The following is a 42,753-nucleotide window of genomic DNA, read 5'->3' as shown; positions in this document are numbered from 1 at the left end:
CGATGCTGATGGGTTTTCCCTCCAGGATGTTGTGGGCCATATCGTACAGCACGCCGTACCGCAGGTCCACCGCGTAGTTCAAACGGTAAACCGCCACCCGCGTGCCGTAGGTCTTTGCCGCGTACTCGAACATCCGCTCGCGCCCCTGGCAGGACATGCAGTACTCGCCCACCGGCTCCGTCCGCGTCTCCTCCGTGGCACCCCCGCTGTGCACACCCACCTTCGGGTACAGGTTCCCGCTGGAGAACACCACGATGCGGCTGTTTTGGTACCGCTCGGCCACCCGGCTGGGCAGCCAGGTGTTCATCGCCCAGGTGGCGTATTCATTGCCGTCCGTGCCGAACTTTTTGCCCGCCATGTAGATGACGTTCTCCGCGTCCGGCAGGCTGTCCAGCGCGCCGGGCGCCAGCAGGTCCGCGCTGATCATCTCCACCCCGTTCTCCCGCAGCAGCTCCACCACCAGCGGGTCGCTGAAGCGCGACACCGCGATGACTCGCTTTTCCACTCCCGCCGCCCGCAGCGCGTTCTTTGCCAGAACGCACAGCGTCGGCCCCATTTTTCCGCCCGCGCCCAGCACCAGGATGTCTCCCTCCAACCTTCCCAGCTCCACGCTCAGCGCCTCGCTCGGCGTCGTCAGCATTTTGTTCAGTCTTTCTTCCGTCCACATTTCCGTCGTTCCTCCTGTATTTGGAAAAGTCGTTTTCCGCGCAAGGCCGCCACAGCCGCCCGCACCGCCGGCGAAAGGACGCGGTGCGGGACCTGCTTTTATTATGCAGGACCGAGGCTGCGGCGTAAAGTGACATTTTTTAAGAATGCGGTTTCTATTTTACAGGCCGCCCGGAGCGGAGAAAAGTGTAATTTTTGAAAGCCGGTTTAAAAAATGATAGCGCGGCGTTTTGCCGCGCCTGCGCGGTATCTTTAATTTTGATTGCGGGGGCTTAATTTCTGGCAATTTACCCGGCCCCGGACGGATGATATGCTGAAAACAGAGCAAGGAACCGCGGCGGGAACACCACAGAACGCCGCGCCGAACGCCTCTCGGGCCGCGCCACAGCCCGGAGGCTGCCCCGCAGCTTATATATAAACCTAATATAAGAAAAGCGGGAACGGCCGCGCCGGCAAAGAGGCTGGGCGGCACAAGCAAAGGAGGAACGACCCAACTCATGGAGACTGAAGTAAAGACACGCCGGAAAATTCAGCTGCGGATGCCCGGGCGGCGGACGGCCACCGGTAAAAATGTAAACTGGATTTTGATGAAGCGCAATAAGGTGCTGTATCTTTTTATTCTGCCGGCATTTTTGTATTTCCTGATTTTTGCCTATGTACCGATGTACGGTGTGCAGATCGCTTTCAAGGATTTTGTCGCCAACAAGGGTTTTTTGGGCAGTGAATGGGCAGACCCGCTGTTCAAGCATTTCATTACGTTTTTCAGTTCGGTGAACTTCTGGGAGATTCTGCGGAATACGATCGGGCTTTCTCTGTATTATCTCGCCATCAGTTTCCCGATGCCCATTCTTCTGGCACTGATGATCAACGAGGTGAAGAATACCCGGTTCAAAAAGGCTGTGCAGAACATTACTTATATGCCATACTTTGTGTCCACCGTGGTGCTCGTCGGCATGATCAATCTGTTCTTTTCCTACAACGGTCTTGCCAACAATATCGGCGCGCTGTTTGGAGCGGAGCCGCAGATGTTCCTGATGAAAGATGCGCTGTTCAACGATTTGTATGTTTGGAGCGGCGTGTGGCAGGCCACGGGTTACGGCGCGGTCATCTACATCGCCGCGCTGGCGGGCGTTTCGCCGGACCTGCACGAGGCGGCCACCATCGACGGCGCTACACGGCTGCAGCGTATCATCCACATCAATCTGCCGGCCATTATGCCCACCATCGTCATCATGCTGATCATGGCCGTGGGCGGCATCATGAACCTTTCCTTTGAAAAGGTACTGCTCATGCAGACAGACAGCAACACTGCGGTGTCGGAGGTCATCTCCACTTATGTTTACAAGCTGGGCATTCAACGCGCCCAGTACAGCCTGTCGGCCGCCGTGGGCCTGTTCAACAATATCATCAACTTGATTTTGCTTGTGACGGTGAACAAAGTCTCCCGCAAGATCAGCGAAACATCTTTGTGGTAAGGAGGCGCCTGCAATGGTTATTAAAGAGACAAGAAGCGACAAGATATTCAATTTCATCAACTATTTCCTGCTTGCATGCGTGTTCCTGATCTGTCTGTATCCGTTGTGGTTCATCATCATCGCGTCTATCAGCAACCCGGATCTTGTCAACGGCGGCCAGGTATGGTTCTGGCCCAAGGATATTTCCTTTGACGGCTATAAGAGCCTGTTCGCCGACGACGGCGTGATGCGCGGTTATGTCAATACGCTGATTTATACCACAGGCGGGACGCTCATCAACCTTGCCGTTACGCTGCCCGCTGCTTACGCGCTTTCCCGCCGGGATTTTGTAGGCCGCAAGTTTTTCACGCTGATGTTCCTGTTCACGATGTTTTTCTCCGGCGGCCTGATTCCCACCTTCCTGACGGTGAAAAGCCTGGGGCTGTACAACAATCCATGGGTCATGGTCATTCTGGGCGCCACCAGCATGACGAACATCATCATCAGCCGGACCTTTTTTGAAACCAATATCCCAAACGAGCTGCGGGAGGCTGCCGAGATCGACGGTTGTTCCAATACGCGCTTCTTTTTCAGCATCGTGCTGCCGCTTTCCACGGCTATCATAGCCGTCATGGCGCTGTTCTTTGCGGTGACACACTGGAACGGTTATTTTACGGCGATGATCTACGTGCGCGACAAAGACTGGCAGCCGCTGCAGATCGTTATGCGCGAGATACTGATGCGCAGCGAATTTAACGCCCAGATGCTCCAGCAAGGCGGGGATACGGGCGTGCTGGCGGCGCAGGAACAGCGCATCGCCGAGCAGATCAAATATGCGCTCATCGTTGTGGCCTCGGTACCGGTCATGTGCATTTATCCGTTTGTGCAGAAGCATTTTGTCAAAGGTGTAACAGTGGGCGCGGTAAAGGGATGATTCCCTTGCCGCTCCGCACGTGATACAATTATTAAAACAGGAGGAAGCAATATGAAACTGAAAAAACTGGCATCCCTTGCAATGTCCGGCGTGCTGTGCGTCAGCATGCTGGCGGCCTGCGGCGGCGGTTCGTCGTCCAGCGCGGCCGTATCCGGTTCGGCGGCGTCCGGCTCCGCTTCGGCGGAGGGGACGGGCAACGTTACTCCCGTGGGTGAGTATCCAATTGTAAACGAGCCGATCACCTTTAAGATCATGGGTGCAAAAGACCCCGGCGCTCCGGACTGGAGCGAGTTGGAAGTATTCCAGCGCTTGTCCGAGATCACCAACATCAACTTTGAGTTTGAAGTGTCCGAGACCAGCACCTGGCCCGAACAGAAAAACATTGCGCTGGTGGGCGGCGAGTACGGCGACATCATCCTGCGCGATAAGAGTGCGACCGACGCCAATATGGCCGTTACCGACGAGGAGACCTACGGCCCGCAGGGGATTTTTCTGGACCTGACGGACCTCATCGACCAGTACGCGCCCAACATCAAGGCCATGATGGAAAAATATCCCGACGTCAAAGCGGCCATGACGAGCATGGACGGCAAGATCTACGGCCTGCCGTATGTGTTCCACACGGCCACCGTACAGGGCCACACTGCGTTTTTCAGTGAAGAATGGATGAAAAATGTGGGCGTTGATAAAGTGCCTGAGACCACCGATGAGCTGTACGATATGCTGGTCGCTTTTAAAGAACAGGACGCAAACGGCAACGGCGACCCCAGCGATGAGATCCCCTTCACCTGCGTGGGCCTCACCACCACCATCCGCGACCTGCTCATTCCGGCCTTTACGGGCCTGCCCGACGGCCTGAGCTTTAACCTGGACGACGAAGGCAAGGTCGTGTATGCCCCGGCCACCGAGGAGTACAAGGAATTCCTGAAATATGCCAACAAGCTGTACAGCGAAGGTCTGCTGGACCCCGAGTTCTCCACCCAGACGGCACAGCAGTGGCAGGCTAAGGTAAAGGCTGACCAGTGCGGCATTTACAGCGGCAGCCCCACCACGCTGGACCCCTCCACCACCGCGCAGCAGCTCAGCCTGCCGCCGCTCACCAGCGCCACCAATGACGAAAAGGTCGTCAAACAGCCGCTTTACATGTATCCGGGCCGTGCGTTCATCACCGACAAATGCTCCGACCCTGTGGCAGCCATCCGTCTGCTGGATATGTTCTATGCCACCGAGGAAGACGCAGTGGAAGGCTTCAGCGGCCTGACGACATTTGTGGGCTGGGAAGGCGAGCATTGGGAATACACCGATGATACCAAGACGGCCTATTCCTGGATCGACCCCATCACCGGCTTCAGTGATATCAACAAAACGGTGTCTGTGAACATGGAGCTGCCCGGCCTGCTGGAATTCAATGCGATGCCTGCCGGAAGCCCGCTGATGGAGATGAAGTGCGAGCAGGTTGCAGAGATGCAGGCTCCGTACTATAACATCAAGAATGCATATCCCCAGAACGCGCGCTTTACCGCCGAGGAATCCGAGCGCGGCAATGTCATTGAAAACGATCTGTATACGCAGGTGTTGATGATGACAACGAAATTTATCGTCGGTGATACCGACATTGAATCCGGCTGGGAGGACTATCTTGCTTCCCTCGAGAAGATCGGCCTTGCCGAGCTGACGGAGATCAAGGAAGCGGCTCTGGCCCGCTGGAACGAAGCCATCCAATAAGTTTTGTACGCACCCGGCCGGGGGGCTTCCCAAGGGGGAAACAGCCCCCCGGCCTTTTTTAAAGGCCAATGGCAAAGAAAGAGGGAAAACCACAATGATCCATACGGTGGAGACCGCGGCGCGCCTGCTGGAGCTGCCCGCAGCTACACTGCATGCGGGCGACGTGGCCCAGGTGCTGGGCCGCCTTGTACCCGGCGACGGCAGCTGGCTGTACCGCTGGGACCCCAACAGCACAGCCGGGCCAAACGGCGGCACGGTGCTTGCACCCGCGGGCATGCCCGCCGCGGGCCGCTGGCTTTTGTGTCACAGCGGAACGGTGGATGCGCGCTGCTTCGGCGTATTCGGCCCGGACGTCCCGGCAGACGACGCGCTGGACGCGCTGATGGCGGACGGGAGCGTAACGCGCATCGTATTCGGCACAGATGTGAATTTCACACGCCGCCACATGTTCACACGCGGGCACGTCACGCTGGATTTCACCGGCCACACAGTAACGGCACAGGGCGTGGAGCACGCAAAGCACAACGATCCCTTCGGCGCGCTGTTTCACTTTACGGGCGTGCCGGGGGATGACGTGCGTACTTTTCCGCTGGCGCAGCCCATGCGCGAGCTGTATGATGTGTTCGAGGTGCCCGGCGCGGGCGGCATCCCGCTGTATTCCTGGTGGCAGGTGAGCGTCAACAGCCTCGCGGGCCGTGAGGAAAAAGAGATCGACAAGCTGCTGTGCGTCACCGAGCGCATCGACGAAAGCCATGTGCGCGTTAACTATAAGATGGGATGGCCGCTGGACGCCGGGCGTGTGATGACCTGGCGGCGCGTTGAACCCATTGAGCGCGTCTGCGTGCAGGATATGGAATTCCGGGGCAACGAGGGCGGCGAGGAGACGGGCGCGCAGCCGTTGGCCTTTGAGTACGCGGTGCGGTGCGATGTGCGGGACGTGCGGGCGCGGCATACCTACTGGCCTGTGCTGCTGCGCCGCCACAACACCGAATACGTCACCGAACGGTGCAGTCTGGCCAATCCCATAGAGGTGGTGGTGGGCGGCACCGGATATCTGACGCAGCAGATCCACTGTCTGTACGGCAAGGTGCGGGATTGCACCACATCCAACGCGCGCCACCTGAACGATTTTACGGGCAGCGCATACTGCATGGTGGAGAACTGTCACGGCGACGGCGATTTTCACGGGGCCTACGTCACCCACGGTCAGTTCGAGCACGACCTTACCTATGTGGGCAATTCCGGCCTGCTCAGCTTCGCCAACAGCGGTCCCACCTGGGGCAGCAGTGCAAAGCGCATCACAGTGGTGCGGCACACGGGCTTCTGGGGCATCGGCTTCGCAAAGGTCAGCGATCTTACCCTGCAGGACGTCGCCGTCTGCCGCACAGGCGCCTACGACGGTGTGAATACGGAGGGCTACGGCCCCTGCGGCACGTTTCTGCTGAACGCGGACGGCCTGCAGATGCGCGGCTGCACGGCTGAAAAGCTGGTTTTGACCCAGCGCAGCCGTCGCGCAAAGCGGCCCGCGATCGTGGAGGGCTGCTGGTTCCGGGGCGGGATCGAAGTGGTGCGGACGGGCGAGGCAGCCGTCGCGCCCGGCACGCCGCTGATCCTGCGAGACAATCTGACGGGCCCCGGCGGCCCGCAGCAAGCGGAGGGAACAGAATGAACGACATCCATATTCTGGTTACGATGCCGCAGCATGCGGTATTCAGGACCTTTTTTGACGCCGACGCCATGGCTGCGCTGGAGCACATCGGCACGGTACACTGGAACACGCTGGGCCGCCAGTACACCCAGGACGAGCTGGGCGCGGCCGTACGCGGCATGGATATCTGCGTCACAGGCTGGGGAACCCCGGTCTTTGATGAAGCGGTGCTGGTGCAGGCGGACCGCCTGCGGCTCATTGCCCACACGGGAGGCTCCGTCAAGCCCTATGTGACGGACGCGGTGTATGGCCGGGGCATCCGTGTGGTGAGCGGCAACGAGGTGTTTGCGGAGTCCGTGGCCGAAAGCGTGGTGGCCTATGCGCTGGCCAGCCTGCGGCAGATCCCCTATCACTCTGTGAACCTGGCCGGCGGCATATGGCCGGAGAGCTTTGCGAACCGCGGCCTGCTGGACCGCAGCGTGGGCATTGTGGGCTACGGCATGATCGCCCGCTATGTGGTGGGCATGCTGGCGCCGTTCCACTGTCCCATCAAGGTGTTTTCCCGGCACATCGGCCAGGACGAGCTGGACCGCTGCCACATGGAAAAAGCCGAGCTGGAGGAACTGTTCGCCACCTGCGACATCATTTCCATCCACAGCGGCATGACGCCGGAAAACCACCATCTTGTCACGCGGGAGCTGCTGCAGAGCATGAAGCCCGGCGCGCTGCTTATCAATACGGCGCGGGGCGCAGTCATCGACGAGCCGGCGCTGTGCGAGGTGCTGGCCGCACGGCCGGACCTTTCCGCCGCGCTGGACGTGTACGAGACCGAGCCGCTGCCCGCGGGCCATCCGCTGGAAAAGCTGCCAAATGTGCTGCTGATGCCCCACATGGGAGGCCCCACGGTGGACCGCCGTCTGGCCGTCACCCGCAGCGTGACGCAGGATATCCGGCGCTTTCTGGCAGGGCAGCCCATGAGCTGCGAGATCAGCCGCAGTTATGCGGCGAAAATGTCGGCGTATTAAAGCGCGCCGCACGGGAAAGGCGGGCCGCCGTGCGCGCCCGCAGCAAGGGAGGAACAGGAAATGAAACAGAAACTGAAGCTGGCGCTGGTGGGCGCGGGAGAGCGCGGCCAATACTGCTATGCGCCTTACGCAAAAATGCACGGCTACGAAATTGAGTTCGTGGCGGTGGCGGACCCGCATAAGGGCCGCCGGGAAAAATTCGTCCAGGATTACCATGTGCCCGCCGAAGGCGTGTTCGAGACGGCGGAGCAGTTTTTCGCCCGGCCGCGCATGGCGGACGCGGTGCTCATCTGCACCCAGGACAGCCAGCACTATGCGTATGCCTGCCAGGCCATCGACCTGGGGTACAGCATCCTGCTGGAAAAGCCCATCTCGCCCAGTGTGCGCGAATGCCTGGACCTGCAGCGCCGCGCCGAGGAAAAGGGCACGCAGATCATGGTCTGCCATGTGATGCGCTATACCAAATTCTACCGCAAGCTCAAGGAGCTGATCGACTCCGGCGTCATCGGCGACGTGGTGCACGTCACCCATACCGAGAACGTGGCCTACTGGCACTACGCGCACAGCTATGTACGCGGCAACTGGCATAAGACGGCGGATTCCAGCCCCATGATCCTGGCAAAATGCTGCCACGATATGGATATCCTTTCCTGGCTGCTGGGCAGCCGGTGCAGAACGGTCTCCAGCTTTGGCGACCTGCGCTATTTCCGGGAGGAGAATGCCCCCGCGGGCAGCCCCGCCCGCTGCACCGACGGCTGCCCGCACAGCGGCTCCTGCCCATACTACGCGCCCGCGCTGTACCTGGACGACAATACGCCCTGGCCCACCGCGCTGACGGCCCTGGGGCCGGACCAGAGCTATGAGGCGCGCAAAAAGGCGCTGGAGGAAGGCCCCTACGGCAAGTGCGTGTTCCACAACGACAACGATGTGGTGGATCATCAGGTGGCCAGCCTCCTGTTTGAAAACGGCACCACCGTGGCGTTCACGATGTGCGCGTTTTCCGACGCATGCGACCGCACCGTCAAATTTATGGGCACCAGAGGCGAGATCCGCGCTTCCATGGACAACAACGTCATTGAGGTGACGCAGTTCGGCGCGGGCGTGCGAACGGGCACCACTGCGGTATACACCGTCAAGCCCGGCAGCACGGGCCACTCCGGCGGCGACGAGGGTATTATGGAAGAATTTGTCTCCATCCTGAAGGGCGAACGCGAGAATACGAACACCATCGCCCAGTCCGTCCACAGCCATGTGATGGCCTTTGCGGCGGAGGAATCCCGCCTGACAGGCCGCACCGTGGATGTGGCGGATTTTGAAAAAAGCGTGATGGCCTGATAACCAGGCTTTTTCCTGCGGCGCAGCAAAAAAGAAACGGCGCGGACGGGCTTTTCAGCCAAAGGTGTGGTATACTGGCTGAAGGGGCGTCCGCGCCCCTTTTGTAAAAGGAGAACAGGGAAGGGGTCGTTTGGATGGTTCATCTGGAACAGGCGCAGCCGGAGCAGCTGCAGGAGCTTTTGGCGTTTGCGGAGGAGGCGTTCCGCACGCCGGAGGGGAAGGTGGATTTCCCCACGCTGCTGCCCAAGCTGTACGGGCCGGGCGCCGACAGCGCGCCGCTGCATACGGTGCTGTATGAGGACGGCGCGCCCGCAGGGCTGTACTGCCTGAAGATACAGGATTTCAACATAGCTGGAACAGCCCTGCGCGTGGGAGGCATCGGCACGGTGTGCGTGGACGGACGCAGCCGGGGCAAAGGGCATCTGGCCCTGCTGATGCAGGACGCGCAGGAGCGTATGCAGGCGGCGGGCTGTGACATTGCCATGCTGGGCGGCCAGCGCCAGCGGTACGAGCGCTTCGGGTATGTACCCGCGGGCGCGCACTGGGAGTTTACGCTCACACCGCGCAACGTGCGGGATATCCGGACGGGCGGCGTGGCGCTGGCGCCTCTGGCGGAATACCCCAGCTGGCTGGAGAGCGCCCGGGCACTGCATGAAAAGCAGCCCGTAACGTGCGCCCGGGGCGGGGACGCCTCGTTCCTCACCGTGCTGCAAAGCTGGCGCGCCGAGCCATATGCGGTTTTGCAGGACGGCATGTTCGCGGGCTATTGCGCGCTGGCGGAGGGAAAACCGCCGCGGCTGCAGGAGCTGGTGCTGCCGGATGCGGCGCTGTTGCCGGCCTTTGCGGCGGCCCTGGCACAGCATACGGGAGCTGCCGGTGTACGTGTACAGCTTTACCCGTGGCAGCGGGCGGAGCTTGCCTATTTTGCCTCTGTGGCGGAACAGGGCGTTTGTGTGCCAAACCACAGCTACCGCGTTTTCCATTGGGCGGCTGCGGCCCGCGCCGCAATGGCGCTGCAGCGCGCTTATGACGATACGGCGATTTTAAATGAATTTATACTTGAAGTAGAAAATGAGGTGCGTCTGCGCTTCGGGCCGGGGGCAGAGGGGGTGCGCTCCGCGGAGCCGCAGGATGCGGCGCCGGACCTTGTGCTGCCGCCGCTGGACGCCGCGCGTCTGCTGTTCGGGCCGGACAGCCCGCTGGTGCCCGGCGCGCAGGCCGTTCCCGCCGGGCTGCTGCCGCTGCCGTTGGCCTTCCCCTGGGCGGACGGCATTTGAATGGGGCAGAAGAAAGCCGACTTTGCCTGCAAAAGCGGCCGCGGGACGTTTTCCGGCCGGGCCCTTGAGAAAAAACAGCCCGCTTTCCTCCGGATGTGCTATTCCGGAAGAAGGCGGGCTGTTTGCTTTTAGGGTTCTGCCTGACAAAGCGGCGGCTGCGGTGAAAGAAAGCGCTTTTGCGCTTCATTTGTGCTGCGCACGGTAATCGCCGGGCGTGGTGCCCTCGTACTTGCGGAACAGGCGGATGATGCCGATCTCGCCCGCGTAGCCCAGCCGTGCGGCAACCTCCCGCACCGGCAGGTCGGTGCCGGTCAGCAGCGCTTTGGCCTGGGCCAGCTTGCGTCTGGCGATGTAATCCTTGACATTTTCGTCCCGGTACTTTTTGAATACGTTGGAGATGTACTGCGGCGTCACGCCGAACGCTTCCGAAAGAACGGTAAGGTCGGGGAACTCCGATTCCGCGCAGTTGTCGATGTACGCCGCGATGCGCTCCACCAGCTTTTCCGTTTTGCTTTGGGCGCGGTTTTCATGGGCAGCGGCAAGCCGGGCGATATGCTCGGACAAGCGGCGGCGGGCGTAGTCGATGCTGGAGCTGTTCACCACCTGCTCCACGAGCTGTTCGTCAAAGTCCGCGCCGCCGCCCTGCGCCAGCGCGTCACTGTTGGCAAGGCGCTGCAGCGTGGCGGCAAGCTGGTACAGCAGGCTGCGCGCGGCAGCCGCGCTCACACGTTTTGTTTCAAAGTTTGCGGTAAAGATGCGGCCCAGCACCTCCTGCGCCTTGGCCGCGTCTCCGGCGCGCACATATTGCAGAAGCTGCTGTTCGGCCTCCAGCGGATAATAATAGTCCGAATGGGTAACGTCCAGAGCCGTGAACAGCACGGGCTCCGTGCCGCCTCCGGCCTGCAGGCGGCTGTACTCCAGCGCCTTTCGGGCCTCGTCGTAGCAAAGGGGAAGCTGCTCCAGCCCCTGCTCCATGGCCGAAACGCCTACAAAGATATCAAGCTCAAACTGCTGTGCGCAGAAGCGCGCCAGGGCGTCCCCCTGGCGGGATGCCGCCGCCAATGCGGCGGCATCATTCTCTCCTGAAGGCGGCGAAAGCAGGAATACGCCCTGTGCGCGGCCCAGGTCCAGATACTGGCAGGCCGCGTTTGCGCCGAACAGCTCGCACCCCACGTTCTGCAGCACGAGCCGGGCCACGGAAAGGTTATTTTCCAGCGGGATATTGGAATCCAGGAAAAAGGCGCTGTCCAGGTCCGCCTCGGCCAGTACGGCGATATATGCATCGCCGCCGAAACGCACGCCAAGGGCTTCCAGCTGGCTGCGCGCGCCGTCCCAGTCCAGCGTCTGCCCCAGCAGGAGCTGGAGCAGCAGGTCCCGCACTACGGCGGGGCGCTGGGCCTCGATGATGCGCTGCAGCTCGGTGCCTGAGCGCATCTGATTGAGCAGCGTGGACTTGATGACGGCGAATTCGTCGTCGCCCGCGCCGCCAGGCGCGCTTTGTAAAATCAGGTCGTTAATGTCCTTCACCGGGCGGTAGCTGCGCCGGGCGATGCGCCGCACCAGAAACAGCCCCAGCAGCAGGTATACGGCAAATACACCACCCAGGAAGCCGATGGTGGAAAGGTTGTCGGTAAAATAAAGATTGGCGGGCGACGTGATAAAGTAGGTCCAGCCCGTTTCCTCGGAGACATAGCGTGTGTAGGAGATATGGTCCGCGGTCACCAGGGCCTCCGCGCTGTTCAGCACTCCGGCGGGCAGGCCGGGCGCGTCCGGCGTTTGGTACACGGCCGCGCCTGTTTCATCCAGCACATAGACGCTGCCGCCCGTAGCGGACTGAAGAGACAGCGCATGCGCAAAGAATTTGTCGCTGTCCAGCAGGAGCATCACCTGTCCCGGCGGAGGCGCGCTGCTGCTGATGGGGATGGACTGGACGTAGGGAATGACGCGGATCACCGTGTCGGAATCGTACTGACGCAGCCCGCCCGCGGGAAGATAATCCTGAAAATGGTATTCCGCCAGCGTGCCTTCGCGCAGCGCCTGGGCTGTGAGATCGGTAAATTCGTAGATGATATCGAAAAACTTGTCCGCGCTCATCCGCACCGTGGAGGTGACGACCTCGTCGGTGCTGCGCACATAAAGAAAATAATCCAGCAGGAAATCCCGCGAAACGGCCATCCCGGCCATCTGGTCCATCGCGTCGTGCACGGAGGAAACAGACGGATGCTTCACAAGGAACTGCAGCCGGGAGTTGAACACCAGGCTGTTGCCCAGCTCCTCCACATAACGCAGGTTTTCCTCTACGTCGTTTTTCAGTGAGGTGAGCAGGGCCTGCTTATTGAGGGCCTCCTCCCGGCGCAGCTGCTGGGCGACCTCCGCTCCGAAAAACAGACAACTGCTCAGAGAGACGAGCAGAATAAGGGTATACGAAAGCAGGAAGAACGAGTATACGCGGCTCTTTTCCTTTTTGGCCCTGTGCGGCGCGGCTTTTTCTGTCGGCATCCCGGCGTTCCTCCTCCCGGCGTCAATGCGGAGTTCCCGCCGGGAAAAGCGGCGCAGCGCGCGGCTCCCGGCGGGAACGCTCTGCTTATAATGGTAAGGGAAAAAGAGCGGTTTGTCAAATGAAACCGGCGGCTGTATAATAGTTGTAAGAAGATTTTGTACAAACAGGCGGAACGGGGGAGAAGCATGACGGAACTGGCAGTGCTGGACTTTGAGACAACGGGCCTTGTGCCGGGGCAGGACGAGGTGCTGCAGGTGGCGGTGGTGGATGAGACCGGAGCGGTGCTGATGAACGAATACTGCCGCCCACAGCGTCACACGGCGTGGGCCGACGCGCAGAAGGTGAACGGCATCGCACCGCAGGACGTGTGCGGCAAATCTCCCTTCGAGGCGCTTGTGCCGCGCCTGCAGGAGATCTTATCCGGCGCGCGGCGGGTGGTGGCTTATAACGACGGGTTTGAAAAAGCCTTCCTGGATGCCTACGGCATTCCGTCCCGCGGGCTGCGCTGGGGGGAGGACCCAATGGCCGCTTTTGCACAGCAGATGGGCGGGCAGAAGCGAAGTCTTTCCGCCGTCGCGTCGTTTTTCGGCTATGAATTCGAGGCGCACGACGCGCTGGCCGACGTGCGGGCCACGCTGTATCTTTACGAGCGGCTGGCGGACGGCGGGCTGCTGCGCTGGGCAACGCGCAATGCGTCGCCCGCGTGGGGGCAGTCGCCCCGGGGCCCGGTAGCATACCAGACGCTGCCGCCCGAGGACATGCTGCGCCTGCTCAAATGCCTGGGCCTGTGCCCGCTGACGGCGGCGCAGGCCCGGCAGCTGTGGTATAAGGGCATCTATACCGCGTCGCCCCGCCCCTGCGAGATTGTGGGGTTTCAGAACCGTTCCAAAGAGGACGGCTGGCTGGTGGTCGCCGTGGAGGCGGACGGCATGACGTATCTTGTGTGCGACGATTATTTGCGGGAGATGCAGGCTCCGGCCTTTGGCGGAGATGGCGCGGCGGCGTCCGTCCCCGGGCAGGCCGTGGGGACGGGACGGACAGGGCGCGCGTCCCGGGCCGGTATAGCCGCGCGTGGAAAAGCGGAAGGCGCGGCAAACAGCCGCTACGCGGCCTTTGCCCGCAAGAGTGCAGCCCTGAAGAACGTGGAGGCAAACCCGAATGCAGACCCCTCCAACCCGTTTTACGGCAAAGCCGTCGTATTTACCGGCGACATGGAGATGCCCCGGGCCGAAGCAGCCCAGGCGGTTGCGGAGCTGGGCGCCCATGTGAAGAGCGCCGTTTCCCGCAAGACGGATTATCTGGTCGCGGGCGCGCAGGACCCGGCGCTGGTGGGCGCGGGCGGGCGCAGCGGCAAGGAGGAAAAGGCCGCCGCTCTGAACGAAAGCGGCCAGGGAAAAATCGAGATCCTGGACGAAGCCGCCTTTCGCGCCCTGCTGGCGCAGGCGCGCGGGCAGTGAGCTTTGTCCGCCGGCTCCTGTCTGGAAAGAATGTACGGCTGAACGCCCTGTCTCGAGTGCGGCGGCAGCTTGGACATCCAATGCGCTCAATCTCCATAAAAATGGCCATCGGCTGTTTTTGGGCCATGCGGCCCGTCCCCGGCCGGCGGCCATTGAGATAAGTTTTTTATAGCGGGACAATAAAGAATCCCGGCCCGGGAGGCGTCTGCCTCCCGGGCCGGGTGCGCGATACGGCCGCGCGGGATGAGCGCCGCCTTACAGCGTGGCGTTGAATGCGGGGATGAGCGCCGCCCAGGTAGCGCTGCCTACCACGCCGTCTACCGGCAGGCCGGCGGTGGCCTGGAACAGACCTACGGCACGGGTGGTGTTCTGGCCGTAATTTCCGTCCACTGTCAGCAGAGGACGGCCGCTTATGCCGTTCAGATAGCTCTGCACAAAGCGGACGTAATCGCCGGTGGAGCCTACGCGCAGCGGTACGCCGGGATACTGAGTGGTAACGTGCGTGGGGTTGCCCGCCTGCATGGCGTTATGCACGGAGACGATCTTGTTCCAGGTATCCTTGCCCAGAATGCCGTCGGCGGAAAGGCTGAACTGGCGCTGGAAGCGGCGCACGGCGTTGGTCATATTGTTTCCGTACGCGCCGTCCACGGTCTGCGTGTTGATGCCGGTGTAGATGCGTGCAACTTCGTTCAGACGGCCCTGCATGTGGCGCACATCCTGGCTGCGGTCGCCCGGGCGCAGGGGAATGCCGGGATAGGTGTCGGCGCTGCCGCCGATGGTGGCATTGTAATCGCTGACGATGGCGTTCCAGGTATCGTGGCCGATGACGCCGTCCATCGAAAGACGGTTGATCACCTGATACTGCATCACGGTGCTGGCGGTGGCGGAGCCGTACCGTCCGTCCACGACCAGACGGTTGAGGGTGGGGTACTTGGCGTCGCGCAGGCCGTTCAAATAGGTCTGCATCCGCGCGACTTCGCTGCCGGAGCTGCCGGGCCGCAAAGCGGTGCCGGGATAGACGGGATCGACTACGGCGAGGACTGCATTATTATTTTCAAGCATAAAAATTGCCTCCTTCTGCCCCATGGTATGCGCGCGGCGTGCGCCGCGTGCGGGGGCGGAAAGGAGGCTGTTTTGCGTTACAGAGCTTTTTTGCGGTGCGTTTCCACAGCTTTCAGCAGAAAATACAGCAAAGCGGTGTCCAAAGGCAGCTTAACGGCATTTTTGATAAGCCGCATGCCGGAAATCACGAAAGCGTTGCCGTACATGATATTCAGCCACAGCGGCGTGAGCACCAGGTTGATGACGAGCACCGCGGACAGGCAGGCGCAGAACGTGCGCCACAGGGACACGGGTTTTTTGTACAGCCAGCAGCCGTATAAAAAGCCCAGCAGGAACTCGTTGAGCGTGAAGCCGGGAAAAAAGCCGCCGTTGGGCCGCAAAAAGTAGCCCGCCACGTCGGTGACGATGCCCATTAGCCCGGCCAGCCACGGGCCGTACAGGAACGCGCACGTTCCTGCGGCCAGAAAGGAAAAGCCGATCTCCAGAAACTGGCTGACCGCGATGGTAAACTGGTTGAGCACCAGGCTCAGCGCCGCCAGCATGGCGGCCCCGGCCAGACTGGCGGTGCGCCGCACCTCGCGGGCGGCGTCGGACAGGCGGCGGGGAAAGCCGCGCAGGGAATCGAATGTGGATTGAAAAGCAGACATGAAAAAACCTCCTTTATTTTGGCGTTGCCGCATAAAGGAGGCAAAAGGCCCGCGCACAGCCGCACGGCGGCGCGCTTGCGCGCGGCTCCGGGCGGCCCTGGCAGGCCCGTGTTGCATTCGTCATGCAGCAGCGGGATGCGAAGCCTGCACCGCAAGCGGTGCTTTTCGTCCGTTCCGCAACTCCCCGTCGGAACGGCACTGCGGCCCTTTTTGGAGGCCAACGCGCAGGCTTCTACTCTGCGATAGGGTTATTATAGGACGGCGGAAGGAAAATTGCAAGTATCCGCGCGTTTTTTCTTTCAAAGCGCTGCGCCCCATGATACAATACAGGCAGAATGAAAAATATTTTGGGCGGCGGGCCGCTTGCGGCCGCGCTGTCTGCGGAAAGCGGGGCAGTCGCATGGAAAAGATATCGCGCAAAAACTGGGCGCTCATCTGGGTGCTGGGAATGGCGGGGCAGATCTGCTGGAACATCGAAAACTCCTGGTTCAATACCTTTGTATACCGGAAGATCGCGCCGGACCCGTCCATCGTGGCGTGGATGGTGGGCGTTTCCGCCGTGGTGTCCACCTTCTGCACGTTCCTCATCGGCACTGCAAGCGACAGGCTGGGCAGGCGCCGCCCGTTCATCGCGTTCGGGTACATCCTGTGGGGCGTGTTCACCATCGGCTTCGGCGTCACGGAGTTCCTGCCGAAAGATCCGCTGTGGCTCGCGGCCACCTGCGTGGTGCTGGCGGACGCGGTGATGAGCTTTTTCGGCAGCATGGGCAATGACGGCGCGTTCAACCCCTGGACGACCGATATCTCCAGCGCGGGCAACCGCGGCAAGGTGGGCGGCGCGCTGGCCGTGATGCCGGTGTTCGCCACCATTTTCGGGGCCATTGTGTCGGGCATTATCATTGACGCGCTGGACTTCTTCGCGTTTTTCACCATCATGGGCGGCATGGTCATTGCTGTGGGCGTGCTGTGCCTGTTCACGCTGCGGGATGCGCCGGGCCTCGCCCCCAACCGGGACCCACGGGGTTTTTGGCACCAGTTCGCCGCTGTGTTCGATTATAAGATCGTGGGCCGCAACCGGGAGCTGTTCTGGGTGTTTCTGGTGATGATGGTGTATTTCATCGGCTTCAACGTATATTTCCCGTACATCACGGTTTACTTTACCGACAACCTGGGTATGGACTACACGCTCACGGGCGTGGTGCAGGGCGCGGGCCTGCTGGCCGCATCGGTGCTCACCATTCCCGCCGCCCGCTTCATCGACCGCGGCAAGTGCGGGCCGGTCATCGCGGCGGCCGTGGGCTGTAATCTGCTGGGCCTTCTGGGCGTCAGCTTTTCCACGGCGTTCGTTCCGCTGCTTATCGGTGTGTTCGGCGCCGGCGCGGGGTATATCCTGGTGCTGCAGGCGCTGACAGCGTGGATCAAAAACCTGTATCCGGAGGACCAGCGCGGCCAGTTCGAGGGTGTGAAGCAGCTGTTCTTTGTGTGCGTGCCCATGATCGTCGGCCCGGCCATTGCCACCCCTGTTATCAATGCTTTCGGCGTTGAAAAAATTGTCAACGGCGTGGCGGGCATGGTGCCCGGCAACAGCCTGTTTCTGATTTCGGGGCTGGTGACGCTGCTGGCGCTTTTGCCGCTGCTCCCCGCCGCGCGCATGGAAAAAGCGCGCACCGGAGCCGCGGCGCAGCCGTAAAATGCAGACGGCCCGGCCCAGGTTCTTTTGGAGGGCGCGGGCGTTTTGCGTATTCTCTTTCCCGCCGCTCTATGATAAGATACAATTGTAATGCAAGGCGCGGCCCGTGCGCCGCGAAAAAGGAGTTGTTTGGATGAAATTTGAACAGATGCAGTACGCTCGCCCGGACTTTGACGCGGCGCGGGAAACCTTTGCGTCGCTGCGCGCGCGCATCGCCGCCGCGCCGGACGCGCAGGCGCAGCTGGAGGCGTTCCGGGAATTTGAGACGCTGAGCCGCCATATCTCCACCATGTCCACCCTGGCTGAGATCCGCCACACCGTGGATACGCGGGATGCGTTTTACGAAGCCGAGCGGGAATTTTTTGACGCAAACAGCCCGGCGCTGGGCGAAGCCCAGCTGGACGTGTACCGCGCGCTGCTGGCCTCGCCGTTCCGCACACAGCTGGAGCAGGCGCTGGGCAGGCTCACTTTTGAAAAAATGGAGGTGGACGTCAAGTCCTCCGACCCGGCCATTCTGGAGCTGATGGCGGAGGAAAACGCCCTCACCACGGCTTATGAAAAGTTGTACGCCTCGGCGCTGATCGAATTTGACGGCAGAAAAAATACCGTCAGCCAGATGAGCCTTTACAAGCAAAACCCGGACCGAGCCGTGCGCAAAGCCGCCTACGAAGCCGAGGGAGCATGGTTTGATGCGCACCGGGCCGAGCTGGACGAATTGTACGATAAGCTGGTAAAAAACCGCACGGCCCAGGCACGAAAGCTGGGTTATGAGAATTTCATCCCCCTGGGCGCCATCCGCATGCGGCGCATCGGCTACACGCTGGAGGACATGGCCGCCTACCGTGCGCAGATCAAAAAAGATTTCGTGCCCGTGGTGGCGGAACTGAAGAAGCTGCAGTATGCCCGCACCGGCGTGGCGGACCCGAAATTCTACGACGACGCGTTCTGCTTTGCGGACGGAAACCCCGCGCCCCACGGCACGCCGGAAGAAATACTGGCCGCGGGCCGCGAAATGTACCATGCCCTCAGCCCCGAGACGGCGGAATTCATTGACGAAATGTTCGACGGAGGCCTGTTCGACGTGCTCTCCAAGGAGGGCAAGGCCCCGGGCGGCTACTGCACCTACCTGGCGGATTACAAAGCGCCTTTCATTTTCTCCAACTTCAACGGCACGTCCGACGACGTGGACGTACTGACGCATGAAGCGGGCCATGCCTTTGCCGCGTGGGTGGCCGCGCGGAAAGACCTTCCCATGATTCTGGAGGAGCCCGGCATGGAGAGCTGCGAGATCCACTCCATGTCCATGGAGTTCCTTACGGCGGAGCATCACGAAAAATTCTTCGGCACGGACACGCCCCGGTATGAACTGGCCCACGCCGAGGACGCGATGTACTTTTTGCCATACGGGACCATGGTGGACGAATTCCAGCACATCATGTACGCCGAGCCGGACCTGACGCCCGGGGAGCGCAACGCAGTATGGGCAAAGCTGGAAAGCGAATACCGCCCCTGGCTGGACTTCGCGGGCCTGCCCTTCTACGGACGCGGCGCGGGCTGGCAGCGCCAGCTGCACATCTACGAGGTGCCGTTCTACTATATCGACTACTGCCTGGCCCAAACGGTGGCGCTGCAGTTCTTCACCGCGTTTCTGCACGACAAAAAGGACGCCTGGCGGCGGTACCTGGCTCTGGTGGGCGAGGCCGGCGGCAAGACGTATCCGGGTCTCGTGGCGGCGGCCGGGCTGGACAGCCCGTTTGCTCCCGGAACGCTGGCGAAGCTGGGCAAAGAAGTGGGCGCGTGGATCGCGGCGCAGGACGCCGCGCTGAACGCCCGGTAAAGGACCCGGCTCCGGAATGGACCGGACAGAAAAGGCCCGGGAAGGGCAGGGCGGAACAGGAGGCCTGAAGATATGATACAGGAAAAGGGAAAACGAAGGGCCCGGCGCGCGCCGGCGCTGCTGGCGGCGTATCTTGCGCTTGCGCTTTTGGCGGGCTGTGCCGGCGGCGCGGGCAGCTCCGCGGCGGAACAGAACAGTGCGTCCTCCTCCGGTGCGGCGGAAAGCGCGCTTTCCGCCCCCGCTGCGCCGCAGGAGACCGTTTTCTCCGGTGCGTCCTCCTCCTGCCTGCCGTCCGAACCGCCGGAGGATGCGCCGGAAACGCTGGGGCCGGGGCATTTTACCAGCGTACAGGATCGCGCGGAGGGGGAGCAGGATCCCTATTTGGAGCTATACGCCGACGGCACGTTTATGTTCATGTGCAATGTGTATCAGGGGATGACGACGTATCTGGGAACGTGGAGCTATGAGAGCGGCGTTCTGACGCTGACGCGCCCCAGCGCGGAGGAGACCTATGTTTTCTTCGCGCAGGACGCCGACACGCTGCTGATGCACAGCGGAGACCTGGTGATGACGCAGCCCGGCGCAGTGCTCACACGGCTGGCGCAGTAGCATAGAAAGCGGGCGCGGTGCAAAACCGCGCGCAAAAAGCATAAACAACAAAAAACACGCCCTGAAGCGAAGCGAAATGCTGCCTCAGAACGTGTTTTTTCTTTTTTGGTATTTTCCCTGCGCCGATTGTTTATGATAATTTTATTCTGCGCCGCACCCGTTTGTGCCTGTATGCCGCGATCTACTTCCAGCCGAGGTCGCGCAGAATATCCTGCCGCGCGGCAAGGCCCATACGCGCCAGATGCTCGATGCGGTCGTCCGTCATCTGCGCGGCAAGGCCCGAGATGCTGAACGCCGCCTCCGCACGGCCGTTCATGCCCGGCACCGCCAGCGCCACACAGCGGATGCCCAGCTCGTTTTCCTCGTCGTCGATGGCATAGCCCGCCATGCGCACGCGCTTGAGCTGCTCGATGAATGCGTCGAAATCCGTGATGGTATGCGCTGTCAGCGCCCGGATGCTGCTTTTGCGCCACACGCGTTCGGCCTCGCCGTAGCTCTGGGTGGCCAAAATGGCCTTGCCCACGCCTGTGCAGTACATGGGGATGCGAAGCCCCACATGGCTGGACATGCGCATGCCGCCCAGCCCGGCGCCGGCCTCCGCCTTATAGATGTATACGATGTCCACGCCGTCCTGGATAACCAGATGCACCGCCTCGCCCGTATGGCGGGAAAGCTTGTCCAGATGCGGCTTTGCAACGGACATGATATCCATATCGTTGACGATGCCGCTGGACAGCTCGAACATCTTCATCGTCAGCCGATAGTGCGTGGAGAAACTGTCCTGCACCGCGTAGCCCAGCGATACAAGGCTGGAGAGCAGCCGGTGCGCCGTGCTTTTGGGCAGGCCGCTCTCGGCGCTGATGGTCTGCAGGGACGCGCCCTTGGGGTGTGCGCACAGGACTTCGATCAGTGCGAAGATGCGTGCCACGCTCTGCACGCCGCCGTTGCTGTTTTCCACAAGAGCACCCCCTTTTCTTTGTTGCGTTCCACAATGCGAAACGGTTTTCCGTCTGTATTGTAACTTGTTTTGCGCCAAAGCGCAAGCCCCCGGCCCCGCTTGGATGCAAGAAATATCCGCTTTTGGGCAAAAAACGCAAGAATCGCATTGACAATAAAACCTGTTCGTTTATAATGAAGCCAGAAAGAAAGTGGAACGGCGTTCCACAATATGGAACACACCCCCACCGGGAATAAAAGGAGAAGATTGCTATGAACGACGTGATTCAGAAAATCTACGACATCGGCATCGTGCCCGTCATCGCCATCGACGACGCAGACAAGGCTGTGCCTCTGGCAAAGGCCCTGGTCAAAGGCGGCCTGCCCGCGGCCGAGGTCACGTTCCGCACCGCAGCGGCCGAGGAGGCCATCAAGCGCATCGTGGCCGAAGTACCTGAAATGCTGGTGGGCGCGGGCACCGTGCTGACGAAGGAGCAGGCGGACCGAGCCATCGCCGCCGGCGTCAAGTTCATCGTCAGCCCGGGCTTTAACCCCGAGATCACCAAATATGTCATCGACAAGGGCATGCTGATGATGCCCGGCACCGCTACTCCGGGCGAGATGGAGCAGGCCATGAGCATGGGCCTGGACGTTGTGAAATTCTTCCCGGCCGAACAGAACGGCGGCGTCGCCAAGCTGAAAGCCGTGGCCGGCCCTTACACAAACCTGCGCTGGATGCCCACGGGCGGCGTCAACGCCAAAAACCTGCTGGACTACCTGTCCTTTAACAAGATCGTTGCCTGCGGCGGCACCTGGATGGTGAAGAAGGACCTCATCGAGGCCGAAAACTGGGACGAAATCGAGCGTCTGACGCGCGAGGCCGTCAACACCATGCTTGGCTTCGAGGTCAAGCACATCGGCATCAACACCGAGAACGCCGAGGAAGCCATGAAGGCCGCCAAGCTGTTCGAGCTGATGTTCGGCTTCGACGTTGCCGAGGGCAACAGCAGCATCTTCTGCGGCAGCCGGGCCATTGAGATCATGAAAAAGCAGTATCTGGGAAAGAACGGCCACATCGCCATCGGCACCAACACGCTGCCCCGCGCCATCGCCTATTTCAAGAGCCGCGGCTTCGAGTTCAACGAGGAGACCGCCAGCCCCAAGGCCATTTACTTCAAAGACGAGATCGCCGGTTTCGCCGTCCACCTCGTGCAGAAGTAATTTTTTACAGCTTTGCACAGCAAGGCTGTAAAAGGCGGCCTGAGCTGCGGCATTTGCGGTTCAATGTTTTTATAATTGCAGATAAGATATATAAAAGACAGGAGAGTATTTTTTCATGGCAAAGAAAGTTGTTACCTTCGGCGAGCTCATGATCCGCCTGCAGCCCTATAACTACGAGCGCTTCGTCCAGGCCGACCACCTGGAATTCACTTTCGGCGGCGGTGAGGCCAACGTGGCCGTCAGCTTGGCCAACTATGGCCTGGACGCCGCTTACGTCACCAAGCTGCCCGCCCACGCCATCGGCCAGGCGGCGGTGAACAGCCTGCGCCGCTACGGTGTGGACACCAGCAAGATCACCCGCGGCGGCGACCGTGTGGGCATCTACTTCAACGAGAAGGGCGCTTCCCAGCGTCCCAGCGTGTGCATTTATGACCGCGCCCATTCCGCCATTTCCGAGGCGACTACGGCTGATTTCGACTGGGATGCCATTTTTGAGGGCGTGGAGTGGTTCCACTTCACCGGCATCACCCCGGCGCTGGGCGCCAATGTGGTGGAGATCTGCAAGGAGGCCTGCAAGGCCGCGAAAGCTCATGGCGTGAAGATCAGCTGCGACCTGAACTACCGCGGCAAGCTGTGGACACGCGACGAAGCCCGCGCCGCCATGACGGAGCTGTGCCAGTATGTAGACGTGTGCATCTCCAACGAGGAGGATGCCAAAGACGTATTCGGCATCGAGGCCGAGAACACCGACATCACCGGCGGCGAGCTGAACAAAGAAGGCTATAAGAGCGTGGCCAAACAGCTGGCGGACAAATTCAATTTCGAGATGGTCGCCATCACGCTGCGCGAGAGCAAATCTGCCTTTGACAACGACTGGAGCGCCATGCTTTACAACGTGGCCAAGGATGAGTACTGCTTCTCCAAGCTGTATCATCTGCACATCATCGACCGTATCGGCGGCGGCGACAGCTTCGGCGGCGGCCTGATCTACGCCCTGCTGTCCGGCAAGGACACCCAGGCCGCGGTGGAGTTCGCGGTGGCGGCTTCCGCCCTGAAGCACTCCATCGAGGGCGACTACAACTTCGTCACCGTGCCCGAAGTGGAAAAGCTGGCGGGCGGCGACGGTTCCGGACGTGTACAACGGTAATTAGCGCTTACCGTTATACAATAGATACGCCGGTATTTCCGGTGTTCAAAGAGTCTTCAAGCACTCAAACACTCATTACCTCCCAAAAGCAAAAGGGCCGCCCTGCCGGGCGGCCCTTTTGCACGGGAGAGGCAGGAGGAGACCCGTGCAAGCCAAAAATCCGAAAATTCATGTAGAGCGCTCGTTTTACCGCAGCCTGCTGGCGCTCACACTGCCTGTGGCGCTGCAGAATGTCATTTCGTACAGTGTCAACCTGATGGATACCCTGATGCTGGGCGGGCTGGGCGAGGTGGCGCTCTCTGCCACCAGTCTGGCCAACCAGGTGTTCTTTATTTATACCGTAGCCATATTCGGCGTGGCGGGCGGTGCCATCGTGCTGTGCAGCCAGTACTGGGGCAAAAAGGACGTGGATTCCATCTGCCGCGTCGCCAGCCTGGCGCTGCGCATTTCGGCTGCGGCGGGGCTGCTGTTCACACTGGTGCTGTTTTTGTTCCCGCGCCCGGTGATGCAGATATTCACCGCCGAGCCCGCCGTTATCGAGGCCGGCGCATCCTATCTGCGCATCGTGTCGCTGTCGTATTTCTTCTACGGCGTCACATCCACATTCCTGGTGGTGCTGCGCAGCGTGGAGACCGTCAACGTCTCGGTGGCGATCTACGGCGTGTCGTTTGCGGTGAACGTGTTTTTCAACTACGTGTTCATCTTCGGCAAGTTCGGCGCGCCGCGCATGGGCGTGGCGGGTGCCGCCGTCGGCACTGTGCTGGCGCGCGTGGCGGAGTTCGTGATGATCATCGCCTATATGCTCGTGTGGGAAAAGAAGATCCGCTTCCGCCTGCATATGCTGCTGTGGCCGTCGGGCGGCCTCGCCCGGGACCTGGTGCGCTACGGTTTGCCCGTGATGCTCAACGAGCTGCTGTGGAGCGTCGCCATTTCCATGCACTCTGTCATCCTGGGGCATATGAGCAGCGATATCGTGGCGGCCAACAGCATTTGCAATGTGATGTTCCAGATGGCAACGAGCATCATCCTGGGGGTGTCCAATGCCTCGGCCGTTCTGGTGGGCATGCTGGTGGGCCGGGGGGATTATCCGTACGCCCGGGCCTGTGTCAACAAGCTCATCCAGATCTACGCCGTCATCGGCGTGGTGTGCGCGGCGCTGCTGCTGGCGGTGAAGGGGCCGGTCATCGGCATTTATGACATCAAGGAAAGCACCCGCGTACTGACCGACCAATTGATGTATGTATATGCGGCGGCCATTTTCTTTATGGCGTTCACCTGCCCGCTGATCAGCGGTGTGCTGCGCGGCGCGGGGGATACCCGTTTCGCGGCTGTCACGGATGTAGGCTGTATCTGGGCGATGGTCCCCCTGGGCGCGGCAGCGGCATTCTGGCTGGGCGCGCCGCCGGTGCTGGTGCTGGCCGTGCTGAAATGCGACATGCCGCTGAAGGCATTTTTCTGTCTGCGCCGCATCGCGGGCGGCAACTGGATCCGCAACGTCACGCGGTAAAGGCCGCGCGCGGAAAATACGGAGAGAGGGTTGCCCGCCCGCCACATATCCGGGCGGACAAACGATTTTTCAACAGGCAAAGCGGCCGTGTATTTGCACGGCCGCGGTTTTGTGCTATGATGAAAAAAACGCCCCCCGGCGGCGCGCCGGACGCCAAGGAGGAAGAAAAGGAGAAACGCCATGAATCTGTTCATTTCCAGCGATATCGAAGGCACCTGCGGCATCGCCGCATGGAGCGAGACCGAGCCGGGCAGGCCGGACGGGGATTACGCCTATTTTAAGCAGCAGATGAGCCGGGAGGTGGCCGCGGCCTGCCGCGGCGCTCTGGCGGCAGGCGGCGAGCGCATTCTGGTAAAGGACGCTCATGATTCCGCCCGCAACATCGACCCCTCTGTTCTGCCCGAAGAGGTGCAGATCAACCGGGGCTGGGCGGGCGATGTTTACAGCATGATGAGCGGCATCCAGCACGGCGATTGGGACGCGGCAGTCTTTACCGGTTATCATGCGGCCGCCTGCTGCGACGGCAATCCGCTTTCCCACACCATGAACACCAGTGTGGATTATGTGGAGATCAACGGCGTGCGTGCCAGCGAATTCACGCTCAACGCCTATATGGCGGGCTATCACGGCGTGCCGGTGTGCTTTGTTTCCGGTGATGCGGCGCTGTGCGACAGTGCACGGCGCATGATACCCGATATCGCCACGGTGCCCGTCAATAAGGGGGACGGAAACTCTGCCACCAGCCTGCATCCGGCGCTGGCCGTCAAGCGTATCGAGGAAACGCTGCGCGCCCAGCTGGAGAGCGGCGCGTACCGTACCTGCATCGTGCCCATGCCTCCGAAGTTTGAGATCATCATCCGCTATAAGGAACACCGGGCGGCCTACCGCTGCAGCTTCTACCCGGGCGTGGAACAGGTGGACGAAAAAACGCTGCGCTTCACCTGTGTGGATTATATGGACGCCATGTGCCTGTTTCAGTTCGTGCTGTAAGGCTCCGGCCGCGCAAAGCAGAGGAGGAAAGCGGAGTATGACACAAAAGGAACGCATGCTGGCGGGCCTGCCCTATAAGGCGTGGATGGACGGCCTGCCGGAGGAACGCGCCCGGGCGCAGCGTGCCTGCTGGGAATTCAACCGTCTGCCGCCGGATGCGCGTGCAGAGCGCACGGCGCTGCTGCGCGGCCTGTTCGGCAGAACGGGCGAGCATCTGCACATCGAGGAGCCGTTCCACTGCGACCTCGGCTACAACATTGAGGTAGGCGAGTGGTTCTATGCCAATTACAACTGTGTGATCCTGGACGTTTGCAGGGTGACCATTGGCGACAATGTGATGTTTGCGCCCAACGTCGCCATTTATGCGGCGGGCCATCCGGTACACCCGGCCGCGCGCAATTCGGGCTACGAGTACGGCCAGCCCGTCGCCATCGGGAATAACGTCTGGTTGGGCGGCAATACAGTGGTCACGCCCGGCGTGACCATCGGGGACAACGTGGTGGTGGGTGCGGGCAGCGTCGTCACCCGGGACATCCCGGCAAATGTTGTTGCGGCGGGCAACCCCTGCCGCGTGCTGCGCGCCATCACCGAAGCGGACGCGGATTATTATTTTAAAGACCGGAAATTCGACGTGGATTGGCACGCCGAGCTTTGATGCGCTTCGTGCGGCAATAAGGCCCGGAGCCGTGCGGAAAGCAGCGCGGCTCCGGGCCTTATTGCGGGATGCGCCGGAACGGCGCGCTTAGCGATGTTTAAAAAATAGAGAAAATGCTGTGTTCTGAGAACTTTTAACGAAGCAAACACCGATTCCTGTCGGAGAAAACAGCTTTTTCGATTTTTTAAGCGTCCCCTAGTTGATGGCCTTGCCGAAGAAGGCGCTGGCGGCCTTGACCTTGCCCATCAGCGCGTCGAACTGTGCGGGCGTCAGGCTTTGGGCGCCGTCGCTTTTGGCGTGGGGCGGGTCGTTGTGGACTTCGATCATCAATCCGTCCGCGCCCGCGGCAATGGCGGCCATGGCAAGCGGCTCCACCATCCAGGCAATGCCCGCGGCGTGGCTGGGGTCAATGACCACGGGCAGATGGGTCTTGCTTTTGAGCATGGGCACCGCGGAAATGTCCAGTGTGTTGCGCATGCTCGTTTCAAACGTGCGGATGCCGCGTTCGCACAGTACGACGTTTTCATTGCCGCCGGCCATGATATATTCGGCGCTCATCAGAAATTCTTCGATGGTGTTGGCAAGGCCGCGTTTGAGCAGAACGGGCGTTTGCAGCTTGCCCAGTTCCTTCAGCAATTCAAAATTCTGCATGTTGCGCGCGCCCACTTGGATCATATCAACGTCGGCAAAGAGGGGAACGTGCTCGGTGTTCATGATCTCGGTGACGATGGGCAGCCCGGTGGCGGCGCGGGCCTCGCGCAGAAGCTCCAGGCCCTCGGCGCGCATGCCCTGGAACGCGTAAGGGGAGGTGCGGGGCTTGAACGCGCCGCCGCGCAGGATGCCCGCGCCGCTGCGCTGTACGTCGCGGGCGACTTCCACGATCTGGCTCTCGCTCTCCACGCTGCACGGCCCGGCCATCACGGAGAAATGTCCGCCGCCGATCGTATGTCCCGCCACGTCCACAGCGGTGTCCGCCGGATGGAATTTCCGGTTGGCCTTTTTATAGGGCTCGCTGACCCGCTTCACATCCTCGACAAAATCATTGGCGCGCACAAGGTCGATGTCCACGCTGGATGTGTCGCCGATGAGGCCGATAAGGTGCGTGTGCTCGCCCTCGGAATTGTGAATTTTGAGGCCCTGGGCTTCAAAACCGGCGCAGAGCTGCTTCACCTGCTCCGGGTTCGCGTTGTTTTTAAAAATAACGATCATACTGCATACCCCTCTTGCGATTTAAAATTTTAAAACAAAAAAGCCGGCAGCGCTCTGCGCTGCCGGCTTATCAGTTTACAAAAAATTATTTTGCATCCTGAACCGTTCCACAGCAAACAGAGCCATTACCTGTAAAGTAATAGCCAAAATAATAATAGTTTGCAGTTGTAAACGAACGGTCCGGCATGGTTTTCCCCCAGCGGAAAAGATTTGTTAGCAGTATACGCGCATTCGGCGCATTTGTCAAGGGCAGCCTTTCGCCGGGGTAAACGGGGGCCTTGCGCTTCTCATCCCAGAGCCTCGAAAGCCAGACGCAGGCCGAGCCCACACCTTGTGCGAAGATGGCGGTCGCCCGGTGCAACCCGGCAAACTCTTCGCGGTCGCACAGGGCTTCATACAGCTCGTTCTGGCTCCGGGAAAAAGTGGCGGTGAACCGGCCTTTCAGTTCTTCCGTTTCCCGCGCCAGCGCGCGCTGTTCGTCTGTAAGCGGGCAGGCGCGTCTCCACCGGGATATTTTCGCCTGTGTACCAATCTTTTATGATGCTTTTCACAATCCATTCTCCTTTGTTTCACAAATAGTAAAAAACTATTTCAAGCATAATTCACTATTGGTGAAAAAGCGAAATGGAATATATTATCATAAAACGAAGGGGGGGGGGCCTGCATGGATTATATTGACCGTATCCGCGCGCTTCGCAAAGCGCAGGGGCTGACGCAGAAAGACATGGCGGATGTACTCGGTGTGGCAACCTCAATGTATAACATGTATGAAACACGGCAGCGTCGGATGTATGTGGAAACTTTTGCAACGCTATGCAGTTATTTCGGCGTGTCTGCAGATGATCTGTTAGGCACCGGCAAAGAAGAGTGAACAAAATGGCAGAATTCAAAACAAACGTCATGCGGATGCTTGACAAGGAAAAGGTGCCCTATACGCCCCATACCTACGACCACGGCGACGGCGCCATCGACGGAGCGTCAGTTGCGGCAAAAATGGGGCAGGACCCCGCCCGCGTGTTTAAAACACTGGTCACACAGGGCGCGGGAAAAAGCTACTTTGTATTCGTCGTGCCCGTGCTGGCCGAGCTGGACCTGAAGAAGGCCGCAAAAAGCGTGGGCGAAAAAAGCGTAGCCATGCTCCATGTGGCCGATATCAATAAGGTCACCGGCTATGTCCGCGGCGGGTGCAGCCCGCTGGGGATGAAGAAAGCCTACCGCACCGTGTTCGACCGCAGCGCGCTTGCGGGCGCAAGCATCATCGTAAGCGGCGGCAGGATTGGCTATCAGATCGAGCTTGCGCCCGAGGAACTGATCCGCCTGGCGCGGGCGGATACGGCGGATATCATCTGCGGCTGACGGCGCCGGTTCCGCATTGTAAAATCTGTGTAAGACAATCAACCAAAAAAGCCGCCCGGCGGCATAAGGTTCTTGTTGTTTTCTCTGAAAATTCGCGCCGCCGCCGGAAAGCGATTGCTTTTATTCCGGTTTCATAGTACGATGATAATATCCTTTTTCTTCGCACCGAACAAGCTGTTCAGAGGAGGTACCGGGATGCAATCAATCGCTTTGGGAACCGCTGCGTACCCGGGGCGGAGTGTAAGTCGCCGGCCTTCCCGCCGGGGCAGTGCGTCTGCGGGATACCGCGCGTTTTTTCGGCGCGCCTGCGGGCTGCGGAAAGAGGATGCCGCGCTGAAACTGCAAGCATAAGGCCATGGTGTAACTGCACCACGGCCTTTTTTCTTTTCAGGGACGCACAAAGGAGATGGATTTATGGAAAACACCAAAAAAGTAGCCATCATCATGGGCTCGGACAGCGACTGGCCAACGGTAAAAGCCGCGGCCGTACAGCTCAAAAGCTGGGATATCCCGTTTGAGGTGCGCGTAATGAGCGCCCACCGCACCCCGGCCGCTGCGGCGGAGTTTGCAAAGCGCGCGGCGGAAAACGGCTTCGGCGTGATCATCGCGGCCGCGGGTATGGCCGCCCATCTGGCGGGCAGCATCGCCGCGAACACCGTGCTGCCCGTCGTCGGCATCCCCGTTAAGGGCGGCGCGGTGGACGGCCTGGACGCCCTGCTGGCCACCGTGCAGATGCCCAGCGGCATTCCTGTGGCCACCGTTGCGCTGAACGGCGCCAAAAACGCCGCCGTGCTGGCCGCTCAGATGCTGGCCATCCACGACGCGCGCATCGCCGCGCTGCTGGCGGAGGACCGGGAGAAAATGGCCCGCTCCATCGCTGAAAAGGACGCCGCCATCCGGGCCGAGGCGGCCGCGCTGTAAGGAATGCTTTCCAAATATCTTTTTATTTTTATAAAACACAAAAGAGGGAGAAGAACAACATGGAAAAACGGGAACAGCTGTATGAGGGGAAAGCCAAAAAGGTATTCGCCACAGACGACGCGGACCTTGTCATCGTGGATTACAAGGACGACGCCACCGCCGGCGACGGAGCAAAGAAAGGCACCATCCGCGGCAAGGGCGTGGTGAACAACAGGCTTTCCAACAACCTGATGAAGATGCTGGCTGAAAAGGGCGTGCCCACCCACTTTGTGGAGGAATTGTCCGACCGCGAGACGCTGGTGAAAAAGGTGGAGATCGTGCCGCTGGAGGTCATCATCCGCAACGTGGCCGCGGGCAGCTTCACCAAGCGTCTGGGCGTGCCTGAGGGAACGGTGCTGAAGATCCCCACCATCGAGTTCAGCTACAAAAACGACGAGTATCACGACCCCCTCATCAACCATTACCACGCGCTGGCCCTGGGCCTGGCCACGCAGGAGGAGATCGACACCATCACGAAATATGCCTTCCAGGTGAACGACATCCTTTCCCAATATCTGCTGGGCTTCAACATCCGCCTCATCGACTTCAAGCTGGAATTCGGCCGCCTGCCCGACGGCTCCATCGTGCTGGCCGACGAGATCAGCCCCGACACCTGCCGCTTCTGGGACGCCACCACAGGTGCGCACCTGGATAAAGACCTGTTCCGGCGCGACCTGGGCGGCGAAGAGGAAGCCTACCGGGAAGTTATGAAGCGCCTGCTGGGGGAGTGAGCGGATGATCAAAGACTATCTTGACGAAAAGCTGCATGAAGAGTGCGGCGTGTTCGGCGTTTACCGCCGCGACGCGGACCTGGACGTGGTGGGTACCACCTATTACGGCCTGTACGCGCTGCAGCACCGCGGCCAGGAGAGCTGCGGCATGGCGGTGAACGACGACGGCGTGTTCTACAAACGGCGCGAGCTGGGCCTTGTGAACGACGTGTTCACCAAGGACGTGCTGGAGACGATGCCCCGGGGCAATATGTGCATCGGCCACTGCCGCTATGCCACCACGGGGGTGCCCGTCCGCTCCAATGCGCAGCCCTTTGTGATCCGCCACATCAAGGGACCGATGGCGCTGGCTCACAACGGCAACCTGACAAATTCCGCCGAGCTGCGTTCGGAATTCGAGCTTTCGGGCGCGATCTTCCACTCCACGTCGGATACGGAGGTCATCGCTTACGCCATCACCCGCGAGCGCCTTTCCTCCGACAGCATCGAACAGGCCGTGGAGCAAACGATGGACAGGCTGAAGGGGGCGTATTCGCTGGTGGTGATGAGCCCGCGCAAGCTCATCGCCGCGCGGGACCCGCAGGGCTTCCGCCCGCTGTGCATCGGCAAGCTGGGCGAAAACGACATCATTGCCAGCGAGAGCTGCGCCATCACCGCCGCGGGCGGCGAGTTCGTGCGCGATGTGGAGCCGGGCGAGATCGTGGTGTTTGACGAAAACGGCTGCCGCTCCATCCGCACCCACTGCGGCTGCCCCACAGGCCTGTGCGTGTTTGAATACGTGTACATCGCCCGGCCGGATTCTGTTGTGGACGGCGCTTCCGTACACCGGGCGCGCCGGCGAGCCGGCGCGTTTCTGGCGCTGGAGCACCCTGTGCAGGCGGACGTCGTCATCGGTGTGCCGGATTCGGGCCTGGACGCGGCGCTGGGCTATTCCCAGCAGAGCGGCATCCCTTACGGCATCGGCTTTTTGAAGAACAAATACATCGGCCGAACGTTCATCCAGCCCAACCAGAAGCTGCGGGAGAACACCGTGCGCATCAAGCTGAACCCCATTGCGGACACCGTGAAGGGCCGGCGCGTGGTGCTGGTGGATGATTCCATCGTGCGCGGCACCACCTCGCGGCAGATCGTACAGATGCTGCGGGAAGCCGGGTCCACGGAAGTGCACTTTTTGTCCTCCGCGCCGGAATTTCTGTATCCGTGCTATTTCGGCGTGGACGTGGACAGCCGGGAAAATCTCATCGCCGCCAACCATTCGCTGGAGGAGATGCGGGAGATTTTGGGTGTGGACAGCCTGGGCTTTTTGAGCGTGGACGGAGTGAAGAAGATCGCCGAGGGCTGTAAATGCGGCCTGTGCACGGGCTGCTTTACGGGCAAATACCCGGTGGAGCCGCCCAAAAGCACTGAAAAAAGCAAATTTGAAAAGAAAATTTCCGAAAATATCAACGACTGACCGTCGGGAACAGGAGAAACGATATGAAGAGCTTTTCCGAGAGCTACAAGGCAGCGGGCGTTGACATCACGGCGGGCTATGCCGCGGTGGAGCTGATGAAACAGCATGTGGCGCGTACGATGACGCCGGGCGCCATCGGCGGGCTGGGCGGCTTCGGCGGCCTGTTCGAGCTGGATATGACGGGCCTCACCCACCCGGTGCTGGTCTCCGGCACGGACGGCGTGGGCACGAAGCTGAAGATCGCTTTTCTGATGGACAAGCACGACACCGTGGGCATCGACTGTGTGGCCATGTGCGTCAATGATGTGATCACCTGCGGCGCGAAGCCACTGGTATTTCTGGACTATATCGCCTGCGGAAAGAATTACCCGGAGAAGATCGCCTCCATCGTGGCGGGCGTGGCCGAGGGCTGCGTCCAGGCGGGCGCAGCGCTTGTGGGCGGCGAGACCGCCGAGATGCCGGGCTTTTACCCGGAGCAGGAATACGACCTGGCCGGCTTTACCGTGGGCGTCGTGGAAAAAAGCAAAATCATTGACAATACGAAGATGCAGGCGGGCGACGCCGTCATCGCGCTGCCCTCCAGCGGCGTGCACTCCAACGGCTTTTCTCTTGTGCGCAAGATATTCAATGTGGAGTACGCGGATATCTGGCAGCATTACGACGAGCTTTCCGGCACGCTGGGCGAAACGCTGCTCACGCCCACAAAAATTTACGTCAAGCCCGTGCTGGCGCTGATGGAGCAGGTGGATGTGCGCGCCGTGAGCCACATCACGGGCGGCGGCTTTTATGAGAACATCCCCCGCGCGCTGGCCGCGGGCTGCGTGGCGAAGCTCGAGAAAAAGAGCCTGCGCATGCCGCCCATCTTCCCGCTGCTGCAAAAGGTTGGCAAAATTCCCGAGCGGGACATGTTCAATACGTTCAATATGGGCGTGGGCATGGCTGTCGTCGTGCCCGGCGACAGGGCGGACGAATCCGTGCGCATCCTGAAGGAAGCGGGCGAGGATGCGTACATCCTGGGCGAGATCGCGAAGGGTGCGGAAAAGGGCGTAGAGCTATGCTGAACGTAGCGGTGCTGGTTTCCGGCGGCGGCACGAACCTGCAGGCCATTCTGGACGCAAAGGCCGCGGGCGCGCTGCCCCATGCGAAAATCGCTCTGGTGCTGGCCTCAAAGCCCGGCGTGTACGCGCTGGAGCGCGCGTCCAAAGCGGGCGTGCCCGGCATTGTGGTGGCGCGCAAAAGCTATGCCGCACCGGAGGAATACGACGCGGCGCTGCTGGCCGCGCTGCGGGAGCACCGCATCGACGTGGTGGTGCTGGCGGGCTTTTTGTCCATCCTGGGCCCCAGCGTCATCACCGCGTATTCCGAGCGCATTCTGAACGTGCACCCCAGCCTGATCCCCAGCTTCTGCGGGGCGGGCTATTACGGCCTGCGGGTGCATGAGGCAGCGCTGGCAAAGGGCGTGAAGGTGACGGGCGCGACGGTGCATTTTGTGAACGAAGTGCCGGACGGCGGACGCATCCTGCTGCAGCAGGCCGTGGACGTGCTGCCCGGCGATACGCCGGAAACGCTGCAGAAGCGCGTGATGGAGCAGGCGGAATGGAAGTTGCTGCCCCGGGCGCTGGCGCAGCTGACGGAAGAATTGGACGCGGCGGACGGACCCGCCGCGCCGCGGAAAGAGGAGAAGGATATGGACCATCTGAGCCTTGCGGCGGAGCTTGCCGTAAATACATACCCCGGCCGCGGCATCGTGCTGGGAAGGTCGGAGGACGGCAAAAGCGCCGTCATCGCCTATTTTATCATGGGCCGCAGCGCAAACAGCCGCAACCGCGTGTTCACCGCGAAGGACGGCGGCATCATTACCGAAGCGGCGGACCCCTCCAAGCTGGAGGACCCGTCCCTCATCATCTACGCGCCCGTGCGCGTGCTGGGCAAAACAACCATCGTGACCAACGGCGACCAGACGGATACGATATACGACCACCTGGCCGCGGGCAAGGGCTTTGCCAAGGCGCTGCGCACGCGCACCTTTGAGCCGGATTCCCCCAACTTCACGCCGCGCATCTCGGGCATTGTGAAGGTGAAGGACGGCGCAATGAAGTACAAGCTGTCCATTCTGAAATCCGACGGCGGCAACGCGGATTCCGTGGAACGGTTCTTCTTTGAATACGACCAGCCCGTTGCAGGCGAGGGCCGCTTTATCCATACCTACCGCTGCGACGGCAGCCCCATCCCCAGCTTCGCGGGCGAGCCGGAGCACGTGCGCCTGATGGGCGATATCGACACGTTTACAAGAATGGTCTGGAACAGCCTGAACGAGGACAACAAGGTTTCGCTGTTTGTGCGGTATATCGACCTTGCCACGGGCAAAACGCAGGACCGCATCGTGAACAAATACGAAAAAGTGTAACGCGCCGCCCCGTGTGCGGCAGGGCCGCCGGGGACATCGAATGGGGGTTTTTAAGGATATGAAAGAACTGGAACTGAAATACGGCTGCAACCCGAACCAGCGGCCCGCGCGCATCTTCATGCGGGAGGGCGAGCTGCCCATCACCGTTTTGAACGGCAAACCGGGCTATATCAATTTCCTGGACGCGCTGAACGCGTGGCAGCTTGTAAAAGAGCTGCGCCAGGCCACGGGCCTGCCCGCGGCCGCGTCCTTCAAGCACGTCAGCCCCGCCGGCGCGGCGCTGGGCCTGCCGCTGGACGATACGCTGAAAAAGATGTATTTTGTGGAGGACACCGAGCTTTCCCCGCTGGCCTGCGCCTATGCCCGCGCCCGCGGCGCGGACCGCATGTCCAGCTTCGGGGACTGGATCGCCCTTTCCGACGAATGCGACGAAGCCACGGCGAAGGTCATCCAGCACGAGGTGTCGGACGGCGTTATCGCGCCGGGCTATTCCGCCGCCGCGCTGGCCATCCTGAAAACAAAGCGCAAGGGCGGTTACAACATTGTCGCCATCGACCCATCCTACCAGCCCGCACCTGTGGAGCACAAGGATGTGTTCGGCATCACGTTTGAGCAGGGGCGCAACGAGCTGAAGTTCGGCGACGATACGTTCTCCAATATCGTCACACGGAACAGGGCGCTGACAGACGAGCAGAAGCGGGACCTGACACTGTGCCTGATCGCGCTGAAATACACCCAGTCCAACTCGGTGTGCTATGCCCAGGGCGGGCAGCTCATCGGCGTGGGCGCGGGCCAGCAGAGCCGCATCCACTGTACGCGCCTTGCGGGCAACAAAGCGGACATCTGGCAGCTGCGCCACCACCCCAAGGTGCTGGGCCTGCCGTTCCGTCCCGACGTCTCCCGCCCCAACCGCGACAACGCCATCGACGTGTATATCTCCGACGAATGGGAGGACGTGCTGGGCGACGGCGTGTGGGCGGAGACCTTCACCACACGTCCCGAACCGTTGACGCCCGCCGAAAAAAAAGAATGGCTGTCCAAGGTCACGGGCGTCTGTCTCGGCAGCGACGCATTTTTCCCCTTTGGGGACAACATCGAGCGCGCGCGCCGTTCCGGCGTGACGGCCATCGTGGAGCCGGGCGGCTCCATCCGGGACGGGCAGGTCATTGAAACCTGCGATAAATACGGCATTGTGATGGCGTTCAACGGCATCCGCCTGTTCCACCATTAAAAAGAACGCCGCGCGGCCGCGCCGGGGCGGAGCACGGCTCTGCCCGCGTTTGGCGGCGCGGCGGCGAAAGCAGGGAGGTTGACCTATGAAGGTTCTGGTTGTCGGCGGGGGCGGGCGGGAGCACGCTATCATCCGCAAGCTGAAGGAAAGCCCGCGGCGCCCCGCGCTGTATGCCGCGCCGGGCAACGGCGGTATCGCCAGCGACGCCGTGTGCGTGCCCATCGCCGCCACCGACGTGGCGGGCGTGGTGTCCTTTGCCGTGCAGGAGGGCATCGATTATGTGGTCGTCGCGCCGGACGACCCGCTGGTGCTGGGCATGGTGGACGCGCTGGCGGAAAAGGGCATTCCCGCCTTTGGCCCCAACAAGGCCGCCGCCATTCTGGAAGGCAGCAAGGTGTTCAGCAAAAACCTGATGAAGAAGTACGGCATCCCCACGGCCGCCTACGAGACGTTTGCGGACGCGGGCGAGGCCGCGGCTTATGTGCGCGCCAACCGGAAGTACCCGCTTGTCGTCAAGGCGGACGGCCTTGCGCTGGGCAAGGGCGTGCTGATCTGCGAGGACGAGGCCGCGGCGCTGGCCGCTGTGAAAAGCATCATGGAGGACAGGCAGTTCGGCGCGTCGGGCAGCCGTATCGTCATCGAGGAGTTTCTCACGGGGCCGGAGGTTTCTGTACTCAGCTTTACCGACGGAAAAACCGTCGTGCCCATGGTGTCCAGCATGGACCACAAGCGCGCGCTGGACGGCGACAGGGGCCTGAACACCGGCGGCATGGGCACCATCGCGCCCAACCCCTATTATACGCCGCAGATCGCACAGGTGTGCATGGAGACGATTTTCAAACCCACCGTTGCGGCCATGAACGCGGAGGGCCGGCCCTTCAAAGGCTGTTTGTATTTCGGGCTGATGCTTACGCCCGACGGCCCGAAGGTCATTGAGTACAACTGCCGTTTCGGAGACCCGGAGACCCAGGTGGTGCTGCCGCTTCTGGAGAGCGACCTGCTGGCTGTGATGCAGGCCGCCACCAACGGTACGCTGGCGCAGACGGAAGTAAAATTCAGCGGCCAAAGCGCCGCGTGCGTGGTGCTGGCTTCAGGCGGATACCCGCAGCACTATGAAAAAGGAAAGCCCATCACGGGCCTCGCGGACGGCCAGCTGCCGGGCGGCGGGGCCACCGTGTACCACGCGGGCACGGCCCTTGCGGACAATGTGCTCGTCACCAGCGGCGGGCGCGTGCTGGGCGTCACCGCCGTGGCGGATTCGCTGTTTGACGCCGTGGCCGCGGCCTACGGCGCGGCGGACCAGATCGGCTTTGAGGGGCTGCACCGCCGCTCGGACATCGGCCAGAAGGCGCTTGCCGCGCTGTGAGCCACAGGGAGGAAACGTTATGGTATATCGCATTTATGTGGAAAAGCGTCCCGAATACGCGGTGGAGGCCAGGGGCATTTTGTCCGAGATCCGTCATCTGCTGCGCATCAAAAGCGTGACGGGCCTGCGCCTGCTGAACCGCTACGACGTGGAGGGCATCTCCGAAGAGCTGTTTTCCCAGTGCTGCGGCACCGTGTTCAGTGAGCCGCAGCTGGACTTCACCTATACGGCCGTGCCCGAAGGCGCGGACGCGGTGTTCGCCACCGAGTTCCTGCCCGGCCAGTTCGATCAGCGCGCGGCCAGCGCCGCCGAGTGCATCCAGCTCATCAGCCAGGGCGAGCGGCCGGACGTGCAGTCCGCCCGCGTGTTCCTGCTGTACGGCGCGCCCAGCGCGGAGGAGCTGGCTGAAATTAAAAAATACGTCATCAACCCCGTAGAGGCCCGGGAGGCGTCCCTTGCGGAGAAGGCCACGCTGAAGACCGATTACGCCATCCCAACCACCGTGGAAACGCTGGAGGGCTTCACCGCGCTGGATGAAGCGGGCCTCGCGGATTTTGTAAAGCACTACGGCCTCGCCATGGATGAAGGCGACATCGCCTTCTGCCAAGAATACTTCAAAAGCGAGCGACGGGACCCCACCATCACCGAGATCCGCATGATCGACACTTATTGGAGCGATCACTGCCGCCACACCACTTTCGGCACCATCCTGGACGACGTGCAGATCGAGGACGAGACGGTGAAGGCCGCATGGGAGCGTTATCTTGCGCTGCGCAGGGAGGTGCACGCGGGCAAAAACAAGCCCGTATGCCTGATGGACCTGGGCACCATCGGCGGAAAGTACCTGAAAAAGACCGGCGTGCTGAAGAACATGGACGAATCCGACGAGATCAACGCCTGCAGCGTGCGCATCACCGTGGACAACAACGGTACGGACGAGCCCTGGCTGCTGCTGTTCAAAAACGAGACGCACAACCATCCCACCGAGATCGAGCCGTTCGGCGGCGCGGCCACCTGCATCGGCGGCGCCATCCGGGACCCGCTGGCCAACCGCGGCTATGTGTACCAGGCCATGCGCGTCACCGGGGCGGGCGACCCACTGGTGCCCGTCAGGGATACCATGCCCGGCAAGCTGCCGCAGCGCAAGCTGGTGACGACAGCCGCGGCGGGCTATTCCAGCTACGGCAACCAGATCGGCCTTGCCACCGGTATGGTGGACGAGCTGTACCACCCGGGCTACATCGCCAAGCGTATGGAGATCGGCGCGGTGGTGGGCGCGGTGCCCGAGGCAAACGTGCGCCGTGAGCAGCCCATCCCCGGAGACGTGGTGATCCTGCTGGGCGGCCGCACGGGCCGCGACGGCTGCGGCGGCGCGACAGGGTCCTCCAAAGCCCACAAGCTGGAGAGCCTGGAGACCTGCGGTGCAGAGGTGCAGAAGGGCAATGCGCCTGTGGAGCGCAAGCTGCAGCGCCTGTTCCGCACAAAGGAAGCAACGCGGATGATCAAGCGCTGCAACGACTTCGGCGCGGGCGGTGTTTCCGTCGCCATCGGTGAGCTGGCCGACGGCCTTTCCATTGACTTGAACGCCGTACCGAAAAAATATGACGGGCTGGACGGCACCGAGCTTGCCATCTCCGAGAGCCAGGAGCGCATGGCCGTTGTGGTGGCGAAGGAGGACGCGGAGAAATTCATTGCCGCAGCCAACAGGGAAAATCTGGAGGCCACCGTCGTGGCCGAGGTGACGGCGGAGCCGCGCCTTGTCATGCGCTGGAACGGCAATATCATCTGCGACATCAAGCGCAAATTCCTGAACTCCAACGGCGCGGAGAAGCATATGGACGTGCGCGTGCCGGCACGCAGCGTGGAACCCTGCAAAGCGCCGGAGGGCACGCTTGAGGAAAAACTGACCGCGCTGATGAGCGATCTGAACACCTGCAGCAAAAAAGGACTGTCCGAACGGTTCGATTCCACCATCGGCGCGGGTACGGTACTGATGCCTTTCGGCGGCCGGACACAGCTCACGCCCGTGCAGGCAATGGCGGCAAAGCTGCCCGTGCCCCACGGCGAGACAAAGACCTGCTCCGGCATGGCCTGGGGTTACAACCCTTTCATCGCCGAACAGAGCGAGTACCACAGCGCCTACCTGGCCGTGGCCGAGAGCGTTTCCAAGCTGGTGGCCACCGGTTTTTCCGCCAAAAACGCCTATCTCACGTTCCAGGAATACTTCGAGCGCCTGGGCGCGGACCCCACCCGCTGGGGCCGGCCCATGGCCAGCCTGCTGGGCGCGCTGGACGCGCAGGTGGAACTGGGCGTCGCTGCCATCGGCGGCAAGGACTCCATGTCCGGCTCGTTTGAAAACATCGACGTGCCGCCCACGCTGGTCAGCTTTGCTGTTGCCGCGGGCAATACGGACAATGTCGTCAGCCCGGAGTTCAAGCTGCCCGGCTCGAAGCTGGTGCTGCTGAGCCCGGCCATGCGCGACGGCCTGCTGCCCAATGCCGGGAGCCTGAAGCTGCTGTGGGCGCAGGTGGAGACGCTCATCAAAGAGAAAAAGGTGCTTTCTGCCTACACGCCGTCCATGGGCGGTCTGGCCGAGGCACTGTTCAAAATGGGCCTGGGCAACCGCCTGGGCGTGCGTTTCGCCCCGGGCTTTGACGCCGCAAAGCTGTTCGGCTACGCCTATGGCAGCTTTGTGCTGGAGCTGGCGGAGGACATCGACGTGGGCACGCCCATCGGCGAGACAACAGCGCGCTATGTGTGGGAACTGAACGGCGAGACAGCCGACCTGGCCAAAGTGCAGGAAGCCTATGAAGCAAAGCTGGAGCCGGTGCTGCCCTACCGTACGGCAGAGGCAGCCGGGCCGGCGCAGGAGGCGCCCGCGCTGAAGTACGAGGCGCTGAACCGCGTGGCGCCCAAGGTGGGCACAGCAAAGCCCCGCGTGCTGATCCCGGTGTTCCCGGGCACAAACTGCGAGTACGATTCCGCCCGCGCCATGGAGCGCGCCGGGGCCGAGCCCGAGGTATTCGTCATCAACAACCTCACCCCGGCCCATGTGGCCGAGAGCGTGGCTGCTGTGAAGGAGCTCATCGGGCGCAGCCAGATGATCTTCCTGCCGGGCGGTTTCTCCGGCGGCGACGAGCCGGAGGGCAGCGCCAAGTTCATCACGGCGTTTTTCCGCAACCCGGCCATCACCGAGGCCGTGCGCGGGCTGCTGCAAAAGCGCGACGGCCTGATGCTGGGCATCTGCAACGGCTTCCAGGCGCTCATCAAGCTGGGCCTTGTGCCCTTCGGCGATATCGTGGAGACGGATGATACCTGCCCCACGCTGACATTCAACACCATCGGCCGCCACCAGAGTATGCTGGTGCGCACCCGTGTGGCGTCGAACCTTTCGCCCTGGCTGCAGTATACAAAGCCGGGCGATGTGCACACGGTGGCCGTCAGCCATGGCGAAGGCCGCTTCGTGGCCGGAGCCGAAACGCTGGACCGCCTAGTGAAAAACGGGCAGATCGCCACCCAGTATGTAGACCTGTCCGGCAAGCCCACCATGGACGTGCGCCACAACCCCAACGGCAGCTACTATGCCGTGGAGGGCATCACCAGCCCGGACGGCCGTGTACTGGGCAAGATGGGCCATTCCGAGCGCAGCGGCGACAACCTGTATAAGAACGTGGACGGCAACAAATACCAGAAGCTGTTTGAGGGCGGCGTGGATTACTTCAAACTGTAAGAGGAGAGCACAATGGCACACGATACCTATACTTCCCCGTTCCAGACGCGTTACGCGTCGAAAGAGATGCAGTACATCTTCTCGGAGGACAATAAATTCAAGACGTGGCGCAGGCTGTGGATCGCGCTGGCGAAGGCCGAGCAGAAGCAGGGCCTGCCCATCACCGACGCGCAGATCGCCGAGCTGGAGGCGCACAAGGACGACATCAATTACGATGTGGCCGCCGCCCGGGAAAAGGAGTGCCGCCACGACGTGATGAGCCACGTCTATGCCTACGGCGTGCAGTGCCCGGAGGCAAAGGGCATCATCCATCTGGGGGCCACCAGCTGCTATGTGGGCGACAATACCGATATCCTTGTCATGCGCGAGGGGCTGGAGGTAGTGCGCCGCAAGCTGCTGAACGTGATGGCCCTGTTGGCAGAATTCGCGGACGAATACAAGGCCATGCCCGCGCTGGCCTACACACATCTGCAGCCCGCGCAGCTCACCACCGTGGGCAAGCGCGCCGCGCTGTGGCTGGGCGAGCTGTATATGGATTACGCCGAAATCGAGACGCGCATCAAGGGGCTTGCGCTGCTGGGCAGCAAGGGCACCACGGGCACACAGGCCAGCTTTGTAGAGCTGTTTGAGGGCGACGACGCAAAAATCAAGGCGGTGGAGGCCGACATCGCCGCCGCGCTGGGTTTTGAAAAAGTGGTTCCCGTTTCGGGCCAGACGTATTCCCGCAAAGTGGACTACAATGTGCTGTCCGCGCTGTCCGGCGTTGCGCAGAGCGCCATGAAGTTCGGCAACGACATGCGCCTGCTGGCCAATTTCAAGGAGATGGAGGAACCGTTTGAGAAAAACCAGATCGGTTCGTCCGCCATGCCCTACAAACGCAATCCCATGCGGTGCGAGCGCATCTGCGCGCTGGCCCGCTACGTGATGATCGACGTGCTGAACCCCGCGTTCACCGCGGGCACACAGTGGTTTGAACGCACGCTGGACGATTCCGCCAACAAGCGCGTGGCCGTGGCCGAGGGCTTTTTGGCCGTGGACGCCATTCTGAACATCATGCTCAACGTGTGCGACGGCCTGGTGGTATACCCAAAGGTCATCCGAAGCCGCATTATGGCGGAGCTGCCCTTCATGGCCAGCGAAAACATCATGATGAGCGCCGTCAAGAAAGGCGGCGACCGCCAGGAGCTGCACGAGAAGATCCGTGTCTATGCGCAGCAGGCGGCAAAGGTCGTGAAAGAGGAGGGCGGCAAAAACGACCTCATCGAGCGCATCTGCGCCGACTCCTCTTTCGGGCTGGATTACGAGGAGATCGAGGCCATCCTCAAGCCGGAGGACTTCACGGGCCGCAGCGCCGCACAGGTAGAGGAATTCCTGGCGGATTGCATCCGCCCGCTTCTGGAGGAAAACCGCGCGCTGCTGGGAGAGAAAGCTGAACTTTCTGTATAATCAGATGGGAAAATTACAAAAAACCGCCCCGGTATGCAACAAAGCGCCGGAGCGGTTTTTTGTGTAAAAGGAAAAGCAGGCAGGCGCGCCGTTCAGATGGCGCGGAAGCCCTTGCCGATGGTCTCGCTGGAATTGACGATGGTGATGAAAGCGCCGGGATCCGTCCGGCGGATGTAATTGCGCAGGGAGACAGCTTCGCGCCGGTTCAGCACCGTGGTGATGACCTGCTCGTCCCGGCCCGAAAAGGCGCCGTGGGCCGTATATACGGTAGCGCCGCGGTGCAGCGTGCCCATGATGAACTCATTGATCTTGTCCGGCTGGCGGGACACGATGGTGACCTTTTTGCGCACGTTGATGCCTTCGATGACGCCGTCCACCACAAAGGCCTTGGCCAGCAGGCCCAGCACGCAGTACAGGCCTGTGCGCACGCCGTACAGCCCGCCGGCAAACAGCGCGATGCAGAAATCCGAAACGAGCAGCGCCTTGCCGATCTCCAGACTCGTGTATTTGGAAAGGATCATGGCAATGATGTCGGTGCCGCC

General features: G+C 61.4%; 34 protein-coding genes, 1 pseudogene and 1 riboswitch (1 of these 36 running past the window's edge). Of the genes and pseudogenes, 28 read left to right on the top strand and 7 right to left on the bottom strand.

The annotated features are described in order from the left end of the window. Positions 1-667 (bottom strand): NAD-dependent epimerase/dehydratase family protein (locus tag TQ39_RS10970; protein WP_050005312.1); only part of this gene is annotated, 667 nt, incomplete at its 3' end. 496 nt (positions 668-1,163) lie between these two features. Here TQ39_RS10970 and TQ39_RS10965 point away from each other — a divergent pair. From TQ39_RS10965 to TQ39_RS10935, 7 genes are all read left to right on the top strand, one after another. Next, positions 1,164-2,141 carry an ABC transporter permease gene (locus TQ39_RS10965; RefSeq protein ID WP_009323762.1) on the top strand — a complete coding sequence of 326 codons (978 nt, stop codon included), beginning with the start codon at positions 1,164-1,166 and terminating at the stop codon, positions 2,139-2,141. 13 nt (positions 2,142-2,154) lie between these two features. Continuing rightward, complete coding sequence (locus tag TQ39_RS10960; RefSeq protein WP_009323764.1) at positions 2,155-3,054, top strand: carbohydrate ABC transporter permease; 900 nt, start codon at positions 2,155-2,157, stop codon at positions 3,052-3,054. 51 nt (positions 3,055-3,105) lie between these two features. Beyond that, entirely contained in the window at positions 3,106-4,779 is a 1,674-nt protein-coding gene (locus tag TQ39_RS10955) for a type 2 periplasmic-binding domain-containing protein (protein ID WP_050005538.1), read from the top strand. A 94-nt stretch (positions 4,780-4,873) separates the two neighbouring features. Next, complete coding sequence (locus tag TQ39_RS10950; protein ID WP_050005537.1) at positions 4,874-6,448, top strand: hypothetical protein; 1,575 nt, start codon at positions 4,874-4,876, stop codon at positions 6,446-6,448. Further along, complete coding sequence (locus tag TQ39_RS10945) at positions 6,445-7,452, top strand: hydroxyacid dehydrogenase (protein ID WP_050005536.1); 1,008 nt, start codon at positions 6,445-6,447, stop codon at positions 7,450-7,452. Before TQ39_RS10950 ends, TQ39_RS10945 begins: the two co-directional genes overlap by 4 nt. A 60-nt stretch (positions 7,453-7,512) precedes the next feature. After that, entirely contained in the window at positions 7,513-8,787 is a 1,275-nt protein-coding gene (locus TQ39_RS10940; RefSeq protein ID WP_009323772.1) for a Gfo/Idh/MocA family protein, read from the top strand. 134 nt (positions 8,788-8,921) lie between these two features. Further along, complete coding sequence (locus TQ39_RS10935) at positions 8,922-10,064, top strand: GNAT family N-acetyltransferase (RefSeq protein ID WP_050005535.1); 1,143 nt, start codon at positions 8,922-8,924, stop codon at positions 10,062-10,064. A 183-nt stretch (positions 10,065-10,247) separates the two neighbouring features. Here the strand turns inward: TQ39_RS10935 and TQ39_RS10930 are convergent, their stop codons facing one another. Then, positions 10,248-12,563 (bottom strand): helix-turn-helix domain-containing protein, encoded by a 2,316-nt coding sequence (locus TQ39_RS10930; protein WP_050005534.1) that lies wholly within the window; start codon positions 12,561-12,563, stop codon positions 10,248-10,250. 186 nt (positions 12,564-12,749) lie between these two features. Here TQ39_RS10930 and TQ39_RS10925 point away from each other — a divergent pair, with 186 nt between their 5' ends. Further along, positions 12,750-14,021: an exonuclease domain-containing protein gene (locus tag TQ39_RS10925; RefSeq protein WP_050005533.1), complete on the top strand. Its 1,272-nt coding sequence runs from the start codon at positions 12,750-12,752 to the stop codon at positions 14,019-14,021. Between the two features lie 255 nt (positions 14,022-14,276). On the opposite strand, the gene TQ39_RS10920 is transcribed toward TQ39_RS10925, so the two are convergent. Both TQ39_RS10920 and TQ39_RS10915 read right to left on the bottom strand, forming a co-directional pair. Continuing rightward, a complete protein-coding gene (locus TQ39_RS10920) occupies positions 14,277-15,083 on the bottom strand; it encodes a peptidoglycan-binding domain-containing protein (protein WP_009323779.1) in 807 nt (268 codons plus the stop codon). Between the two features lie 77 nt (positions 15,084-15,160). Beyond that, positions 15,161-15,730: a folate family ECF transporter S component gene (locus tag TQ39_RS10915; protein ID WP_009323782.1), complete on the bottom strand. Its 570-nt coding sequence runs from the start codon at positions 15,728-15,730 to the stop codon at positions 15,161-15,163. Between the two features lie 126 nt (positions 15,731-15,856). Then, a riboswitch (THF riboswitch) is annotated at positions 15,857-15,972 on the bottom strand. A gap of 158 nt (positions 15,973-16,130) precedes the next feature. On the opposite strand from TQ39_RS10915, the gene TQ39_RS10910 reads away from it, so the two are divergent. The 3 genes from TQ39_RS10910 (at position 16,131) to TQ39_RS10900 (ending at position 19,866) form a co-directional block, all read left to right on the top strand. Further along, on the top strand, positions 16,131-17,420 hold the full coding sequence (locus TQ39_RS10910) for an MFS transporter (protein WP_009323784.1): 1,290 nt from the start codon (positions 16,131-16,133) through the stop codon (positions 17,418-17,420). A 133-nt stretch (positions 17,421-17,553) separates the two neighbouring features. Then, entirely contained in the window at positions 17,554-19,257 is a 1,704-nt protein-coding gene (locus TQ39_RS10905) for a M3 family oligoendopeptidase (protein WP_050005532.1), read from the top strand. Between the two features lie 72 nt (positions 19,258-19,329). After that, positions 19,330-19,866: a hypothetical protein gene (locus tag TQ39_RS10900; RefSeq protein WP_050005531.1), complete on the top strand. Its 537-nt coding sequence runs from the start codon at positions 19,330-19,332 to the stop codon at positions 19,864-19,866. A gap of 181 nt (positions 19,867-20,047) precedes the next feature. Here TQ39_RS10900 and TQ39_RS10895 read toward each other — a convergent pair whose 3' ends face one another. Then, complete coding sequence (locus tag TQ39_RS10895) at positions 20,048-20,824, bottom strand: IclR family transcriptional regulator (RefSeq protein WP_009323789.1); 777 nt, start codon at positions 20,822-20,824, stop codon at positions 20,048-20,050. A gap of 251 nt (positions 20,825-21,075) precedes the next feature. On the opposite strand from TQ39_RS10895, the gene TQ39_RS10890 reads away from it, so the two are divergent. The 5 genes from TQ39_RS10890 to TQ39_RS10870 all read left to right on the top strand — a co-directional run bounded on the left by TQ39_RS10890 (position 21,076) and on the right by TQ39_RS10870 (position 26,322). After that, a complete protein-coding gene (locus TQ39_RS10890) occupies positions 21,076-22,023 on the top strand; it encodes a bifunctional 4-hydroxy-2-oxoglutarate aldolase/2-dehydro-3-deoxy-phosphogluconate aldolase (RefSeq protein ID WP_050005530.1) in 948 nt (315 codons plus the stop codon). Between the two features lie 115 nt (positions 22,024-22,138). Further along, entirely contained in the window at positions 22,139-23,170 is a 1,032-nt protein-coding gene (locus tag TQ39_RS10885) for a sugar kinase (protein ID WP_009323793.1), read from the top strand. 145 nt (positions 23,171-23,315) lie between these two features. Beyond that, complete coding sequence (locus tag TQ39_RS10880; protein ID WP_050005529.1) at positions 23,316-24,677, top strand: MATE family efflux transporter; 1,362 nt, start codon at positions 23,316-23,318, stop codon at positions 24,675-24,677. A 180-nt stretch (positions 24,678-24,857) separates the two neighbouring features. Beyond that, positions 24,858-25,667 (top strand): M55 family metallopeptidase, encoded by an 810-nt coding sequence (locus tag TQ39_RS10875; protein WP_009323798.1) that lies wholly within the window; start codon positions 24,858-24,860, stop codon positions 25,665-25,667. 37 nt (positions 25,668-25,704) lie between these two features. After that, on the top strand, positions 25,705-26,322 hold the full coding sequence (locus tag TQ39_RS10870) for a sugar O-acetyltransferase (RefSeq protein WP_050005528.1): 618 nt from the start codon (positions 25,705-25,707) through the stop codon (positions 26,320-26,322). Between the two features lie 195 nt (positions 26,323-26,517). Here the strand turns inward: TQ39_RS10870 and aroF are convergent, their stop codons facing one another. Then, entirely contained in the window at positions 26,518-27,531 is a 1,014-nt protein-coding gene (gene aroF, locus TQ39_RS10865; protein WP_009323801.1) for a 3-deoxy-7-phosphoheptulonate synthase, read from the bottom strand. 664 nt (positions 27,532-28,195) lie between these two features. Here aroF and TQ39_RS10855 point away from each other — a divergent pair. The 12 genes and pseudogenes from TQ39_RS10855 (at position 28,196) to purB (ending at position 42,211) form a co-directional block, all read left to right on the top strand. Next, positions 28,196-28,402 carry a helix-turn-helix domain-containing protein gene (locus tag TQ39_RS10855; protein WP_009323804.1) on the top strand — a complete coding sequence of 69 codons (207 nt, stop codon included), beginning with the start codon at positions 28,196-28,198 and terminating at the stop codon, positions 28,400-28,402. A 5-nt stretch (positions 28,403-28,407) separates the two neighbouring features. After that, the gene (ybaK, locus tag TQ39_RS10850; protein ID WP_009323806.1) at positions 28,408-28,887 is read left to right on the top strand and encodes a Cys-tRNA(Pro) deacylase; all 480 of its coding nucleotides are present in this window, start codon (positions 28,408-28,410) and stop codon (positions 28,885-28,887) included. 414 nt (positions 28,888-29,301) lie between these two features. After that, on the top strand, positions 29,302-29,808 hold the full coding sequence (purE, locus tag TQ39_RS10845; protein WP_050005526.1) for a 5-(carboxyamino)imidazole ribonucleotide mutase: 507 nt from the start codon (positions 29,302-29,304) through the stop codon (positions 29,806-29,808). A gap of 59 nt (positions 29,809-29,867) precedes the next feature. Continuing rightward, the gene (gene purC, locus TQ39_RS10840) at positions 29,868-30,578 is read left to right on the top strand and encodes a phosphoribosylaminoimidazolesuccinocarboxamide synthase (protein WP_009323809.1); all 711 of its coding nucleotides are present in this window, start codon (positions 29,868-29,870) and stop codon (positions 30,576-30,578) included. A gap of 4 nt (positions 30,579-30,582) precedes the next feature. Beyond that, a complete protein-coding gene (gene purF / locus TQ39_RS10835; protein WP_050005525.1) occupies positions 30,583-32,031 on the top strand; it encodes an amidophosphoribosyltransferase in 1,449 nt (482 codons plus the stop codon). A 23-nt stretch (positions 32,032-32,054) separates the two neighbouring features. Further along, positions 32,055-33,092, top strand: a complete 1,038-nt coding sequence (purM, locus tag TQ39_RS10830; RefSeq protein WP_009323811.1) for a phosphoribosylformylglycinamidine cyclo-ligase — start codon at positions 32,055-32,057, stop codon at positions 33,090-33,092. Then, a pseudogene (purN, locus tag TQ39_RS21660) lies at positions 33,086-33,661 on the top strand (phosphoribosylglycinamide formyltransferase); the annotation flags it as partial. The gene purM and the pseudogene purN, both read left to right, overlap by 7 nt. Before the next feature lie 57 nt (positions 33,662-33,718). Then, positions 33,719-34,438: an IMP cyclohydrolase gene (locus TQ39_RS21655; protein ID WP_050005542.1), complete on the top strand. Its 720-nt coding sequence runs from the start codon at positions 33,719-33,721 to the stop codon at positions 34,436-34,438. Positions 34,439-34,496: 58 nt separating this feature from the next. Then, positions 34,497-35,669: a phosphoribosylaminoimidazolecarboxamide formyltransferase gene (locus tag TQ39_RS10820; protein WP_050005541.1), complete on the top strand. Its 1,173-nt coding sequence runs from the start codon at positions 34,497-34,499 to the stop codon at positions 35,667-35,669. 85 nt (positions 35,670-35,754) lie between these two features. Continuing rightward, complete coding sequence (gene purD / locus TQ39_RS10815; RefSeq protein ID WP_050005524.1) at positions 35,755-37,035, top strand: phosphoribosylamine--glycine ligase; 1,281 nt, start codon at positions 35,755-35,757, stop codon at positions 37,033-37,035. Positions 37,036-37,054: 19 nt separating this feature from the next. Next, on the top strand, positions 37,055-40,765 hold the full coding sequence (locus TQ39_RS10810) for a phosphoribosylformylglycinamidine synthase (RefSeq protein ID WP_050005523.1): 3,711 nt from the start codon (positions 37,055-37,057) through the stop codon (positions 40,763-40,765). A gap of 12 nt (positions 40,766-40,777) precedes the next feature. Then, positions 40,778-42,211 carry an adenylosuccinate lyase gene (purB, locus tag TQ39_RS10805; protein ID WP_050005522.1) on the top strand — a complete coding sequence of 478 codons (1,434 nt, stop codon included), beginning with the start codon at positions 40,778-40,780 and terminating at the stop codon, positions 42,209-42,211. 92 nt (positions 42,212-42,303) lie between these two features. On the opposite strand, the gene TQ39_RS10800 is transcribed toward purB, so the two are convergent. After that, positions 42,304-42,753, bottom strand: the 3' portion of a protein-coding gene (locus TQ39_RS10800; protein WP_050005521.1) for a YitT family protein. The gene runs 420 nt beyond the window's last position; the window shows 450 of its 870 coding nt (coding positions 421-870); the start codon falls outside the window, past its right edge — the gene reads right to left on this strand; the stop codon is at positions 42,304-42,306.

It is taken from the genome of Ruthenibacterium lactatiformans, assembly GCF_000949455.1.
GTDB lineage: Bacteria > Bacillota > Clostridia > Oscillospirales > Ruminococcaceae > Ruthenibacterium > Ruthenibacterium lactatiformans.
Note: the sequence above shows the minus strand (reverse complement) of the source record. Positions and strands in the feature narration are given on the sequence as shown.

Bases quoted from the DNA above. Each gene is read 5' to 3' on its own strand.
- TQ39_RS10965 (WP_009323762.1), top strand. From the start codon at position 1,164: ATGGAGACTGAAGTAAAGACACGCCGGAAAATTCAGCTGCGGATGCCC.
- TQ39_RS10960 (WP_009323764.1), top strand. From the start codon at position 2,155: ATGGTTATTAAAGAGACAAGAAGCGACAAGATATTCAATTTCATCAAC.
- TQ39_RS10955 (WP_050005538.1), top strand. From the start codon at position 3,106: ATGAAACTGAAAAAACTGGCATCCCTTGCAATGTCCGGCGTGCTGTGC.
- TQ39_RS10950 (WP_050005537.1), top strand. From the start codon at position 4,874: ATGATCCATACGGTGGAGACCGCGGCGCGCCTGCTGGAGCTGCCCGCA.
- TQ39_RS10945 (WP_050005536.1), top strand. From the start codon at position 6,445: ATGAACGACATCCATATTCTGGTTACGATGCCGCAGCATGCGGTATTC.
- TQ39_RS10940 (WP_009323772.1), top strand. From the start codon at position 7,513: ATGAAACAGAAACTGAAGCTGGCGCTGGTGGGCGCGGGAGAGCGCGGC.
- TQ39_RS10935 (WP_050005535.1), top strand. From the start codon at position 8,922: ATGGTTCATCTGGAACAGGCGCAGCCGGAGCAGCTGCAGGAGCTTTTG.
- TQ39_RS10930 (WP_050005534.1), bottom strand. From the start codon at position 12,563: ATGCCGACAGAAAAAGCCGCGCCGCACAGGGCCAAAAAGGAAAAGAGC.
- TQ39_RS10925 (WP_050005533.1), top strand. From the start codon at position 12,750: ATGACGGAACTGGCAGTGCTGGACTTTGAGACAACGGGCCTTGTGCCG.
- TQ39_RS10920 (WP_009323779.1), bottom strand. From the start codon at position 15,083: ATGCTTGAAAATAATAATGCAGTCCTCGCCGTAGTCGATCCCGTCTAT.
- TQ39_RS10915 (WP_009323782.1), bottom strand. From the start codon at position 15,730: ATGTCTGCTTTTCAATCCACATTCGATTCCCTGCGCGGCTTTCCCCGC.
- TQ39_RS10910 (WP_009323784.1), top strand. From the start codon at position 16,131: ATGGAAAAGATATCGCGCAAAAACTGGGCGCTCATCTGGGTGCTGGGA.
- TQ39_RS10905 (WP_050005532.1), top strand. From the start codon at position 17,554: ATGAAATTTGAACAGATGCAGTACGCTCGCCCGGACTTTGACGCGGCG.
- TQ39_RS10900 (WP_050005531.1), top strand. From the start codon at position 19,330: ATGATACAGGAAAAGGGAAAACGAAGGGCCCGGCGCGCGCCGGCGCTG.
- TQ39_RS10890 (WP_050005530.1), top strand. From the start codon at position 21,076: ATGAACGACGTGATTCAGAAAATCTACGACATCGGCATCGTGCCCGTC.
- TQ39_RS10885 (WP_009323793.1), top strand. From the start codon at position 22,139: ATGGCAAAGAAAGTTGTTACCTTCGGCGAGCTCATGATCCGCCTGCAG.
- TQ39_RS10875 (WP_009323798.1), top strand. From the start codon at position 24,858: ATGAATCTGTTCATTTCCAGCGATATCGAAGGCACCTGCGGCATCGCC.
- TQ39_RS10870 (WP_050005528.1), top strand. From the start codon at position 25,705: ATGACACAAAAGGAACGCATGCTGGCGGGCCTGCCCTATAAGGCGTGG.
- aroF (WP_009323801.1), bottom strand. From the start codon at position 27,531: ATGATCGTTATTTTTAAAAACAACGCGAACCCGGAGCAGGTGAAGCAG.
- TQ39_RS10855 (WP_009323804.1), top strand. From the start codon at position 28,196: ATGGATTATATTGACCGTATCCGCGCGCTTCGCAAAGCGCAGGGGCTG.
- ybaK (WP_009323806.1), top strand. From the start codon at position 28,408: ATGGCAGAATTCAAAACAAACGTCATGCGGATGCTTGACAAGGAAAAG.
- purE (WP_050005526.1), top strand. From the start codon at position 29,302: ATGGAAAACACCAAAAAAGTAGCCATCATCATGGGCTCGGACAGCGAC.
- purC (WP_009323809.1), top strand. From the start codon at position 29,868: ATGGAAAAACGGGAACAGCTGTATGAGGGGAAAGCCAAAAAGGTATTC.
- purF (WP_050005525.1), top strand. From the start codon at position 30,583: ATGATCAAAGACTATCTTGACGAAAAGCTGCATGAAGAGTGCGGCGTG.
- purM (WP_009323811.1), top strand. From the start codon at position 32,055: ATGAAGAGCTTTTCCGAGAGCTACAAGGCAGCGGGCGTTGACATCACG.
- TQ39_RS21655 (WP_050005542.1), top strand. From the start codon at position 33,719: ATGGACCATCTGAGCCTTGCGGCGGAGCTTGCCGTAAATACATACCCC.
- TQ39_RS10820 (WP_050005541.1), top strand. From the start codon at position 34,497: ATGAAAGAACTGGAACTGAAATACGGCTGCAACCCGAACCAGCGGCCC.
- purD (WP_050005524.1), top strand. From the start codon at position 35,755: ATGAAGGTTCTGGTTGTCGGCGGGGGCGGGCGGGAGCACGCTATCATC.
- TQ39_RS10810 (WP_050005523.1), top strand. From the start codon at position 37,055: ATGGTATATCGCATTTATGTGGAAAAGCGTCCCGAATACGCGGTGGAG.
- purB (WP_050005522.1), top strand. From the start codon at position 40,778: ATGGCACACGATACCTATACTTCCCCGTTCCAGACGCGTTACGCGTCG.